The following is a 48,962-nucleotide window of genomic DNA, read 5'->3' on the forward strand; positions in this document are numbered from 1 at the left end:
GCCGGGCCCCCGCGAAGGAACACCTTCATCTGACCTTCCGTCAGATTGGAACGTGTTCTAGTCTGCCGCGCATGGGCATCGGAATCACGCAAGAACAGCGGGAGTTGACCGAAGCCGTACGCGGCTGGGTGGCGCGGACCGTGCCGCCCGAGGAAGTGCGCAAGCTGCTCGACACCCCGCCGCAGACCGGCGCGCGGCCCGCGTACTGGGACGCGCTCGCCGCCTCAGGGCTGCTCGCGCCGCACCTGGAGGGCGGGAGCCTGCTCGACCTCGCCGTGGTGGTGGAGGAGGCCGGGCGGGGGGCGCTGCCCGGGGCGTACCTGCCCAGCGTGCTGGCCTCGGTGCTGCTGGACCGGGCGGGCTCGGCCGAGCTGGCCGCCGCGCTCGGCGACGGCAGCCGGGTCGGGGCCGTCGCGCTGGGGCCCGGCAGCCTGACGGCCGTCGCCGTGGAGGGCGGCGGGTACCTCCTCGACGGCGCCGCGCCGCCCGTGCTCGGCGCGGGCGAGGCCGACCTCGTCCTGCTGGCGGCCGAGGCCGCGCACGGGACCCGCTGGTTCGCGGTGGACGCCGCCGCGCTGGACATCCGTACGCACGAGAGCGCCGACCCTACCCGGCCCACCGCCGAGGTCCACGCGCACGGGGTCGTCGCCGGGCCCGGCCGGGTGCTGGAGCTGGACGCGGCCCTGGTCCGGGACCTGGCCTGCACGCTCTTCGCGGCCGACGCCTGCGGCACCGCGGCCTGGGCGCTGCACACGGCCGCCGAGTACGCGAAGATCCGCGAGCAGTTCGGGCGGCCCATCGGGCAGTTCCAGGCCGTCAAACACCTGTGCGCCGACATGCTGGTGCGCCTGGAGCAGGCCCGCGCCCTGACCTGGGACGCCGCGGGGAGCACGGACGAGCCCGCCGAGGTGCGCTCGCTGGTCGCCGCCCTCGCCGCCGGGACCGCGCTCGACGCCGCCTACACCTGCGCCAAGGACTGCATCCAGATCCTCGGCGGCATCGGCTTCACCTGGGAGCACGACGCCCACATCCACCTGCGCCGGGCGGTCGTGGCCCGGCAGCTGCTGGGCCCCGGCGACGGGCACCGCGTACGGGCCGTGCGGCTGGCGGCGGGGGGTGCGCGGCGGGAGCTGCGGCTCGAACTCCCGGCGCAGGCCGAGGCGTACCGCGCGAAGGCCCGTACCGCCATCGAGGACGCGCGCGGCCTCGACCCGGCCGCCGCCCGCCGGGTGCTGGCCCCCACCGGGTACGCGGCGCCGTACCTGCCGCCGCCCTACGGACTCGGCGCCGGGCCGGTCGAACAGCTCGTCGTCCAGCAGGAGCTGCGGGCGGCCGGGGTCAAGGTCGCCGACCTCGGGATCGCCACCTGGGTCGTGCCCTCGCTGCTCGCCTACGGGACCGAGGCGCAGCGGGAGGCCTACGCGCTACCGACCCTGCGCGGGGACGTCACCTGGTGCCAGCTCTTCTCCGAACCGGGGGCGGGCTCGGACCTGGCCTCGCTGCGGACCAGGGCGGAGCGGACGGGGGACGGCTCCTGGAGGATCAACGGACAGAAGGTGTGGACGAGTTCCGCGCACAGCGCCGACTTCGGGATCCTGCTGGCCCGGACCGATCCGGACGTGCCCAAGCACAAGGGGCTCGGCTACTTCGTCGTCGACATGAAGCGGACGCCCGGCATCGACGTCCGGCCGCTCAAGGAGATCACCGGCGAGGCCCTCTTCAACGAGGTCTACTTCGACGACGTGCTGCTGCCGCCGGACGCGCTGGTCGGAGCCGCCGACGACGGATGGAAGGTCGCGCGCAACACCCTCGGCAACGAGCGGGTCCACATGGCCGACCAGATGACCTTCGACACCGGCCTGGAGGCGCTGATCGCGCGCTGCGCCGAACTCGACGGGGCGTACCGGGCGCGGATCGGGGCGCTGGCCGCCGAGGCGCACGCCCTGGCCTGCATCGGGCTGCGCACCACCCTCCAGCAGGTGTCGGGGCTGGAGCCGGGCGCGGGCGCGTCCGTACGCAAGCTCGTCCAGACCCCGCACCAGCAGCGGACCGCCGAGCTCGCGCTCGAACTGCTGGGGCCCGCGGGCGCGGTGCGCGAGGGGGCGGGGGAGCGGGCGGTGCACGGGATGCTCATGTCCCGCTGCCTGACCATCGCCGGGGGCACCACGCAGGTCCAGCTCAATGTCGTCGCCGAGCGGATTCTCGGCCTCCCGAGGGACTGAAGGGACACCAGGGGCATGAAGTCGTACATCGTGGGCGTCGGCATGACGAAGTTCGAGAAGCCGGAGTCGAGGGACTGGCAGTACTGGGACATGGCCAAGGAGGCCGGGTCCGCGGCGCTGGCGGACGCCGGGGTGGACTACGGGCTGGTCGAGCAGGTGCCGGTGGGCTACTGCTTCCAGGCCTCCACGGCCGGGCAGCGGGCTGCGTACGAGCTGGGGCTGAGCGGGGTGCCGGTCTACAACGTCAACAACAACTGCGCGACGGGGTCGACGGCGCTGATGATGGCGCGGCAGTTCGTGGAGGGCGGACTGAACGACTGCGTGCTGGCGCTGGGCTTCGAGAAGATGAAGCGCGGTGCGCTCGGGGGCGGCGCGGACGGCGGTGACTTCAAGACCTCACCGGTCGCACGGCACTACGGGATCATGGCCGCCGGGCACGGCTTCGAGATGTCGCCGCCGACCGCGCAGATCTTCGGGAACGCGGCGCGCGAGCACATGGAGCGGTACGGGACCACGGCCGCGCAGTTGGCGGCGGTGGGGGCCAAGAACCACCGGCACTCGGCGAACAATCCGAACGCGCAGTTCCAGGACGTGTATTCGGTGGAGGAGATCCTGGCGGCGAAGGAGATCCACTCGCCGCTGACGAAACTGCAGTGTTCGCCGACGTCGGACGGGGCGGCGGCGGCGGTGGTGGTGTCGGAGCGGTTCGTGGTGCGGCACGGGCTGCACGACAAGGCGGTGGAGATCGTCGCGCAGTCGATGACGACGGACACGGAGGCGTCGTTCGCGTCGGGGTCGTGCATCGACGTGGTCGGCAAGCCGATGTCGGCTGCCGCCGCGGGGCAGGTGTACGAGGCGTCCGGGCTCGGGATCGAGGACGTCGACGTGGTCGAGCTGCACGACTGCTTCTCGATCAACGAGTTGCTGACGTACGAGGCGCTGGGGATGTGCGGGGAGGGGGGCTCGGGGAAGCTGGTCGAGTCGGGGGCGACGACGTACGGGGGGCGGTGGGTGGTGAATCCGTCCGGGGGGCTGATCTCGAAGGGGCATCCGCTGGGGGCCACCGGGCTGGCGCAAGCCGCGGAACTGGTGTGGCAGCTTCGCGGTGAGGCCGGGGCCCGCCAGGTGTCGGGGGCGCGGGTCGGGCTCGCCCACAACATCGGGCTGGGTGGCGCGGCCGTCGTGACGCTGCTGCGGAGGTAGGCGGGCGCGGCTGGATTTTGCCCGGCTGGAATGTCAGACGGCGACGAAGCTGGGTTCGGCCAGGCGTGGCATCAGGCGGAGGGCGTTGGTGCGGTTGATGGCCTGGTGGTGGGACGGGGTGAGGGAGGGGTCCGCGGTGAGGGCGGGGATGGCGATGTCCGTGACCATGTCCGCCGGGCAGGCGGGCCAGTCCGTGCCGAAGAGGATGCGGTCGGGGGCCACCGTGGCCAGCAGGGTGCCCGCCGGGGACATGGGGCCGGCCGTGTCGTAGTAGAAGCGGTGCAGGTAGTCCCGGACCATCGACGCTTCGACGGGCGGGGTGAACGCGCCCGCGAAGGCCTGCACGCGGGTGGCGATGTGCGGGAGGAAGCCTCCCGCGTGCGGGAGGATCACCGACAGGTTCGGGAAGCGGTCGAGCGTCCGCTTGTGGATCATGTTCGCGGCGGCGCGGGTCGTGTCCAGCAGGAAGTCGCACAGGAAGTTCGGGATCCCCGGAACGTGCACCGCACCCGGCGGACCGCCCGGGAGGTTGTGCGGGTGCGTGTCGACGACGGCGGCCCGCTCGTCGAGTTCGGCGAAGATCGGGTCGTAGGCGGCATCGCCCAGGTAGACGCCGCCGTAGTTGGCCGTCACGTTCACCCCGACGGCGCCGAGATCGTCGAGGCCGTGGCGCAGGGCCCAGCGGGAGACGTCGAGGTCGTCCAGGAAGAGCGGGGCGTGGAACGCGAAGCGGCCCGGATGGGCGCTCACCGCGTCGGTCGCCGCCCGCAAGGTGATGGTGGTGGCCTCCCGCAACTGCGCGGAGGTTTCGTACCGCGCGGGCAGCATCGGCTTGAGAACGGCCGTGGCGACCCCCGCCCGGTCCATCAGGGACAGGGCGCTCCCGGAGTCCCAGCGCGCCCACGGGGGGAGGGCCTTGGGGTTCACGAGACCCTGGGCCCCGGCCCATTCCAGCCATTCCGGGGCGCAGAAGTGGTGGTGGACATCGATCCGCGCCCGACTGCCGTCGTCCGGCGGCACAATTTCCGGCATGTGGGCACTTTAGGTGACAGAACCGGATGAACCGCCTAGGCGGTGCGATTTCGGGGCTGAATGGATCAATCGATGTTTATCGGATATTCCCATGAGGGAGGAGCTGGCTGGAATTCCGAGCCCCCATGAGAGGTCTGAACACATGACGACCGAACCCGTTGTGGCAGTGAGTGACGGCCTCCCCGTGGAGGCAGCCGTGGCGGCGGTGTCCATGGGCACGCCGGAATACCGGACGTGCCCCCATCCGGTCTACCAGGCGCTGCGCGAGCAGGCCCCCGTGGTCAAGCTGACGACGCGGCACGGGGTGGCGACGTACCTGATCACCGGGTACGAGGATGCCCGGGTCGCCATGTCCGATCCGCGCATCGGCAAGGACATGCACGAGCGCCTCGACCTCTACCACGCCGTCTTCGGCGACACGTGCGATGCGCTCGACGACAACCTGCTCTTCGCCGACGGCCCTCGGCACGCCCGGCTGCGGCACATCGCCAACAAGGCCTTCACCCCTCGCCACATCAAGGAACTGCGCCCGCGCATCCAGCAGATCTCCGGTGAGCTGCTGGACCGGTGCCCGACGGACGCCCCCGTCGACCTGATGGCGTCCTTCGCCCTCCCGCTCCCCGTCATGGTCATCTGTGAACTCCTCGGGATCGTCGGGCAGGAGCGCAAGGACGTCCTGAAGTGGTTCGGCAACGTGACCCGCTCCCGGTTCAGCAAGGACCTGGCAGGTGACCTGGCCGAGGCCGAGAACTGGCTGCGGAACTACTTCGCCGGCCACATCGCCGCCGCGCGGGCGCAGCCCTCGGACGACTTCCTCGGCGTGCTGATCGAGACGCAGCACGAGGAGGGGGCCCTGACCGACGACGAACTCGTGTCGATGATGTGGGTCCTGTTGTTCGCCGGGCACAAGACGACCACCTACCAGATCGGGAACGCCGTCTTCAACCTGCTGACGCACCCCGATCAGCTCCACGCCGTTCAGGAGGACCGGGAGCTGCTGCCCCAGGCGATCGAGGAACTCGTCCGGTTCGAGGGCTCGGTGGAGACCTCCACCTTCCGGTACGCCATCGAGGACGTGGAAATCGGGGGAACCCTCATCCCCGCGGGATCCCTCGTGCAGATCGCGATCACCTCGGCGAATCGCGATCCGGAGAAGTTCGCGTCACCGGACACCCTGGACGTGACGCGGAAGGGGCTGCAGGGCACCCACCTCGGCTTCGGCCACGGGGTCCACTACTGCCTGGGTGCGCCGCTCGCCCGGATGGAGCTGGAGACCGCGCTGACGACTCTGCTCGACCGGTTCCCCGACATGGTCCTGGCGACGCCGGTGGCGGGTGAGGAGGAGTGGCTCAAGGGGCCGTTCCCCGCGTTCCGCGGGCTGGAGCGGCTGTCCGTCGCGCTGGACCCGTCCCGGACGGTGGACGACTGGACCAACGGGGCCCGGTAAGTCCCGACGCGGGCCGGGCCCGCCGGGGCCGCCGGGCGTACGCCCGCCCCGCCGATCCCTCCACCGGATCGGCGGGGCGGGCGTACGCGCGTCCGGGCGCTGCGCGGCTAGGGGCCTTCGAGCGCGGGGTCCACCACCGTCTCGCCCATGGATGCCCGGCGGATCGATTCGGCCAGGTCCTCGACCGGGCCGTCCCGCAGGACCAGTCCCGCCGCGCCCGCCGCCAGCGCGGCCTCCCGCAGGCCCGGGTGCGCCGAGCCCGTCAGGACCAGCACCCGGCACTCCGGGTCCTCGTCGAGGATCTCCCGGGCCGCCAAAAGCTCCTCGACCAGCGCCACCGCGGGCCGGGCCAGGGTGTCGGCCACCACCTCGATGTCGGGCTGGAGCCCCAGCCGCAGTGCCAGGGCAGCGGCGTCCGGGAATGCCAGGAGCACCCGCAGGGAGCGGGTCGGGCGGTGGGTCACGGGCATCTCGTCCACCCGGCCAGGGTAGGTCCCCCCGCCCGCCCCGAGTGCGCAACACACCTGGCCGACAGTGATTCTGACGTGTAGTCAGGAGTCTTCCCAAGTGCTGGGACGTGCGTTATACATTCCTTCACCGGTCCTAGAACGCGTTCTAGAACGTGCTTCCGGGGCCGGTCCCGCATACGACCTCGGTGCGGCCGACGGTGCGGACGGCCGCACCGAGGTCTTCCACGGCCACGGTTCTTCGAAGACAGGGAGCAGCATCCTCATGCCGATCGATGCCGCCAAGGCCCTCGCCGCCGACCCCCGCCACGGGGACATCGGCTGGGACCACAAGGACATCCAGCTCTACCACCTCGGCCTCGGCGCCGGCCTCCCCGCCACCGACCCCGACGAGCTGCGCTACACCCTGGAGTCCAAGCTCCACGTGCTCCCCAGCTTCGCGACGGTCGCGGGCGCGGGCATGGCCATGATGGGCGGCCTCGCCGCCCCCGGCATCGAGGTCGACCTCGCCGCCGTCCTGCACGGCGGCCAGTCCATCGAGCTGCACCGGCCCATCCCCGTCAAGGGGCGGGCCAACTCCACCGCCAAGGTCGCCGCCGTCTACGACAAGGGCAAGGCGGCGGTGATCGTCCTGCGTACCGAGGTCGCCGACGCCGACGGGCCGCTGTGGACCTCGGACGCGCAGATCTTCGTACGGGGAGAAGGCGGATTCGGCGGCGAGCGCGGCCCCTCCGTCACCTCGCAGCAGCCCGAGCGGGCCCCCGACCGCGTTGAGGAGCGGCGGATCCGCGAGGAACAGGCGCTGCTCTACCGCCTCTCCGGCGACTGGAACCCCCTGCACGCGGACCCCGAGTTCGCCAAGCTGGCCGGCTTCGACCGGCCGATCCTGCACGGCCTGTGCACGTACGGGATGACCCTCAAGGCCGTGGTCGACACGGCCCTCGGCGGCGACGTCTCCCGGGTCCGCGCCTACCGCACGCGCTTCGCCGGGATCGTCTTCCCCGGCGAGACCCTGCGGATCCGGATGTGGCAGGAGCCCGGCCGCGTCCTCGTCTCGGTGACGGCCGTCGAACGGGACGACGCCCCGGTCCTCGCCGACACCGTCGTCGAACACGCGTAACCCACCTCAAGGAGCCGCACCGTGCGCGCAGCACTGCAGAGCGAGATCGGCCAGGACAAGCTCGAAGTCGTCGACGACATGGAGGCCGTGGGCTTCGGCCCCGGCAAGGTGAAGATCCGCGTCAAGGCCACCGGCCTGTGCCACTCCGACCTCTCCGCCATGAGCGGCGTCCTGCCGCAGCCCGCCCCCTTCATCCCGGGCCACGAGGGCTCCGGCGTGATCACGGACGTCGGCGACGGGGTCACCAGCCACAAGATCGGCGACCGGGTGCTCGTCTGCTGGCTGCCGCCCTGCGGACACTGTCCGTCCTGCCGGCGCGGCCAGGGCCACCTCTGCCTGGAGGCCTTCGGCAACGTCGCCACCGCCAACTTCCGCCGCGCCGGCAGCGACATCTTCGGCTTCGCCGGCACCGGCACCTTCGCCGAGGAGATGGTGGTCCCGGCGGGCTGCGCCGTACCCATCCCCGACGACGTCCCCTTTGACATCGCCGCGCTGATCGGCTGCGGCGTCACCACCGGCCTCGGCGCGGCCATCAACACCGCCAAGGTCGAGGCCGGATCCACCGTCGCCGTCATCGGCTGCGGCGGCGTCGGCATCTCCGTCATCCAGGGCGCCAAGGTGCAGGGCGCCGCGCAGATCGTCGCCGTCGACCCCGTCGCCTCCCGCCGCGAGGCCGCGCTGCGCTTCGGCGCCACCGAGGCGGTCGCCCCGGAGGCCTTCGGCGACGCCAAGAACCGGATCACCGCCGGTGAGGGCTTCGACTACGTCTTCGAGGTCGTCGGCAGGTCCACGACCACGCACACCGCGTACGAGATGACCCGGAGGGGCGGCTCGGTCGTCGTGGTCGGCGCGGGCGCGCTCGACGACAACTACTCGATCAACATGTTCTCGCTGTTCTTCGACGAGAAGAAGATCCTGCCCTCGATGTACGGCGGCGGCGACGTGCTGCGTTCCTACGAGCGCACCATCGCCCTGTGGCGGGCCGGCCGGGTGGACCTGGCGGGCCTGATCACGCACCGGGTGCAGCTCGGCGAGATAAACGACGCCCTCGACCAGATGCGCACCGGCGTCGCCCTGCGCACCTGCATCGAACTCTGACCTGTTTCGAGAGGAACCGTACGGATGTCACTGCCACTTGAGGGACTCTCCGCCATCGTCACGGGCGCCGGCCGCGGCCTCGGCCGCGCGGAGGCGATCGAACTCGCACGGCTCGGCGCGAGCGTGGTCGTCAACGACTTCGGCCAGAGCGGCCGCGACGGCTCCGGGGAGGCCTCGGCCGCCCCGGCGGAGGAGGTCGCCGCCGAGATCCGTGCCGCGGGCGGGCAGGCGGTGGCGCACCTCGGGGACGTGGCCGACTTCGAGCAGGCGCGCGAGCTCGTCGAGCTGGCGGTGGGCAGCTTCGGCAAGCTCGACGTCCTGGTCAACAACGCGGGCATCCTGCGCGACCGGATGATCTTCTCGATGTCGGAGCCGGAGTGGGACTCGGTCATCCGGGTCCACCTCAAGGGCCACTTCAACACCACGCACTTCGCCTCCGTGCACTGGCGCGAGCGGTCGAAGGCGGCGGGCGGCCCGGTCTACGGCCGGATCGTCAACACCTCCTCCGAGGCCTTCCTCGGCGGCTCCGCCGGGCAGCCCAACTACGCCGCGGCCAAGGGCGGGATCGTGGGCCTGACCACCTCGACCGCCCTGGCCCTGGCCAAGTACGGGGTCACGGCCAACGCCATCTGCCCGCGCGCCCGGACCCGTATGACCGAGGACGTCTTCGCGGGCTTCCAGGTCCCCGAGGAGGGCAAGCTCGACGCCCTCGCCCCCGAGCACGTCGCCCCGCTCGTCGGCTACCTGGCCTCGCCCGCGTCGGCCAAGGCGAACGGGCAGCTGTTCGTCGTGCACGGCGGGATCGTGGTCGTGATGGAGCGTCCGAAGGTGGCCGCGAAGTTCGACACCACCAAGGAGGCCTTCTCGTACGAGGAACTGGACGAGGTGCTCACCCCGCACTACGACTCCCGCCCGGCGAACGAGACCTTCGCCGCCGCGGAGGTGCTGGGCCTCAAGCACGGCTGACCGCGGCCGCGCCGCCGGGGTCACCGTAGCGGCGCCTGTTGGAGCGGGACCGGCCTCGGCGCGGGGGCCGGGACCGCGTCCAGGCGGACCGGCGGCGGCGGGGCCGCCGGCAGCGTCATCCCGAGGATCCCGCAGGGCACTTCGGCGGTCGCGTACGGGAGCTGCAGGCGGCCCTGCGCGCTCCACAGCCCCGTCCCGCCGAGCCAGCCGACGGGGGCGCCGAGCCGGAACACCTGCCGGTCGCAGGGGCGCCACAGGGCGAGAGCCCCGTCGCCCAGCCGCAGCGCGACCCCGCAGCTCTCCGGCATCAGGGCCTGCCCGGGCTGCACCGCGAACGGCGTCGCCGTGGCCCCGTCGGCCCGCAGGCACTCCGGGAAGCGCACCGGCCGCGCACTGCCCAGCACCCCCCAGCCCAGGCGCTGTTCGCCCGGGGCGTCGGAGCGGATCAGCAGCAGCCCGCTGTCGGGGTCGGCCAGCAGCAGCCGGTCGTCACTGCCCTCCGCGATCTGGAGCAGCGGGGAGACCTCGCCGCCGCGGCCCAGGTCGACGGCGACGGCCTTGACCGCGCCGTGCAGTTCGCGGTCCAGCGCCAGCAGCCGGCCCGTCCGGTCCAGCCAGACCCCGCCGGAGCAGCGCCCCGGGATCCGGGCGACCGGCTCGGGCCCGAAGGGGGTCCCGGCCACCCGCCACACCGTGGTCCCGGCGTCCCCGACGGCCAGGGCGAAGGCGCCGCGTCCGTCGGGGGCCGGCGGCAGCAGGGTGACCCGTACCTCTTCTCCCTGGGGCCGGAGCGAGCCCAGCTCCAGCTGCCCGGTCCGCGGCCCGGCCCCGGCGCCGCCCGTCGGGTACAGCAGCGCGAAGGCGTGCCGGTCGGCCACCCGCCGGTGGATCAGCACGCGCCCGTCGGCGAGCGGCAGGACCTCGCTGTCGGCCTCCTCGGGCTGCGCGAGCGGCAGCGGCACCGCGTACGGCTCGGGCCCGGTCAGCGTCCACCGCTCCGGGTAGCGGGCGTCACCGTTCCCGGCCAGCCGCGCGGCGTAGGAACCGTCCGCGGCGATGGTGAACGGGGCAACAGCCACAGCACACGCAGTCATGCTTGGTCCTTCGGCGGTAGCGGGTCTTCGGTCGGATGTTGGTCAGACAGCGGTGGTGGGTCCTTCTGGTCGGGTGGCGTAGGCGTAGCCGTCAGCTCGTTGGAGGAGACGAAAGCGTTTGTGCCCGATGCCCTGAATGAGGCCGCGCGCGGTCTTGATGTTGAACCTGCCGGTGGCGCGGACGGCGATCCGTCCGGTGTGGGTGCCGGCGTTCTTGCCGATGGGGATGACAGCGCGGGCGAGGTCTCCGGTCCGGTAGCCGAAGAACTGCTTCTGTCTCGGAAGGCGGAGACGGGGGAAGCCGTACTTGTCGGTCCGGGTGCGGGCATAGGTGCCGCGCCCGGTCGCGGCGACCACGAGGCTGCGAGCCGGGATACGGGTGACGGTGCCGAGTTCGCCGACGCACAGGGCGTCGAGGGTGTGCGTTTTGGGCAGACCGGCCCGCTGGCGGTTCCATTTGGTGCGCCCACCCGACGCGGTGTGCACCGTGGGGAAAGCGGCGTCGAGAGTGCGCCAGAGTGCCAAGCGGGTGATGTTGACGGCTGCTGCGTCGCGGAGTGGGGTCTTGGCCTGGGTGAGAATGCGGGCCAATTGGCGGGGGGATTGTTCGAGGAAGTCTTCGACCGGCTTGTTGGACTTCTTCTCGCTGCCGCCGCGTGAGCGGGGGTGGATGTGGTCGATGTTGAGGGGGACACCGGTGGCGCCGCAGTAGGCGCAGGCCCTGCCCCAATCGGCCAGGAGGTATTCGCGGATCTCTGTGCCGTGCAGGGTGCCATGCCGGTATTCGCCCGCCTCCAGTGGACCGCCGTTGGACATGGCATGTGTGTCGAACGCGACCCGCTCGACGTGTACCGCGCGGACGGGTGCCCAGCGTGCGAGCCGGGTGGTCCACGACATGGTGGTGTCCACGCGGTGACGCAGCGACGGGGCGAGCCAGCTCTTGGGTCGTGCGCGGTTGGAAAAGCGGGGCTCGCGGTATCGCAGGTTGCGGGTGCGCCTGCCACGCCGGTAGGCGGAACGGGTGGAGAGCTTGTCCCGGATGGCATCGCCCCGGTGGGCAAGTTCGACTGCATACAGGCCCTGGCGTTTTCCGTCCCTCGCGGTGAACAGGGCGATGCCGGTGTGGCGGGAGCCCGGGTCGATCCCGAGTTCCACCCCGTCCACCTGCGATGCGCAGAGCGTGCGGTCTTTGAGCCGGATCACGAACGGAGTGTGTCGGACTACAGCGGCCCGGCCCTTCCTGAGGAGCCGGCGGGCTTTCGCGGGGCTGGTCGGCTGCAGCGGACAGCCGCTCTTGTCCAGGACGAACACGACAGGGTGGCCCTCACGGGCCTTCTCCCCAACCTCGCGGTCGGGGGTGACGCCGCCGATGCCAGGTGAAGCACTGGCGGTCTCCCCTCGCACATGTTCCACGCCGGTTACCGCAGAGCGGTGTTCGAGTCCCGTTTCGTCCCCGATCCGGAGGGCGTCTGCTGACGCGAATTCCAGAGCCAACCGCTGAGGAAGCACAGATGGGTGGGTCTTCTCGCCCACGTGGAACGTAGCCAACTTCGTTCACCTCCAAAATGACGTGCCGGTGGCTGGTGCTGTCAACGGCGGCCCTCGATCAAGGAGACTGGAAGCACCTCGCTTGGGGAGGGGGATCCCGTTGTCCGTGCGTCACCTCCGGGGAAGGAAGCTAGTTTTCGCCGCTTCTGCCGAACAACACGACCCCCCGTGCTTCACACATACGGGTGGCCGGGCGGTGGTTCGCCTGTGGTCGAGACGGCGATTGTGCTGTGCGATATCGGGGCGATTGGGGTGAGGCGGTGGTCAGGGGAGCCTGACCACCGCCTCACCCCCGTCCCCAGGGTTCTCCCGCGCCCCCTCCGGCGCCGCCGCCGAGTGGATCTTCACCGCCGGGCCCCGGGCCCCGCCCCCGTGGCATCCCGGCCGGTCCCCGCAAGGGGGAACGGCCGGGCGGTCGCCACGGACGGTAGCCTTGGCCCGTGCCCCGTCTCTCTGAAGTCATCGCCGCGCTGGACGCTCTCTGGCCCCCCTCGCGGGCCGAGCAGTGGGACGCCGTCGGCACCGTCTGCGGCGACCCCGACGCCGAGGTCTCCCGGGTGCTGTTCGCCGTGGACCCCGTACAGGAGATCGTCGACGAAGCCGTGAAGCTGGGCGCCGACCTGGTCGTCACCCACCACCCCCTCTACCTGCGCGGCACCACCACCGTCGAGGCCGGCACCTTCAAGGGCCGCGTCGTGCACACGCTGATCAAGAACGACATCGCGCTGCACGTCGCCCACACCAACGCCGACACCGCCGAGCCCGGGGTCTCCGACGCCCTCGCCGGCGCCCTGGACCTGCGCGTCGTCGGCCCCCTCGTGCCCGACCCCACCGACCCCACGGGCGGCCGCGGCCTCGGCCGGATCTGCGAGCTGGACCATCCCGAGACCCTGCGCGAGTTCGCCGCCCGCGCCGCCGCCCGGCTCCCGCGCACCGCGCAGGGCATCCGCGCGGCCGGCGACCCGGACGCGCTGATCCGTACCGTCGCCGTCAGCGGCGGCTCCGGCGACAGCCTCTTCGCGCAGGTCCGCGCCGCGGGCGTGGACGCCTTCCTCACCGCCGACCTGCGCCACCACCCGGCTTCCGAGGCCCGCGAGCAGAGCCCGCTCGCCCTCGTCGACGCCGCCCACTGGGCCACCGAGTGGCCCTGGTGCGAGCAGGCCGCCGCGCAACTCGACGCGATCTCCGAGCGACACGGCTGGGGTCTGCGGACCCACGTCTCGCACACGGTCACCGACCCGTGGACGGCCCACGCGCCGTCCGACGCTTCCGCATTGCCCTCTTCTATCTCTGGAGCCCCCAACTGAACGCCGAGCCCGCCGACCAGATCCGACTTCTCGACGTCCAGGCCCTGGACGTGCGGCTGTCTCAGCTCGCCCACAAGCGCAAGTCGCTGCCCGAGCACGCCGAGGTCGACTCGCTGACCAAGGACCTCACCCAGCAGCGCGACCTGCTCGTCGCCGCCCAGACGCAGGCGAGCGACGCCGGCCGCGAGCAGACCAAGGCGGAGCAGGACGTGGACCAGGTGCGCCAGCGCGCCGCCCGCGACCAGGCGCGGCTGGACTCCGGCGCGGGCGTCTCGGCCCGGGACCTGGCGAACCTGCAGAGCGAGGTCGTCTCCCTGGCCAAGCGGCAGGGCGACCTGGAGGACGTGGTCCTGGAGGTCATGGAGCGCCTGGAGGCCGCGCAGGAGCGGGTCACCGGGCTCATCGAGCGGGTCGCCGACCTGGAGGCCAAGGTGACGGACGCCACCGCGCGCCGTGACGCCGCCACCGGGGAGATCGACGCCGAGGTCGCGGGCATCGGCAAGGACCGCGAGGTCATCGTCACGTCCATGCCCGCCGCGCTGATCGCCCTGTACGAGAAGATCCGCGTCAAGCAGGGCGGGGTCGGCGCCGCTCGCCTGTACCAGCGCCGCTGCGAGGGCTGCCGCCTGGAGCTCGACCTCGCCGAGGTCAACGAGATCAAGGCCGCGGCCCGCGACCAGGTCGTGCGCCACGAGAACTGCGGCCGCATCCTGGTCCGTACGGCCGACTCGGGCATCTGATGCAGAGGCCTGTCCGGTTCGTCGTCGAGGCCGACGGCGGCTCCCGGGGCAACCCGGGGCCCGCCGGCTACGGCTCGGTGGTCCTGGACCCGGTGACGGGGGAGACGCTGGCCGAGCGCGCCGAGTACATCGGCGTGGCCACGAACAACGTCGCCGAGTACAAGGGGCTCATCGCCGGGCTGAAGGCCGCCCGCGAGCTGGCCCCGGACGCGGTGATCCTCGTCCGCATGGACTCCAAGCTCGTCGTCGAGCAGATGTCGGGCCGCTGGAAGATCAAGCACCCGGACATGAAGCCGCTCGCGGCCGAGGCGGCGTCGATCCTGCCCCGCTCGCAGGTGACGTACGAGTGGATCCCGCGCGAGAAGAACAAGCACGCGGACCGGCTCGCCAACGAGGCCATGGACGCGGGCAAGCGCGGCAAGCAGTGGGAGCCGTCGGCCTCGTCCGCCGCGCTGGACTCCTCGGCGGCCAAGGCCCTGGCGACCGCGTCGGGCCCGCCCGGGGACGCGGTCGCCGGAGCCGCGGCCGTACGGGCGGCCCTGGCCTCCGCCTCCGTCGGCGGTACGAGGACCGGCGCGGCCCAGGCCCCGGCCGCCGAAGCGGGGGGCACCGACACCCTGTTCGCGGAGCCGGGCCGGATCCCGGCCCCCGCCGCGCCGGCCGGTGCGAACGGCTGGGGTCCCGACACGGGTACCCCCGCCACCTTCGTGCTGCTGCGCCACGGCGAGACCGCACTCACCCCGCAGAAGCGCTTCTCCGGCAGCGGCGGCACCGACCCGGAGCTGTCCCCGGCCGGCCGCCGCCAGGCTGCCGCCGTCGCCGAGGCCCTGGCCGCGCGGGGCACCGTACAGGCGGTCGTCAGCTCCCCGCTGCGCCGCTGCCGGGAGACCGCCCAGGCCGTCGCCGACCGCCTCGGGCTCCAGGTCGTGGTCGAAGAGGGCCTGCGCGAGGTGGACTTCGGCGCCTGGGAGGGGCTCACCTTCGCCGAGGCGCGCGAGCGCTTCCCCGACGACCTCCAGGCGTGGCTGGACTCCCCGAAGGCTGCCCCGACGGGCGGCGGCGAGAGCTTCACGGCCGCCACCCGCCGCATCTCGGCGACCCGGGACCGGCTGCTGGGCGAGTACGCGGGCCGCACGGTGCTGCTGGTCACGCACGTGACCCCGGTCAAGGTCCTGGTCCGGCTCGCGCTGGGGGCTCCGCCGGAGGCGCTGTTCCGCATGGAACTGTCGGCGGCCTCGCTGTCGGCGGTGGCCTACTACGCCGACGGCAACGCCTCCGTGCGACTGCTGAACGACACCTCGCACCTGCGCTGAGGCGCGGGAGCGGTACGACGAAGGACCCCCGCCCGGTGGGCGGGGGTCCTTCCTCGTGTGTGACGGCAGACGAGCCGGCCTGTACGCCGGGTTCTGTCGCCCGGAGACCTCGCGGTCGCCGGGGAGACGGCCATCCATCTAGGACCGGCGTTGCCGCCGGCCTCGTGCGGTCTACCCGCGAACATCGGGCGGGCAGCCCTCGAGCGTTCGCGCAGACCCGTCCGGGGACGGATCCTCTTGACCTTGCTCCGGGTGGGGTTTACCTAGCCGCCTGAGTCACCTCAGGCGCTGGTGGTCTCTTACACCACCGTTTCACCCTTACCGGAGACCGAAGCCCCCGGCGGTTTCTTTTCTGTGGCACTGTCCCGCGGGTCACCCCGGGTGGGCGTTACCCACCACCCTGCCCTGTGGAGCCCGGACGTTCCTCGGCGGGACCCGAGGGCCCCGACGCGGCCGCCCGGCCGACTCGTCTGTCGTGCCGTCCATGCTACCGGCTGGGTCGCGGCCGGCCGCACTGCGGCAGCCCACAGCCCCGTGACGGGCTGACGCAGTGCGTGGGGACTCTCCGGGGGGAGGAGGAGTCGTACGCCCAGCGTGACAAGTCGGCGCAGCCCTGTCTTGTCGTAAACGGCACGCGCCGCGGACCGTCGTGCCCGCGGCCAACCCGACAGGATCACGCTGGTGATACGGCCCGGGAGCCGGTCCAGGGACGAGCCCGGGGGCAGGCCCCCGCGGAGCTTGACGAACCCCGACGGGGGCAGGCCCGTCATGGCCTTCACCTCGCGGCTCAGGTGCGCCTGGTCGTGGTAGCCGCAGACCGCCGCCACCTGCGCCCCCGCCATCCCCGCCGACAGCAGCCGCAGGGCGTGCTGGAGGCGGAACACCCGCGCCATGCCCTTGGGGGACAGTCCGACCTGCTCGCGGAAGCGCGCCCGCAGATTGCGCGCGCCCCATCCGGTCCCGGCGGTCGCCCGGGCCAGTGAACCGCTGTCGGCCCACAGCCGCGAGAGCGCCCCGCGCACCTCCGGTGCGGCGGCGCGGCCGCGCTCCAGGCGGCCGCAGAACACCTGGTCGAGCAGGGTGAAGCGCTCGTGCCACGAGCCGAGCGACTGCAGCCGGTCGGCCAGGTGCCGCCCGGACGGGCCGAGTACGTCGGCCAGTTCCACGTGTGCGTCCTCGAAGTGCGCCATCGGGATGCCGAAGAGCCGGTAGGCGCCGAGCGGGCTCATGTTCACTTCCAGGCCGTGGACCGCTCCCGCGTGCACCCCGATCGCCGCCGCCGTGCGCGGGCCGCTGATCATGGCCCGGGAGGCGGGTCGCAGCGGGGATGTCGAGAGCCCCTCCGTACGGGTCACCCACAAGCCCTCGGTGAAGGTGAAGACCAGGGTCACGAACCCGGTGGGCAGCTCCAGCCGCCGGCGCGGCGCCGTGAACTCGGTTTCGAAACCGGTGTAGTTGACGATGAACGGCCGCAGGGGGGCGGCGGGCCGGCGGCGCGCGCCGAGGCGTCCCGCCGTGGAACCTGCCGCGTCCCGCACGTCGACGGACCCCATCTCCGGGCCCTCCCCCTGCTGTTGCGCGGTCGTTCGTACCGCGCGGTGCGCAGATGATGCCAGGCCCCGGGCGGCGCTGACCAGAGAGGTGTACGGCCGCGCCTGCGTTCACGGGCCCCGGGCGGGACGTCAGGCCGGGGCGAAGAGGACCTTCAGTGTCCCCGGGTCGGCCTCCGTGAGCCGCACCCTGATCCGGTCGCCCAGCGGCAGCTCCCGCGCGGTGGACTCGATGCGGCCGACCACCGCCGGCTCCTCCAGGTGGACGGTGCCCACCAGCGGCTCCCGGTCCTTGACGTCGATCACCGTGGCCTCGAAGGTCTCCCCGACGCGGTCCTTGAGCAGGGCCGCCTCCACCAGGTCCACGGACTCCCGCTCCACCGTGTTGGCCAGCCGGCTGCCCTGCGCCATCTCCCGCGGCAGTTCGGCCAGCGCCGACACCGCCCACTCGGGCGGCTCGGCCCCCGCCACCGCCGCCACGCACAGCTCGCCCGTGTACCGGTCGACGAGCCGGCGCAGCGGGGCGGTGCAGTGGGCGTACGGGGCGGCCACCGCCGCGTGCAGGACCGGGTCCGGGGTCTCGCCGCCGCGAAAGACGGTGTAGCCGGCGCCGCGGAGCAGGGCCGTGCACTCCTGGAGGAACGCCGCGTGAGCCGGGCGGTGCGGGTCGAGGGAGCGGACGAGTTCGGCGTACGGGACGTGGTGCGGCCAGTCGATCCGCAGGGCCTTCGCCGCCCGCCGCAGCCGGCCGACCGCCCCGTCCGGGGCGCTGGGCAGGGTCCGCAGGATGCCGGTGCCGGCGGCGAGCATCAGCTCGGCGGCCACCATGCCGGTCATCAGGGAGATCTGGGCGTTCCAGCCGTCCGCCGGGAGCGGGGCCCGGTAGGCCAGGGTGTACGAGCCGCCCTGGGCGACGATCTCCTGCTCGGGCACGTTCAGCGAGATGCCGCCGCGTTCCCGTTCCAGGGTCTCGCGCAGCAGGCCGATGTCCTTCAGGAGGGCCAGGGACTCCTCGGCCGTGCCCGTGTCGATGGCCTTCTGTACGCCCTCGTAGTCGAGCTTGGCCCGGCTGCGGACCAGGGCCCGGCGTACGTCGGTGCTCTCCACCCGGCCCTCGGAGTCCAGGTCGAGCCGCCACAGCAGGGCCGGGCAGGTCTGGTCGGGCAGCAGGCTGGCCGCGCCCTCCGCGAGCGCGGCCGGGTGCAGCGGGACGTTCTCGTCGGGGAAGTAGAGGGTGGTGACCCGCCGGTGGGCCTCGACGTCCAGGGCGCCGCCGGGGGTGACGAAGGCGGCGACGTCGGCGATGGCGTAGTGCACGCGGTAGCCGCCGCCGGACCGCCTCGCCAGGTGCATGGCCTGGTCCAGGTCCCGGGAGGTCGGCGGGTCGATGGTGAAGAGGGGGAGGTCGGTGGCGTCCTGGTCCGGGAGCCGTGGGTGCGCGGCCGCACGCTCGGCCTCCGCGAGTACCGGGGCCGGGAAGCCCTCCGGGACCTCCAGCTTCGTCCGCAGTTCACGCAGCGCGGCCCGCAGGGCAGTCCCGTCTGCGCCGGTCATGCTGATGTGACGGCGTGGCATGGACCGAGCCTATGGCCGCCGGGCCGGGGCGGCACGGCGAGAGCCTTACCCTGGGCCGGGGGCCGCACCCCCTGCGCCGCGTCGTACTGAAGGAGAACCACCGTGCTCGTGCTGCTGCCGCCGTCCGAGGGAAAGGCCGCCGGCGGTTCCGGCGTACCTCTGGAGCCGCGGACGCTGTCGCTGCCGGGGCTGGCCGCCGCGCGGGCGGCCGTGCTGGAGGAGCTGGTCGACCTGTGCGCGGGGGACGAGCTGAAGGCCCGCGAGGTGCTGGGCCTGAGCGAGGGACTGCGCGGCGAGGTCGCGAAGAACGCCGGGCTGCGCACCGCCGCCGCCCGGCCCGCGGGGGAGATCTACACCGGAGTCCTCTACGACGCGCTGGGCCTGGCCACCCTGCCGTCCGCGGCGCGGGCCGTGGCGGAGGACTCGCTGCTGGTCTTCTCCGGGCTGTGGGGCGCGGTGAAGATCACCGACAGGATCCCCTCCTACCGCTGCTCGATGGGCGTGAAGCTGCCCGGGCTGGGCGCGCTGAACGCGTACTGGCGGGCCCCGATGGCCGAGGCGATGCCCGAGGCGGCGGGCGAGGGCCTGGTCCTGGACCTGCGCTCCTCGGCGTACGCCTCGGCCTGGAAGCCGAAGGGGGAGACCGCCGGCCGGACGGCCACGGTGCGGGTGCTGCACTCGCAGATGGTGGACGGGGTGGAGAAGCGGTCGGTGGTGAGTCACTTCAACAAGCACACCAAGGGCGTTCTGGTACGTGACCTGCTGCTGGCCGGCGCCCGGCCCGCTTCCCCGGCGGAGCTGGTCACGGCCCTGCGGGACCTGGGCTTCACGGTGGAGGCGCAGGCCCCCGCCAAGGCGGCGAAGGCCTGGAGCCTCGACGTGGTCGTGACGCAGATCCACTGACGCAGATCCACTGACGGCGACCCGTTGACGCGGGCCGGCTGACGCGGATCCGCCGACGCGCGCCAAGGCCGGCGCCGTCACCAGAGGCGGTCGACCGTGCCCGGGTGGAGCGGGATGCGGGCGCCCGTGAAGACGGCGCGGTCCGCGGCCGGGTCCGCCGTGAAGAAGGCCGCCAGGACGTTCTTGTCGAAGCCCGGCTCGTCCGTGGCGAGCGGCGCCCGCGGGGTCCCGCCGATCAGGACCGCACCCGGGAGGGCGGTGAAGCCGGCCGCCTCGTAGAAGGGGGTCAGCTCCCGGTCGCAGCTGAACAGCGCCACGTCCACGGCCGGGTCGGCGGCGAGCGATGCGCGGGCCGCCGCCACCAGCCGGCCGCCGTACCCCCGGCCGCGCGCCGAGGCCCGCGTCACCACCGAGCTGAGCCCGGCCGCGCGGTACGTCCGGCCCGCGAGCGGCACCGGCTTGTACAGCAGCGCCAGCGAGGCGGCGACCGCCCCGGACCCGTCCAGCAGCACCATGGCCCGGGGCGTGAGCGCGGGGTCGTGGCCGGCGCCCGCTCCGGGCCAGGCGTGCGCCTCCAGGGCGGCGACCTGCGCGGCGATTTCGGCGGGCAGGGCGTCGGCCCCGTACGCCTCGATCGTCATGCCGGGTGTCACGGGATCCGCACCCCGGTGCCGCCCACCCGGACCCGGTTGTCGCCGGCCCGCAGTTCCACCGTCAGCACCCCCGGGCGGCCCATGTCCTCGCCCTGGTGGAGGGTGAGCACCGCGTCGGCCGGCACCAGGCCGAGCTCGCGGGCGTACGCGCCGAACGCGGCCGCCGCGGCTCCGGTGGCCGGGTCCTCGACGACGCCGCCGACGGGGAAGGGGTCGCGTACGTGGAAGAGCTCCGGGCCCGCCCGGTGCACCAGCTGGACGGTGGTCAGGTCCAGGCGCCGCATCAGCGCCTCCAGCCGGGCGAAGTCGTATGCGAGGTCCGCGAGCCGGGCCCGGGTGGCGGCTCCGAGCACCAGGTGGCGGGCTCCGGCGTAGGCGATCCGAGCCGGGATCCCCGGGTCGAGGTCGGCGGCGGGCCAGTCCAGCGCGGCCAGCGCCTCGGCGAGGTCGGCGTCGGCGACCTCCTCCACGTGCGGTTCGACGCTGGTCAGCGTGGCCCGCAGGCCCGCGCCGTCCGCCGCGGAGCCGGTCACCGAGACCGGCACCGTCCCGGCCCGCGTCGCGAAGACCAGCTCGCCCGGGCCGATCCGCTCGCCCAGCGCGACGGCGGCGGCCACGGTGGCGTGCCCGCAGAAGGGCACCTCCGCCTTGGGGCTGAAGTAGCGCACCGTGAAGGCCCGGCCGCTCTCGCCGCCCAGGTCCGCGGGCGGGGCGGTCAGGAACGCGGTCTCGCTGTAGCCCAGCTCGGCGGCGATCCCCAGCATGGCGGCCTCGTCCAGCGCGGAGGCGTCCAGGACGACCCCGGCGGGGTTGCCGCCCGCCGGGTCGGCGGAGAAGGCCGTGTAGTGGAGCACCTCGGTCGGATCAGCGGTGTCAGTCATGATCCGCTCAACTGCCCGCCCCGGTCCGGCATTCCCGGGTCAGCCGCGCCCGACGTACGGCATGGCCGTCGCCATCACCGTCGCGAACTGCACGTTCGCCTCCAGCGGGAGCTCCGCCATGTGCAGCACGGTGCGCGCCACGTCGGCCGCGTCCATCACCGGCTCCACCGCCAGCTGCCCGTTGGCCTGCAGGATGCCGGTCTGCATCCGCTCGGTCATCTCGGTGGCCGCGTTGCCGATGTCGATCTGCCCGCAGGCGATGCGGTACGGGCGTCCGTCCAGCGAGAGTGACTTCGTCAGGCCGGTCACGGCGTGCTTGGTCGCGGTGTAGGCGATCGAGTTCGGCCGCGGCACGTGGGCGGAGATGGAGCCGTTGTTGATGATGCGGCCGCCCTGGGGGTCCTGTGCCTTCATCTGGCGGAAGGCCGCCTGCGCGCACAGGAAGGCTCCGGTCAGGTTGACGTCGACCACCGAGCGCCAGGCCTCGTACGTGATGTCCTCCAGCGGGACGCCGCCCGGCCCGAAGGTGCCCGCGTTGTTGAAGAGCAGGTCGAGGCGCCCGTACCGCTCCCGTACGGACTCGAAGAGCGCGGCCACCTCCTCGGGGTGGCTCACGTCCGCCGCTGCGCACAGCACGTCCGCGCCGTCCCCGGCGAGCGCGGCCGTCTCCTCCAGCGGCCCGGTGCGCCGGCCGGCCGCGGCCACCGCCCAGCCGGCGGCGGCCAGGGTCAGGGCCACGGAGCGGCCGATCCCGGAGCCGGCCCCGGTCACCACGGCGATCTTCTTCCCACGTGCGTTCATGGGGCCGCAGGCTACGTCACAGCGCACGCGGGCCCCCGGACGTTCCGATAGCTGAGAGCATGGGTCGGTCCGGGATGTGAGGAAACGATAAAAGGACTGGAGTTGCGCATGTCGGAGAGAGGCCCCGCGACGGCCCCCTCGGAACCGTCGCCCGCGACGCCCTCCGCCACGACCACCCCCACCACCCCGGGCAGCGCTGCCGCGCCCTTGACGGCCGCCCGGCGCACCGGACTGCTCGTCACCTTCATCCTGGGCGGCCTCACCGCCCTGCCCCCGCTGTCGATGGACATGTACTTGCCGGCGCTGCCGGAGGTCACCACCGCCCTGAACAGCCCCGCCGCGACCGTCCAGCTCACGCTCACCGCCTGCCTCGCCGGCATGGCGCTGGGCCAGCTCGTCATCGGCCCGATGAGCGACAGGTGGGGCCGCCGCCGGCCCCTGCTCGCCGGCATGGTCGTCTACGTCCTCGCCACCGCGATCTGCGCCCTCGCCCCGAGCGCCGAGCTGCTGATCGGCTTCCGCCTGCTCCAGGGCCTGGCCGGCGCGGCCGCGATCGTCATCGCTCGGGCCGTCGTACGCGATCTGTACGACGGGGTCGAGATGGCCCGCTTCTTCTCCACCCTGATGCTCATATCCGGCTCCGCCCCGATCATCGCCCCGCTCATCGGCGGCCAGGTGCTGCGCCTCGCCGACTGGCGCGGGGTCTTCGTCGTCCTCACCGCCGTCGGCGCCGTGCTCACCCTGGTCACCTGGCGCTGCCTGGGCGAGACCCTGCCGCCCGAACGGCGGCACACCGGCGGGGTCGGCGCGGCGCTGCGGACCATGGGCGGCCTCCTCGGCGACCGGGTCTTCACCGGGTACACCCTGGCCGGAGGCTTCGCCTTCGCCGCGCTCTTCGCCTACATCTCGGCCTCGCCGTTCGTGGTCCAGGAGATCTACGGGGCTTCGCCGCAGGCCTTCAGCCTGCTCTTCGGCCTCAACTCCGTCGGCTTGATCGCCGCCGGCCAGGTCAACGGCAAGCTGCTGGTCGGCCGCGTCAGCATGGACAAGGTGCTGGCCGTCGGCCTCGGGCTGATCACGGCCGCCTCGGCGGCCCTGCTGCTGATGTCGGCCGGGGTGTTCGGGGAGGTCGGGCTCGTGCCGATCGCCGCCGGGCTGTTCGTCCTGATGTCGGCGATGGGCGTGGTCCTGCCCAACACCAACGCACTGGCCCTGATGCGCACCCCGCACGCCGCCGGATCGGCCTCCGCGCTGCTCGGCACCTCCTCCTTCCTCGTCGGGGCCGTCGCCTCGCCGCTGGTCGGGATCGCGGGCGAGGACACGGCGGTCCCGATGGCCGTGGTCCAGGTGGTGTGCTCGCTGCTGTCGGTGGCCTGTTTCCTGGGCATGTGCCAACCGTGGAAATCCGGCCCCGCCGGCGCGCCGTAAACTTCGCTGGTGAACGTCACCGCCCCCACCACCGCCGAAACCCTCCGCAGCGCACTCGGCGGACTGCTCGACGGGCTGCCGCCGAAGCAGGCCGCGGCCGCCGTAGAGCGGCTGATCGCCAACTACCGCGGGCAGACCCCGACCGACGCGCCCGTGCTGCGCGACCGCTCCGACGTCGCGGCGTACGCGGCGTACCGGATGCCGGCCACCTTCGAGGCCGTACGGGCCGCCCTGGACGCACTCGCCGAAGCTGCCCCGCACTGGACCCCCGGCTCGCACGTGGACGTGGGCGGCGGCACGGGAGCGGCGACCTGGGCGGTGGACGCCACCTGGGAGGACCCGCGTACGACCACGGTGCTGGACTGGGCGGAGCCGGCGCTGACCCTCGGCCGGGAACTGGCCGCGGCCTCCAGCTCCGAGGCGCTGCGCGGCGCCGACTGGCGGCGGGCCGTCATCGGAGCCGGGCTCACGCTCCCGGAGGCGGACCTGGTGACGGTCTCGTACGTCCTGGGCGAGCTGACGGCGCAGGCCCGCCACGCGGTCGTCGCCGAGGCGGCCCGCGCCGGGCAGGCCGTGGTCCTGATCGAGCCGGGCACGCCGGACGGCTACCTGCGCATCCGCGAGGCCCGCGACCAGCTGATCGAGGCCGGGCTGCGGGTGGCGGCCCCGTGCCCGCACGACGGGACCTGCCCGATCGAGGTCGGTCAGGACTGGTGCCACTTCTCGGCGCGGGTCAGCCGCTCCTCCCTGCACCGGCAGGTCAAGGGCGGCTCCCTCCCGTACGAGGACGAGAAGTTCAGCTACGTCGCCGCGACGCGCTTCCCGGTGGAGCCCGCCGCCTCCCGGATCACGCGCAGGCCGCAGATCCGCAAGGGGCTGGTCCTGCTGGAGCTGTGCGGCCCCGAGGAGGGTGACGCGGCGGGCCTGACCCGGGTCAACGTGACCAAGCGCCACGGTGACCTCTACAAGGCGGCGCGGGACGCCGACTGGGGCCAGGCCTGGCCGCCGCAGGCACCGTGACGACCTACTGCCGCAGCTCCTGGGTGCAGCACTTCACGCTGCCGCCGCCCTTGAGCAGCTCGCCCAGATCCATCGGCACCGGCTCGAACCCCCGGTCGCGCAGGGGCCTCAGCAGTCCGGCGGCCGCCTGCGGAAGCAGGACGTGCCGGCCGTCCGACACGGCGTTGAGCCCGAGGGCGGCCGCGTCCTGGTCGTCGGCGATCAGCGCGTCCGGGAAGAGCCGGCGGAGCACGGCCCGGCTCCCCGCGGAGAACGCGGGCGGGTAGTACATGACCTCGTCGCCGTCGAGGACGGACAGCGCCGTGTCGAGGTGGTAGTAGCGCGGGTCCACCAGGTCGAGGCCGATGACCGGACGGCCGAAGAACTCCTGGGCCTCGTCGTGCGAGAGCGGGCTGGAGCGGAAGCCCCGGCCCGCGAGGATGTAGGTGGCGGTGACGGCGAAGTCGCCCTCGCCCTCGTTGACGTGGGACGGCTCGTGGACCTCGGTGAAACCGTGGGCCCGGAACCAGTCGAGGTGGATCTCCGCCTCGGCGGCCCGTTCCGGATACGCGAAGCGCGCGCCCAGCACGCGGCCGTCGACGACCAGGGCGCCGTTCGCCGCGAAGACCATGTCGGGCAGCCCGGGGTCGGGCACGAGGGTCTCGACGGTGTGGCCGAGGGCGCGGTAGCGGTCCCTCAGGTCTTCCCACTGGGCGAGTGCGAGGGGCAGGTCCACCGGTTTCGTGGGGTCCATCCACGGGTTGATGGAGTAGGTGACCTTGAAGTGCGCGGGCGGGCACATCAGGTAGCGCCGGGGTGTGGCGTCTCTGCGCAAAGAAGGCTCCTCACGATGATGAGAAGAGAATCGTCTCTCCTCTGCGCGGACGGCGCAGTGAACTGATCGGGTGGTTTCCGGGACGGCTGAAAGACGAGACGTTTCGCATTGATGAGTTGCCGAAATGAACCCGAAGTCTCCCGACGCGTCGCGCCGTAGTCCTGCGGCTGACGGTGGACGAGTTCAACGACGAGAGGTACGAGGCGCCCGCGCGCGCCCTCACCGCGGCCGGCGCGACCGACCCGGAGCTGGGCGCCAGCTTCAACGAGCGGCTGCTGGAGCCGCAGCTCGCCCTGTACGAGGGGCGGCTGAGCGCGGCCCGCGAGGCCGGCCAGCTCGCCGCGGACGTGGATCCGCGCCTGGTCGTGGAGATGCTGCTCGGTCCGCTGACGCACCGGTGGCTGCTGCGGACGGGGCCGCTGACGCACGCTTATGCGGACGAGCTGGTGGACCGGGTGCCGGCGGGGGTCTCGGGCCGGGCGCCGGGTGACCTGCCCGGCGGGGTGGCATAGGTCACCGGCGCGTAGGAGCCGGATCAATGGCCGAGAACATATGGCCGAATTATATGCTTATGTAGGGGCTGTCAGCGCCCCGTCCCCAGCCCCCCGGTTGAGGAGTGCGGTCACCCGGGGCGCAGGATGGTGGGACCATGTGAGGGTCCGCCGGGGCAACGGTAGGTGAGGGGATAGATGGGGTCTGAGTCCGGCCGCGTCCAACGCGGCGAGCAGAGCAGGATTTCCCAGTGGCTGCGCCGCAGGCCGAAACCCGCTCCCGAGGACCCCGGCAGGGAACGCGAGGCGCTGCTCCTGGCCGTCGCCGCCGCAGGCCTCCCGATCGCCCCCGCCGCCCATCCCGCCGGCTACCGGTGTTCGTGCGACAGGATCGGCTGTCCCACGCCCGCGCGCCACCCCCTCTCCTTCGCCTGGCAGACCCAGTCCACCACCGACCGCGCCCAGGTCGAACGCTGGGCCCGCAGCCAGCCGCAGGCCAACTTCATCACCGCGACCGGCATGGTGCACGACGTCCTGGACGTCCCGCTGGAGGCCGGCACCGCCGCTCTGGCCCGCCTGCTGGCCGCCGGCGTGGAGGTGGGACCCGTCGCCGAGTCCCAGGGCACCGGTGACCACGCCCGCATGCTGTTCTTCACGGCCACCCGCGGCACCCCCGAGGACGAGGACGAGTGGTGGCCCTGCGAACTGGACTGCCACCCCGAGACGATGGACGAACACCCGGGCCTGCGCTGGCACTGCCGCGGCAGCTACGTCCTGGTCCCGCCCGCCGCACTGCCCGGTGACCAGGCGGTCGCCTGGCTCCGGGGCATGGAACACCCGCTCCCGGACCCCCTCACGCTCCTGGAGACCCTGACCGACGCCTGCGCCCGGTACGCGGGCGCCTCCGACCAGACCCCCGCGGCGGTCGCCTGGCCCCTGGGCCGCTGAGCCCCGACACGCACGGAGAAGGCCCCGGGCGCGCGCACTGCGCGTACCCGGGGCCTTCTCCGTGTGCTCAGGAGCGGCTGGGCTCCTGCTTCGGCTCCTGCTTAGGCTCCGCCTTGCCGCGCTTCACCGCCGGGGCCAGGAACAGCGCCAGCACGGGGATCACGTACAGCGCCCACACCGTCAGCTGGACCACGGTGGGGTCGGGCTGGAAGTTGAAGACGCCCTTGAGCAGGGTCCCGTACCAGCTGTCCGGCGGGACGGCCGAGCTGATGTCGAAGGCCTTGTCGTTCAGGCCGCCCAGGAAGCCGGCCTCCTGGAGGTCGTGGACCCCGTACGCGAGGACGCCCGCGGCCACGATCACCAGCATGCCGCCGGTCCACTTGAAGAACTTCGCGAGGTTGATCTTCAGAGCGCCCCGGTAGAACAGCCAGCCCAGCACCAGGGCCGTGCCGATGCCCAGCAGCACCCCGACCAGCGGAGCCGAGGAGCCCTCGCCGCTCGCCCGTACCGAAGCCCACACGAACAGCGCGGTTTCCAGCCCCTCACGGCCCACCGCCAGGCAGGCGGTGGCCACCAGCGCGCCGGTACCCATGGACAGCGCCGTGTCCAGCTTGCCGTGCAGCTCGCTCTTCAGGTGCCGCGCGGTGCGCTTCATCCAGAAGACCATCCACGTCACCAGGCCGACGGAGACGATGGACAGGCTGCCGCCCAGCAGCTCCTGCGCCTCGAAGGTCAGCTCCTGGCTGCCCCAGGTCAGCAGGGCGCCGAAGGCCAGCGAGACCGAGCAGGCGATGGCGATGCCCAGCCAGACGGGACGCAGCGCGTCCCGCCGCCCGGTCTTCACCAGGTACGCCACGAGGATGCAGACGACCAGGCTGGCCTCCAGCCCCTCGCGCAGGCCGATCAGATAGTTGCCGAACACGGCGTTTCCTCTCCGGCGGGGACTACGCGAACAGCGTCCGGCCCCACCAGTCGTCCTTGTCGCGGACGCCCGGCGGGACGGCGAAGACGGCCGAACCCACGTGCTGGATGTATTCGTTGAGCGAGTCGTTCTTGGACAGCCGGCGCTGCAACGGCACGAAGCCCTTGCGCACGTCCCGCTGGTAGGCCAGGAAGAACAGACCCGCGTCGAGCCGGCCCAGTCCGTCCGTACCGTCCGTGAAGGAGTAGCCGCGGCGCAGGATCGTGACGCCGTCGTTGGTGTCCGGGTGCGCGAGACGCACGTGCGCGTCCGGCTTCATCGCCTTCAGGAACGGCTCGTCGCGCTCCTTGGACTTGCCGGCCGGGGCGCCCTCGCCCTTGTCCCGGCCGATGATGTCCTCCTGCTCCCGCAGGGAGGTGCGGTCCCAGGTCTCGATGTGCATCCGGATGCGCCGGGCCACCAGGTACGAGCCGCCGGCCAGCCAGTCGCTGCCGTCGCCCGCGCCGACCCACACGTGCTTCTCCAGCCCCGCGGCGTCGGTGCCCGAGATGTTCCGGGTGCCGTCCTTGAAGCCCATCATGTTGCGCGGGGTCTGCTCGTCCGGGGTCGTGGACGAGGTCTTGCCGAAGCCCAGCTGCGACCAGCGCACCGCCACCTTGCCGAAGCCGATCCGGGCCAGCTGGCGGATCGCGTGCACCGCGACCTGCGGATCGTCGGCGCAGGCCTGGACGCACAGGTCGCCGCCCGAGCGGGCCGGGTCCAGGTTGTCGCCCGGGAACTGCTCCAGCTCGATCAGGGCCTCCGGGCGCTTGCCCTCCAGACCGAAGCGGTCCTTGGCGAACAGGCCGGGACCGAAGCCGATGGTCAGGGTGAGGCGCGAGGCCTTCAGGCCCAGCGCCTCGCCCGTGTCGTCCGGCGGCGCCTCCGGGAGACCGCCGAAGCCGCCCTCGCCGACCGGGTGGCCGGCGGTCATCAGGCGGGCCGCCTCGGTCCAGTCCTTGAGCAGCTTGACCAGCTCGTCACGGCTCTTCGTCTTCACGTCGAAGGCCGCGAAGTGCAGGCGGTCCTGTACGGCGGTGGCGATGCCCGACTGGTGCTCGCCGTGGAACGGCATGGCCGCCCCGGCGGCCGCCGCCGGCACCGCGTCCGCACCGCTGTTGAAGGCCGCCACGGCGCCGCCGGCCGCGGCGGCGCCGATCGCGAGCCCGGCGCCTCCCCAGCCGAGGACGGCGCGCCGTGAGGGCGCGGACGAGCTCTGGTCAGCCTCTTCGGGCTGCGCTGCCTGCTTGGACTCAGCCATTTCGGTCTCCCGCCTGCTCGACTTCTGCCGTTACTTCGCGACCGCGGCGGCGAGCTTCGAGAGCGGCTCGGCCAGCGCGTTGACGCCGTCCGACAGCTCCTTGCGCTCGGTGTCGCCGACCTTGTCGTAGGCGGTGAACTCGTAGCCCGTCTTGTCGGCGCGGTACTTGTCCAGCAGCGTGTTCAGCGCCGCGAACTGGGTGTCGAGCTGCTTGACCAGCTCGGCGTCGTTCTTCGTGGCGACCGGCTTGAGCAGCTCGTAGGACTTCTGCGCGCCCTCGACATTGGCCTTGAAGTCGACCAGGTCGGTGTGGGAGTAGCGCTCCTCCTCGCCCGTCACCTTGCCGGTGGCGACCTCGTCGAGGAGCTCCTTGGCGCCGTTGGCCATGGAGGTCGGGGTGATCTCGGCCTGGCCGACCTTCTTCTGCCAGTCGGTGAGGTCGGCGATCAGGGTGTCGGCGAGCTTCTTCTCCGCGTCACCGATCTTGCCGTCCTGGAACAGCGCCTTCTCCAGGCGGTGCCAGCCGGTCCAGTCCTTCGCCGGGTCCTGACCGGCCTCCAGGCCGTCCTCGCGGACGTCGACCTTCGGGTCGATGTCGCCGAAGGACTCGGCGACGGGCTCGGTGCGCTCCCAGCCGATGCGGGAGGGGGCGTAGGCCTTCTTCGCGGCCTCCAGGTCGCCGGCCTTGACGGCGTCGACGAAGGCCTGGGCCTTCGGGAGCGTCTCGTCGGCCTGCTCCTGCACGTACTTGCGGTAGGCGGCGACCGCCGCGTCGGCCTCGGGGGAGCGCTTCTCGTCGCCGCCCTGACCGGTGGCCTTGACCGCCTGGCGGATGCCGTCGCCCTTCATGCCGGGCTTGCAGACGACCTCGTAGTCGCCGCCCTTGATCTCGGCGGTGATGGTGGCCTTGGTGCCGGGGCCGATGTTCTCGCGCTCGGCGACGATGCGGTCGTCCGGGAAGAGGACGTAGAGCTCGGTGACCTTGGAGCCCTTGTTCTCGACCTCGAACTGCACCTTGCCCGCCGGGAACTCCTTCGAGGAGACCTCGCACGCGCTGTCGGAGGCCGCCACACGGATCGTGCCCGAGCCGCCGGCGTCGTTCTTCTCGGCGCAACCGGTGAGCGCGGTGAGCGCGGCCACCACGGAGGCGGCGGCGACGACGGTGAGGCGGGCGGGGCGCATGGGGGGCTCCTGGGCGTCGGACGAGGGGGCCGTCCCAAGGGGGAGAGGCCGGTGAGGCGGACCTAACTTAACCGAGGCTTACCTGACCCATCCCCACTCGTCCAGTGATTCAGCGCACACCTGGTACCGGTGGACACGGAGCCGTCACGGCCCGCCCATGGAATCCCCATGGACGAGTCAAGGGCGAGTCAAGTCGCCAGTCGTCCGTGCCCTGCGACGGAACGGGTGCTTCCGGCCGCGTCGCTTCGGGCCGCGTACGGGAACCACCAGCGCGGAAAGGCCCGGTCACCTTGCCGGTCACGGTGCCCGTCACGCCCAGCCTCCTTGCTTGCGGCGGGTGCGGCGCAGCAGCCAGAAGAAGAACGGCCATCCGCAGCACGCTCTCGCCGACCCGGTCGAGCGGGGCCCCGCCGAGGCCGGCGCGGATCCGGGCGGAGGTGAGCGCGTCGCCGAGGGGGTGTCGTACGAACCGGCGCCGACATCCCGGCCGGCACCCTGCTGGCACCTCGGCCGCGGTGATCGGGGCCGGCGAGGGCGCCGTGTTCCTCGCGCGCAGGCGCCGCACGGACCTGCTCTGACCTGACCCGTGCTTGAATGCCCGCGTGAACGATCTCGACGTCCTCAAGGTCTTCTGCGCGGGTGACGGCCGGTTCGGCAACCTGCTCGGTGTCGTACGCGACGGCCGGACCTGCCCCGACGACCGGTCGCGGCAGGCGCTGGCCGCCGAACTCGGCTACAGCGAGACGGTGTTCGTGGACGACCCGGAGCGCGGGGTCGTCGACATCCGCACCCCCGGCACACGGATGTCCTTCGCCGGACATCCGCTGGTCGGGGTCGCCTGGTTGCTCGACATCGGGGAGCTGCGGCCGCCCGCCGGCTCCGTATGGGCACGCGACGACGGGGAGTTCACCTGGATCACCGCCCGCCCCGAGTGGGTCGAGGGCAAGCGCACCGAGCAGTACGCCGATGTCGCCGAGGTCGAGGCGCTGCCCGCCCCGCCGCCCGGCGAGGGCTGGCTGTACGCCTGGGCCTGGGAGGACGAGACCGCGGGCCGGGTACGGGCCCGCGGCTTCCCGCGCCGCCCCGACGGGGTCATCGCCGAGGACGAGGCCACCGGCTCGGCCGCGATCCTGCTGACGGCCCAGCTCAACCGCGCCCTGAACATCACCCAGGGCGCCGGCTCCCAGATCCTCACCGCCCCCGGCCCCGACGGCACGGTGGAGATCGGCGGCCGAGTCCGCTTCGCCCCGGACCGCGGCCTCGACGAGCCCGGGGGCACCTTCCGGCGGTAGCCGGGGGGAGCCGGGGGAGCCGCAACCCGGCACACCTCTCCGGCCACGGCACGGGGTGGCGTCCCGCGCGGCAGCCCTCGTACGCGCCGCGACGAGGCGGCCGCGCACGACGGCGAAGGCCCGGCCCGGTGCGCTGCGCGCCGGGCCGGCCCTTCCCGCACACCTCCCCGGAGGGGCTACGCGCTGAGCGGGAACCGCTCGCCCAGCTCGCGGAAGACCGCCCCGTTGTAGTCGAAGGCGCGCTTGCACTCGTCGATGATGCGCTGCTTCTCCAGGTCGTCCGCGGCCACCGCGTCCAGCAGCTCGCGGTAGGTCCGCTTGAAGGCGGCCGGGTTGGAGATGTCCGCGAAGACGTAGAAGCGGACGCCGTCGCCCTTGCGCTCGAAGCCCCAGGTCCGCTCGGCCTTGTCGCGGATGATCTGGCCGCCGGATAGGTCGCCGAGGTAGCGGGTGTAGTGGTGGGCGACGTACCCGCCCGGCCACCGGTCCGCGCACTCGGCCACGCGGGCGGCGTACGCCTCGGTGGCCGGCAGTGCCACGACCGTCTCGCGCCACGCGGCGCCCAGCAGGTGCGCGAGGTCCCGCTCGATCTCGGCGACGCGCATCAGCTCGGGCCGGATGAACGGCCCGGCCACCGGATCGTCCCTGAGGGACTCGGCGGCGTCCTCCAGGGCCCGGTAGACGAACCACAGCTGCTCGGTGTAGCGCGTGTACGCGTCCACGCCGAGCCGGCCGCCGAGCAGGTCGCTCATGAAGGTGGAGGTCTCGGCTTCGGTGTGCTGCTCGTGCGACGCGACACGGATGGCGGTGGAGAAGGCGTCCAAGGCGGACCTCCGAGGGAAGGGGAGACAGGCGTGGCGGCACCGCCGCCACACCTGATCTTCTTACTTAGGTATGCCTAAGTCAATGTGTTCCCGACGCCTTGTCGGTAAAAAATTCGGGCGCCGCTCCAGCCGGGCCCTACGGGAGCGTGAGGATCTCCGCCCCGGTGTCCGTCACCACCAGTGTGTGCTCGAACTGCGCGGTGCGCTTGCGGTCCTTCGTGACGACCGTCCAGCCGTCCTCCCACATGTCGTACTCGTGGGTGCCCAGGGTCAGCATCGGCTCGATGGTGAAGGTCATCCCGGGCTCGATGACGGTGGTGGCGTGCGGGCTGTCGTAGTGCGGGATGATCAGGCCGGAGTGGAAGGACGAGTTGATCCCGTGGCCGGTGAAGTCCCGGACCACGCCGTAGCCGAAGCGCTTCGCGTACGACTCGATGACCCGGCCGATGATGTTGATCTGACGGCCCGGCTTGACGGCCTTGACGGCCCGGTTCAGGGCCTCGCGGGTGCGCTCCACCAGCAGCCGCGACTCTTCGTCCACGTCACCGCACAGGTACGTGGCGTTGTTGTCGCCGTGCACCCCGCCGATGTACGCGGTCACGTCGAGGTTCACGATGTCGCCGTCCCGCAAGACGGTCGAGTCGGGGATGCCGTGGCAGATGACTTCGTTGAGCGAGGCACACAGGGACTTGGGAAAGCCGCGGTAGCCCAGCGTGGAGGGGTACGCACCGTGGTCGCACATGTAGGCGTGGGCGACCCGGTCCAGCTCGTCGGTGGTCACCCCCGGCGCGATCAGCTTGGCGGCCTCTTCCATCGCCTGGGCGGCGATCCGGCCGGCGATGCGCATGGCCTCGATGGTCTCGGCCGTCTGCACCTCCGGTCCGGTGTACGGAGTGGGCGCGGGCTTGCCCACGTACTCGGGCCGGCGGATGTTTCCGGGAACGGAACGGACGGGAGAAAGCTCGCCTGGTACGAGCAGTGACTGGCCAGACATGCAAGCGAGTGTATCCAGCGGGGATGGGGCAGCATGGCGGCAAGAGAGCGGTATCGAGAGGAGCCTGACGACGATGGCCCTGTTCAAGAAGCGCCAGGTGGGCAAAGCGGGCGAGTGGTACTACTGCCTGGTCCACAAAAAGGTCGAGGAGGGGCCCGAGTGCCCCGCCAAGGACCGCTTCGGCCCGTACGAGACGCCCGCGGAGGCGGCGCACGCCATGGAGACGGCGCAGGAGCGCAACCTCGAATGGCAGAACGACCCCAAGTGGAACGACAAGACCCGCGAGGAAGACGAGGGCGCGGCGCCCTGACGGTCGCGGCCGTGGTCGTAGCTGCGGCAGCGGCTCCGGCTACCAGCGGTTGGGCGGCGGCGCGGTCAGCTGATCGGCCAGCCGTGCCAGCCGGTCCCGCAGCCCGCGCGGCCCGCGCTGGGCCGGCAGGCTGTTCTCCCCGGCCGCCGCGCTGACCAGGTGCTGCACCGTGTCCAGGTCCAGCTCGGCGGAGCCCTCCGCCACCGACAGCGCATCGTGCGCGAGCGTCCCCAGATCCGGATCCCCGCCGTCCAGGGACAGTACGGTCGCCCCCGCGCGGCGGGCGTCGTGGACCCGCTCCAGCAGACGCTCGCCGGGCCGCTCCGGAGCCACCACCAGCAGGGTGTGCCCGCGCCGGGCCGCCTCCAGCCTGCTCAGCCCGACCGACAGGTGCGGCGGCGCCCCCGGCAGCACCCGGTGGCGTACCAGCGTGGGCGCCAGCTCCGGCAGCCCCGACCAGGCGGCCTCGTCCACGAGGTGCGCCGCCAGGTGCCAGGGCTCGTACTGCGGGGTGCCGACGAGCAGCAGATTCCCGCCCGACGGCACGACGGAGCGCCGCAGCGAGCCGGCGAAACGCCGCGCGGCGCCCGGCCACTCGGTACCGGCCAGCACCTCGCGCAGCAGCGCGACCCTCACGGCATCCATACCGGCATCCTGCACCACGCAACGGACATACGGGAGCGGTTCCCCGCTCTTCGACTGTGCGGTACTCGGCAGTACTCTCGCCCCCATGACCTCCACAGACAGCACGCAGCAGCCCCCCGCCAAGGCGCCGGCCAAGGACCCGTGGGACCTGCCGGACGTCTCCGGCCTCGTCGTCGGCGTCCTCGGCGGCACCGGCGACCAGGGCCGGGGCCTCGCCTACCGGCTCGCCCGGGCCGGCCAGAAGGTGATCATCGGCTCCCGCGCCGCCGACCGCGCGCGGAGCGCCGCGGACGAACTGGGCCTCGGCGTGGAGGGCGCGGACAACGCCGAGTGCGCGCGCCGCAGCGACATCGTGATCATCGCGGTGCCGTGGGAGGGCCACGCCAAGACCCTCGAAGCGCTGCGCGAGGACCTCGCGGGCAAGCTCGTGGTGGACTGCGTCAACCCGCTGGGCTTCGACAAGCAGGGCGCGTACGCCCTCCCGGTCGAAGAGGGCAGCGCGGCCCAGCAGGCCGCCGCCCTCCTCCCGGACTCCCGCGTGACGGCGGCCTTCCACCACCTGTCGGCGGTCCTGCTCCAGGACGAGTCGATCGACGAGATCGACACCGACGTGATGGTCCTCGGCGAATCCCGCGCCGACACCGACCTCGTCCAGGCTCTGGCCGCCCGCATCCCGGGCATGCGCGGCGTCTTCGCGGGCCGCCTGCGCAACGCCCACCAGGTCGAATCCCTGGTCGCCAACCTGATCTCCACCAACCGCCGCTACAAGGCCCACGCAGGCCTGCGCATCACGGACGTCTGACGCGTCCGGTCCGTCCGACGCGTCCGGTCCGCCGGTCCGGCCGCTCGGCGGGCCGGACCGGCGGGACGGGCTCAGCCCCGCCGGCCGGCCCGTCCCACGCCGGGCCCGAGCTGGGCCACCACCCCGTGGTAGAAGCGGTCCACGGCCTCGTCGACACTGCGGATGAAGCCGGACTCCGTATTTCCACGGGTGTTGCCCATGCCCTTGATGAGCGACAGCCGGAACCCGGTGAGCGCGGCGCCGTCCCGCGGCAGCAGGTCGCCCGGCTCCGGACGCAGCCGCTCCAGAGTTCCGCGCGGCCCGTTTTCGCCCTCGACGAGGCTCTCCACGTGCAGGTCCGCCGGCGCCTCGGCGAGCAGCCGGATCATCCGCTTCACGGTGGCCAGCGGGTACGAGCCCTCCGGCGCGGCCACCTCGACCGACGCGCGGACCTTCGACGTCCGCAGGTCCGCGGTCACCGCGATGACACTGTCCGTCCCGTCGATGCGCAGCTCCGCGCAGAGCCGCCCGTCCGCACAGAGCCGGTCGGCCGCCATGGCCCGGCGCGTCTTCGGATCGCTGCCGCGCCGGGCACGCTGCACCGGCAGGGCCTTTTGGCCGAGCTCTCCGCCGAGGCGCAGGCAGACCTGCCGGATGAGCCGCTCCCAGCTCTCCACGACGTCGACGGCGCGGGCGTCGCCGAGGCTGAGCGTCTCGTCCTCGATGCCCTTGCGGACGGGCACCCAGGCCGGGCCCATGTTCTGGAAGCCGTGGCACCCCGACTGCTCGTGCCGGAGGTACTCCAGCAGTTCCTGCAGGAGCCACGCGTGCGCGGCATTGCCCACGCCCTCGTGGCGGATCAGCATCTGCGCCTGGTGGGCCACTTCGGCCCAGGACAGGTGCCACAGGCTCACCTTGTGCTTGCGGCGCCCGTCGATCTTGACGTCCACCATGGCGCTGCCTTCGAGGGCCACGTCGTTGGAGAGCGTGACGACGGCCTCGTAGCCGCGGCGCGCGGCGATGTCCATGTACTGCTGGACCTGTTCGGGCTTGAGCGGGCTGCCGTTCGTCTTCGTCTCGACGAGCGCCGTCCACAGCTTGCCCGCACGCTCCACCCGGATCACGCCGTCCGGCCGCCGTGGGGTGTCACCGTGCGGGAGGGACACCTCGGTGAAGGTCTGCATCCGGCCTGCGGGCGCACCGAACGCGGCGGTGAGGCGACGCCCGAACTCCGGTACCTGGGCCATGACGGACAACAGCACCGATGTGGCGCGTACTTCGCGTTCCCGGTCGCTCTTGAGGGAGGGGGCGGGGAAGAGCCGCGCGGGTCGCCAGGAGTCGTTCTCGGCGAGCGTCTTCCTGGTCACCTTGGGCAGGGTGACCTTCTTGCGGGTCGTGCGCGTGCCGCGGCCGCGGGTCTGGGCCGGGACGGCGGCGGTCTGCGCCGCCGACGGGTCCGTGGGGTCGGCCGGGGCCGACGCGGGGACCGGCACGGGGGCCGGCGCTTGCGTACCGGTGTGCTCGGCCTGTGTGGTGTCGGGGTCGTCCGTGTCCTCCGAGACGACGATGCCGAAGTCCGTGGCCAGGCCCGCCAGGCCGCTTTCGTATCCCTGGCCGACCGCGCGGAACTTCCATTGCGCACCGCGCCGGTACAGCTCGCCGAAGATGAACGCCGTCTCCACGCTCGCGTCGTCGATGGAGAAGCCGACGAGCGGTTCGCCGGAGCGGTCCGCGACCGTCATCCGCAGGCCGTCGAGTTCCCCGAAGGTGGCGCCGCCGTACTGACTGGCGGCCACGACGATCCGCGCGATCCCCTCGGGGACCGCCGTCAGGTCCACGCTGATGCGGTCCTCGTCGCCGTTGTCGGTCGGAGTCTTGCCCAGCAGCTGCACACTCCCGTCGGCGGCCGCGGGGTTGTTGTAGAAGTAGAAGTCGTTCTCGCTGCGGATCTTGCCGTTCTCGTCCACGAGCAGGACCGAGACGTCGGCGTCGCCCGCCCCCGAGGCGCTGCTCCAGCTCAGGCTCACGACGACCGATCCGGCGTCCTCGCCGAGCGCGGTCAAAGTGGCGTTCGCGCCCTTTGCGATCTCCTGCATGTCTTCCCCCAGTCACCCGGGCTTGTCCGTCGTGGACCGAGTGCGCCGGGCTGTCGTTCCGGCGCACGAAATGGTCGGTACGCCCCCGGCGAAACCGTAACGGGGCGCCTCGGGCGAGATCAGGCGAAGTGGGAAAACCGCCGGGGCGAATCCTTTACGGCGGCACTGCGGGGCATGGGGGACACTGGTGGGGCTCGACCCGTATCAGTGTCCCCGAGGAGTTCCTTCCATGCCGCGCCTTGCCGTGTTCGCCATCGCCGTCTGCGTCCTCGCCACCGCCGCGGCCGTGGTCGCCTTCGTGGAGGGCAGCTTCCTGGGGATCATCTGGGTGCTCATGGCGGGCGTGACGTCCAACATGGCGTGGTTCTACCTGCGCAAGGCCAAGGCGCAGAAGGCGGCCGGGGCCGCCCGCAGCGCGGGTTAATCCACCGGGACCGCGCAGAAGCCGTCGTTGCCCTGCCAGAAGCGGTAGAGCTCGCGGCCGCAGTACGTTTCCAGGTCGCTCACGCCCAGCGCGGACAGGATGCCGTTCACCGCGTCGAAGAAGTACGCGTTGACCTCCGGGATCCACAGCAGCGCGAACACGGCGATCAGGCCGAACGGGGCCAGCGGCGCCACCTCGCGCCGGACCCGGTACGAGAGCCACGGCTCGATGACGCCGTAGCCGTCCAGGCCCGGCACCGGCAGGAAGTTCAGGATCGCCGCCGAGACCTGGAGCAGCGCGAGGAAGGCGAGCGCGAAGCGGAACGGTGCCGGGACCCCGTCCAGGGCGTGCAGCCAAAACGGGGCCGTGCACACCACCGCGAAGGCGACGTTCGCCAGCGGGCCCGCCGCCGAGATGAGGCTGTGCTTCCAGCGGCCCTGGATCCGGTCCCGCTCGATGTAGACCGCGCCGCCGGGCAGACCCAGCCCGCCCATGATCACGAAGAGCACCGGCAGGACGATGCTGAGGAGCGCGTGCGTGTACTTGAGGGGATTGAGCGTCAGGTAGCCCTTGGCGCCCACCGACAGGTCACCGCTGTGCAGGGCGGTACGGGCGTGCGCGTACTCGTGCAGGCACAGCGAGACGATCCACGCCGAGGTGACGAAGAGGAAGACGGCCAGCCCCGTGCTCGTCGAGTAACCCGTCCACACGGCCCACCCGGTGACCGCCATGACGGCGGCGATGCCGAGGAATACGGAACTGATCTGCCGCTCGCCGCGGCTGCCCTGGTGACCCATGCCGCGAAACCTATCCCGGGCGCGGGGCCGGACGGGGTCCGGGGCCGGGGACAATGGGCCGGTGCGCTACGTGATTCTCGGCACCGCCCAGGCCATCCGCGACGACGGCACGCCCGTCGCCGTCGGCGGAGCGCGCCTGCGTGCGCTCCTGACCGCGCTCGCCCTGCGTCCGGGGCGCGCGGTGCCGGCGCCGCTGCTGGTCGACCAGGTGTGGGACGGGGATCCGCCGGCCGACGGCGTGGCCGCCCTCCAGGCGCTGGTGGCGCGGCTGCGCCGGGCGCTGGGGCACGCGGCGGTGCGTTCCGAGGAGGGCGGGTACGTCCTGGCCGCGTGCCGGGACGACATCGACCTGTACCGCTTCGAGGGCCTCGCCCGCTCCGCCGCCGCCGAGCCGGACCCGGCCCGCGCCGCCGCCCGCTACGACGAGGCCCTCGCGCTGTGGCGCGGCCCGGCGCTGGCGTCCCTGCCCGACCCGGCGGCGGAGGCCGCGCGCTGGGAGGCCGTACGGATGGACGCGCGCCGGGGCCGTCTGGAGGCGGCCCTGGCCCTGGGCGAGGCGGAGCCGGCCCTGCCGGAGCTGGCCGCGCTGTGTGCCCAGCAGCCGTGGGACGAACCCCTGCAGGCCCTGCGCATCCGTGCGCTGCGGGCCGCGGGCCGCCCGGCGGAGGCGCTGGCCGCGTACGAGGAGGTCCGGCGCGACCTCGCCGACCGCCTGGGCACCGACCCGGGACCCGCCCTGCGCGCGCTGCACGCGCAGCTCCTGGCCCCGGCGACCGCAGCGCCGGCCCAGGCCCCGGCCCCGTCCCCGTCCCCGGCTCCCAAGGCGACGGCCCCGTCCCCGCCCCTGGCTACGAAGGCGGCGGCCCCCGCCCCCGCACCGCCCGGGCAGGGCAACCTGCGGGCCCGCCTGACCACGTTCGTCGGCCGCGAGGAGGACATCCGGGTCATCGGTGACGACCTGGCGCGGGCCCGGCTCGTCACCCTGCTCGGCCCCGGCGGAGCCGGCAAGACCCGCCTCTCCCAGGAGGCCGCAGAAGCCCACGCCGCCGCACCACACACCCCCGCACCCCACGCCGCCGCACCCCACGCCCCCGACCGCTGGCCCGACGGGGTGTGGCTCGTCGAGCTGGCCCCCGTCGACGACCCCGAGGACGTCGCCGAGGCGGCGCTCGCCGCGCTCGGCGCACGCGAGACCAAGCTGCGCGGCGCCTCCGCCGAGGAGCTGCGGGCACTGACCGACCGGACCGGCGACGAGCCGCTCGACCGGCTCGCCGAACACTGCGCGCGCCGCCGCCTCCTGCTGCTGCTCGACAACTGCGAGCACGTCATCGGCGCCGCCGCCGAGCTCGCCGAACGCCTCCTCACCCACTGCCCCGGCGTGCAGATCCTGGCCACCAGCCGCGAACCCCTCGGCGTACCGGGGGAGTCGCTGCGCCCGGTGGAGCCACTGCCCGACCCGGTCGCGCTGCGGCTCCTCGCCGACCGCGGGGCCGCCGCCCGCCCCGGGTTCACCGTGGACGACGACCCGGCCGCCGCCGCGGAGATCTGCCGCCGCCTCGACGGACTGCCCCTGGCGATCGAGCTGGCGGCCGCCCGGCTGCGCCTGCTCACCCCGCGCCAGATCGCCGACCGGCTCGACGACCGCTTCCGCCTCCTGACCGGCGGCGCCCGTACCGTCCTGCCCCGCCAGCAGACCCTGCGCGCCGTCGTCGACTGGTCCTGGGACCTGCTCGTCGAACCCGAACGGGCCGTACTGCGCCGGCTGTCCGCCTTCGCGGGCGGCTGCGACCTCGCGGCCGCCGAGGCCGTCTGCGCGCAGGGCCACCCGGAGCCCTGGGACGTCGCCGACGTGCTCGGCTCCCTCGTCGACAAGTCCCTCGTCGTCGCCACCCCGGACCCCGACGGCACCGGCATGCGCTACCGGCTGCTGGAGACCGTCGCCGAGTACGCCGCCGCCCGCCTCGACGAGGCCCCCGGCGACCGCGCCGCCACCGAGCGCCGCCACCTCGTCCACTACCGCGAACTGGCCCGCACCACCGAGCCGTTGCTCCGCGGCCACGGCCAGCGCGCGGCCGCCGACCTGCTCGCCACCGAGTACGAGAACCTGCGTACGGCCCTGCGGCACGCCGTCGCCGCCCGCGACGTGGGCGAAGTGCTGTGCCTGGTCCACTCGCTCGTCTGGTACTGGCAGATGCACGACCTGCGCGTGGAGTCCCGCCACTGGTCCAACGCGGCCGCGGCCCTGGGGCCCGACCCCTTCGCGCCCCCGTTCGTCCCCGCCGAGCCCGTCCACGAGCCGCTCGTCGCCTCGCCCCCGCCCTACAGCGGCGAGCAGCTCACCGAGGCCTGGCGCGGCGTGCAGATGGTCCGGCTGGCCGCCCGCGACCAGAACAGCGACAACTGGAACACCCCGGAGGTCCGGGCCCAGGTCGACGGCATCCTCGCCACCTACCGGCCGGGGCTCCCGCAGACCTGCCGGACCCCCGCCGCGCTCTGGATCTACGCCGTCATGATCGCCGGTGACCCCGGGCTGCTCCAGCGCGTCGTGGACGACACCGTCGACACCGCCCGCGCGCTCGGCTACCGGTGGGAACTCGCCTCGGCCCTCCAGCTCCGCGCCAACATCCTCGCCAACCGCGCAGACTGGGCCGGCGACGCCGCCCGCGACGCGGACGAGAGCCTGGCCGCCTTCCGGGAGATCGGCGACGACTGGGGCTGCGCCGAGGCGCTCTCCGCGCGCGCCGAGGCGCACGAGAAGCGCGGCCGGTACGGCCTTGCCGCCCAGGACTACCGGGCGGCGATCGAGCACGCCGAACGCCTCGGCGCCAAGGCCCAGGTGACGGTGCTGCGGGTGCGGATGGCCGGGACCCTCGCGGAGAGCGGCAGGCCCGAAGAGGCCGAGGAGATCCTCACGGAGATCGTCGGCACGGTGGCCCAGTACGGCAACGAGGCCATGCCCGCCGCCCGGATGTTCCTCGCCGGCATCCTCGGCCGCAGCGGCCGCATCCCCGAGGCCCGCCTCCAGATCAAGGCGCTGCGCGAGGAGTTCGCCTTCGGCGCGTACTCCGTCTTCGACGCCTTCCTGCTCGCCACGCTGGCCTGGCTGGAGAACCGGGACGGCAGGTACGAGGAGGCGCTGGCGCAGATCAAGGAAGCCTCGGCCACCGTCCAGGACCCGCTCACGCTGATGGTCGCCCCGCAGATGCCGGCGCTGCACCTGCTGTCGGCGGCCGTCGCCCGCGCCTCGCTCGGCGGCCCGGAACAGGCGCGGACGGCCGCGCGGCTGACCGGCGCCTACGAGGTCCACCTGCCGCCCGGGCACTTCAAGGTGATCACGGAACGGGAAGACGCCGCCCGGGCGGAAGAACTGGCCCGGACGGCGCTCGGTGATGCCGCGTACGAGGCGGCGTACGCCGAAGGCGGCGGCCTCACCCTGGAGGAGGCCACCGCCCTCATCTGACCCGGCCCCCCGTGCGGGGCCCGTCCCGGGACGCGATCCGGAGCGGACCGTCCCGGATCAGGTCTTCTGGCGGAACTTCCGTACCGCGAGCGGCATGGTGACCGCCGTGATGGCAACGGACCAGGCCAGCGTCATCCACACGGAGTTCCCGACCGGCGTCCCGTTGATCAGGGCGCGGGCCGCGTCGGCCAGGTTCGACAGAGGGTTGTAGTCCGTGAAGTTCTGCAGCCAGCCCGGCATCGTGGACGGCTTGGCGAAGATCGAGCTGCCGAACTGCAGCGGCATCAGGACCAGCATCGCCATGCCCTGGACGGCCTGCGCGGTCTTCATGGTGAGACCGAGCAGGATGAAGATCCACATCAGGGATGCGCCGAAGACGACCGACAGGCCGATGGAGAAGAACAGGTCCAGCACGGAGCCCTGGATCGACAGGCCGAGTATGAAGCCGACACAGAGCAGGATCGCGATGGCGACCAGCATCCGACCGACCTCGACGACGATCTTGGCCAGCAGGACGGACGACCGGGCGATCGGCATGGACCGGAAGCGGTCCATCACGCCCTTCTTGAAGTCGTCGTTGACACCGGTGCCCACCGCCATGGCGATGTTCATGCCCATCATGGCCATGAGGCCCGGAATCAGGTAGCTGACGTACTCGCCCTGGTTCCCCTTGCCGGCGACGGCGCCGCCGAAGACGAACACGAACAGCAGCGTGAAGATGATCGGCATGAACAGGACGTCGAACATCGACTCCGGGTCCTGCTTGATCTGCAGGGTGTTGCGGCGCACCAGCGCACCGATGTGCCGCAGGTTGGCCCGCAGGCCGATCCGGCCCTCGCCGACAGGGTGGACCCCCGCCGCAGGGGCCGCGGTGTCGGGCTTCGTCGTGGTTACGGTGCTCATGCCGCGACCTCCTCGGTCCGCTCGGTGGGGATGGAGTCCTCTGCGGAGGGCTTCTGGCCGGTGATGGACAGGAACACCTCGTCGAGGCTGGGCAGGTAGGTGCCGAGGTCGGCGATCGCGTACCCGCGGGCGGCCAGCAGGCCCACCACGGCGGTCAGCTGCTCGTCGCTCAGGATCGGGACCAGCAGCACGCCCTCGTCCGGCACCGCCTGGCAACCGGCGACCCCGTCCAGCCCGGCCTCCGCCAGGGAGCGGGCCATGCCCGGCAGGTCGCGGGAGTCGGCGGGGCGGATCTTCAGGGTCCGGCCGCCGACCCGGGCCTTCAGCTCGTCGACCTTGCCGCTGGCGATGACCTTGCCGCGGTCGATGACCGTCAGCTCGCTCGCGAGCTGCTCGGCCTCCTCCATGTACTGGGTGGTGAGCAGGACGGTGGCCCCCTCGGCGACCATCCGCTGCACCTCGTCCCACACCTCGTTGCGGGTGCGGGGGTCCAGGCCGGTGGTCGGCTCGTCCAGGTAGAGCACCGCCGGTCGGCCGATCATGGACGCGGCCAGGTCGAGCCGGCGGCGCATGCCGCCGGAGTAGTGCATCGCGGCCTTCTTCGCGGCCTCGGTGAGGGAGAACCGCTCCAGCAGCTCGTCGGCGCGCGACCGGGAGTCCTTGCGGGACAGGTCGAGCAGCCGGCCGATCATGTAGAGGTTCTCCCAGCCGGAGAGCTTCTCGTCGACCGAGGCGTACTGGCCGGTCAGGCCTATGGTGCGGCGCAGCTGCCGCGGCTGGCGGACCACGTCGTACCCGGCGACGGTGGCCGTGCCGGCGTCCGGGATCACCAGGGTGGACAGGCAGCGCACGAGGGTGGTCTTGCCTGCGCCGTTGGGCCCCAGGACCCCGAGGACGGTGCCCTCGCGGACATCGAGGTCCACACCGTCGAGGGCCTTGGTCTCGCCGTAGTGCTTCACCAGCCCCCGTACCTCTACGGCATTGGGGTTCTTGTCGTTTCGCGTCATGTCCACCATGGGACCAGCCGGCACTGACAACCCGCCGACAAACGACCGACAGCCGACCGACAGCCGACCGACAGCCGACCGACAGCCGGCCGACGGGCAGCGGACAGCCCGCCGACCACACGGGTCGGCGGGCTGCCCGAGCCGCTCACCGGATCAGTGGAAGGCGTGCTCTTCCTGCGGGAACGATCCGCCGACCACGTCCTCGGCGAAGGCCTTCGCCGCGTCGCCCATGGTCTTGCGGATGTTCGCGTACTGCTTGACGAAGCGCGGCAGCTTCCCGCTGGTCAGCCCCATCATGTCCGTCCACACCAGCACCTGCGCGTCGCACTGCGAGCCCGCGCCGATGCCGACCGTCGGAATGTGCAGGGACCGGGTGACCTCGGCGGCCAGCTCGGCCGGGACCAGCTCCAGCACCACCGCGAACGCGCCCGCGTCCTGCGCCGCCTTGGCGTCACGCAGCAGCTGGTGCGCGGCCTCGTCGCCGCGGCCCTGCACCCGGTACCCCATGGCGTTCACGGACTGCGGGGTCAGGCCCAGGTGGGACATGACGGGGATGCCGGACTGCACGATCAGCTCGGTCTGGGCCAGCGAGCGCTCGCCGCCCTCCAGCTTGACCGCCCCGACCCCGGCCTCCTTGACGAGGCGGGTGGCGCTGCGCAGCGCCTGGACGGGGCCTTCCTGGTACGAGCCGAACGGCAGGTCGCCGATGATCAGGGCCCGGCTGGTGCCCCGTACGACGGCCGCCGACAGCAGGGTCATCTCGTCCATCGTGACCGGGACGGTGGTCTCGTAGCCGAGGTGACAGTTGCCCATCGAGTCGCCGACGAGCATGACCGGGATGCCGGCCTCGTCGAACACCGACGCGGTCATCGCGTCGTAGGCGGTGAGCATGGGCCACTTCTCGCCGCGCTCCTTGGCGAGGGTGAGGTCGCGGACGGTGATGCGCCGGGTGCCCGAGCCTCCGTACAGGGTGGGGGAGGCTTCGCGGGCAGGCGAAACGGCAGGCGTCATTGCAACTGCTCCTTGTGTCATCTCGAGGCGCCCTCACGGCGTCCCCGGACTCACCCACCATGGTGGCACTCGTCCGGCCCGGGGCGGAAGTGCCGCGAGGACCGGTTCGTCACACTCCTGGCCCGCCCCAGGGAGGCGCGAGGAAATGTGCGCGTTTCGTGACAACCGGAACTGCATCCGCATGGCCGTTCGTCCTCCCGGACGTACGGCCGGGACAAACGGCACGGAAGGCTCCGCTCATCGCCTAGGGTCAAGGGGCGGGAACGGAGCGCGAGCACGGCAGTGAGGGCAGGGCATGGCACAGGCGTACATGACGGAGGCGGGGAACGGCGGCTCGGAACCCGAGCCCTCCGGATCCCCGTTCCGGCGCCGGCTGGCCGAACTGAAGCGCGACCGGGGCATCTGGCGCCGCGGGCTCGTGCTGACGGGCTTCGCCGCGCTGCTCTCGCTCATCATGATCTTCCACGCCGATCTGCCCAACGACGTGGGCAACCTCGGCAGCCTCACCGAGACCTTCCTGCCCTGGCTGGGCCTGGCCGTCCCGGTCCTGCTCGTCGCCGCCGTGATCCGCAAGTCCGCCACCGCGCTGATCGCGATACTGCTGACGGCCGCCGTCTGGGTGAACCTCTTCGGCGGCCTGGTCACCGACAAGTCCGGCTCCGGCGGCAACCTCACGGTCGCCACGCACAACGTCGACGCCGACAACACCGACCCGCGCGGCACCGCCGAATCGATCGGCAGGTCCGGCGCCGACATCCTGGCCCTGACCGAGCTCAAGGGCGACGCCGTCCCCGTCTACGAGAAGGCCCTGGCGGGCACGTACAAGTACCACTCGGTCGAGGGCACGGTCGGCCTGTGGAGCAAGTTCCCGCTGACCGCCAGCCAGCCCGTCGACATCCGGATGGGCTGGACCCGGGCCATGCGCGCCACCGTCGCCACCCCGCACGGCCAGGTCGCCACCTTCGTGGCCCACCTGCCCTCGGTACGGGTCAAGCTGAACGCCGGCTTCACCGCCAACCAGCGCGACAACAGTGCCGACGCGCTGGGCGCCGCGCTGGCCGCCGAACCGCTGAAGAAGGTTCTGCTGCTCGGCGATCTCAACGGAACCATGAACGACCGCGCCCTGTCCGAGGTCACCTCGCAGATGCGCTCGACCCAGGGCGCGGCGGGCGACGGGTTCGGCTTCAGCTGGCCCGCGCAGTTCCCGATGGCCCGCATCGACCAGATCATGGTCCGCGGCATCAAGCCGGAAGCCTCCTGGACCCTGCCCCGCACGGGCAGCGACCACCTCCCGGTCGCCGCCCGCCTCACCCTCAAGCCGTAGGCACGGGCGTCACGCCTGCTCGCGCCAGCCGTTCGTGATCGGCAGGCGGCGGTCCTTGCCGAAACCCTTCGCGGAGATCTTCGTGCCCGGCGGGTACTGGCGGCGCTTGTACTCCGCCGTGTCCACCATGCGCAGGGTCTTGGCGACCAGCTCGGGGTCGAAGCCGGCCGCGACGATCGACTCCAGCCCCTGGTCGCGGTCCACGTACATCGCCAGGATCGCGTCCAGGACGGGGTAGTCCGGCAGCGAGTCCGTGTCCACCTGGCCCGGGCGCAGTTCGGCGCTCGGGGGCTTGACGATCGAGTTCTCGGGGATCGGCGGGGTTTCGCCGCGCTCGGCCGCCGCACGGTTGCGGTACTCGGCCAGGCGGAAGACGTCCGACTTGTAGACGTCCTTGATCGGTCCGTACGCACCCACGGAGTCGCCGTACAGCGTGGAGTAGCCGACGGCCAGCTCCGACTTGTTGCCCGGGGCCAGCACGATGTGGCCCTCCTGGTTGGACAGCGCCATCAGCATGGTGCCGCGCAGCCGGGACTGGAGGTTCTCCTCGGCCAGACCGGTCAGGCCCAGCGAGCCCATGTACGCGTCGAACATCGGCTCGACCGGGACGGTCCGGAAGTTCAGGCCGGTCCGCTCGGCCAGGTCGGCCGCATCGCCCTTGGAGTGGTCCGAGGAGTACTTCGAGGGCATCGAGACGCCGTACACGTTCTGCGCGCCGATCGCGTCGCAGGCGATGGCGGCGACGAGCGCGGAGTCGATGCCGCCGGAGAGCCCGATCAGGACCGAGCGGAACCCGTTCTTGCGGACGTACGCGCGCAGCCCCACGACCAGCGCGTCATAGACCTCCTCGTCGTCGTCGAGGCGGTCGGCGTAGCCGCCGGTCACGACCGGCTCGTACGGCTCCACCGGCTCCTCGGAGAGGATCACCCGGTCGATGCGCAGCCCGTCGTCGACGGTGCCCTCGGGGGCGTCGGCTCGGGCGGCCGGCAGGTCCAGGTCCACGAGGACGCAGCCCTCGGAGAACTGCGGGGCGCGCGCGACGACCGCGCCGGAGCCGTCGACCACGATCGAGTCGCCGTCGAAGACCAGCTCGTCCTGGCCGCCGATCATCGCCAGGTAGGCGAGGGTGCAGCCGGCCTCCCGGGCGCGCTTTTGGACCAGTTCCAGGCGCAGGTCGTCCTTGTTGCGCTCGTACGGGGAGGCGTTGATCGAGATGAGCAGCCCGGCCCCGGCGGAGCGCGTGGCGGGGACCCGGCCGCCCTCCTGCCAGAGGTCCTCGCAGATGGCCAGGGCCACGTCCACGCCGCGCACCCGGATGACCGGCTGGGTGTTGCCGGGCACGAAGTAGCGGAACTCGTCGAACACGCCGTAGTTGGGGAGGTGGTGCTTGGCGAAGCGCAGCACGACCTCGCCGCGGTGCAGCACGGCGGCCGCGTTCTCCGGGGAGCCGGCCGGGCGGCCGAGTCGCGGCGCGGCCTTCTCGGTGCGGTCGAGGTAGCCGACGACGACCGGCAGCTCGCCGAACCCCTCGGCCGCCAGCCGCCGCGCGAGCTCGCGCAGCGCGGAACGGGAGGCGTCGACGAAGGAGCCGCGCAGGGCGAGGTCCTCGACGGGGTACCCGGTCAGCATCATCTCCGGGAACGCCACCAGGTGGGCGCCCTGCTCGGCGGAGTGCCGGGTCCAGTGGACGACCGAGTCGGCGTTCGCGGCGATGTTGCCGACGTGCGAGTCGATCTGATTCAGCGCGAGGCGAAGTTGAGGCACGGGCCCAGTCTAATCGTCTTTCTGACGCGATGTCCTGGACCCAGCCTTTTCGGTGCGGCAGTTCGGGGTGCTTCGGGGTCAGTCGATCGCGCCCCTGTACTTCACGGCGGGCAGCAGGCCGCCGGGAGTGATGTCCGCGGTGACCTCCTCGGTGCCCTCGGGGACCTCGAAGGCGACGACCCCGCCGGCCGATGCGCCCGGCAGGATGTCGCCCCGGATCATCTTCGGCACGCTGCCGTCGAAGACCGGCTTGGCGGTCATGCCGTCGGCGGCGCGGAGGTTGGGCAGGGCGTAGATGACGTTGATGGTCTGGGGCGAGTCGTTGGTGATCGTGACGGTCGTCTGCACCGCGTTGCCGACCTTCGCGTACTGGTTCTTCGTGACGTACTTCTCCGGCTTCGACAGGCTCACCTTGACGCCGTTCGGGTACGTGAACGTCTCGCCGAAGGGCAGGGCGGTGGTCAGGCCGGGCACCTGGGAGGGCGACGGGGACGGCCTCGGAGCCGGCTCGGTGGTGGGCAGCCCGGGGTGGTCCTCGTACTCGTCGATGCTCTGCCGGTACTCGCGGTCGAGGCGCCGGTCGATCCGGTCGAAGACGGCGCCCGTGAGGAAGTAGCCGCCGACCGATGCGCCGAGTCCGAGGACGGCGAGGCCGGTGCCGACGACGGCCATCGTGCCGCGCGGGGCGCCGGAGCGGGAGCGGACGACGGCTCCGATGCCGACCCCGATGCCGATGACGGCCAGGAGGCCGCCGAACCAGAAGACGACGGGGACCGGGCCGATGACCAGGCCCAGGAGCCCGAGCACGAGCGCGGCGACGGCCAGGCCGTTGGTGTTCTGCGGCGCCGGGTACCCGAACGGCGCCCCGCCCCAGCCGGGCCCGGGCGGGGCCGGAGGCCAGGCCCCGCCGGGGGCGGCGGGGGTCGCGTACGGGTCGGCCGGGGGAGCGGGGGCCACGGGGGCGAACGGGGCCGGAGCCGGGGCGGGCACGGGCTCCTCCGCGGTGGCGGTGGTCGGGGGCTCGGCGGCCGGTGCCGGTGCCGGTGCCGGTTCCGGTGCCGGTGCGGGCTCGGCCGCCCGGGCCGTCGGCTTTTCGAGCGAGGGGGAGTCCTCCGGGGCCGGTATGGACGGTGCCTCGGGGGCGGGGGTGCCCGCAGGGTCCGCCGGTGGTCCGGGCGGGCTGCTGGGCGGGTTCGGCGGGGTGCTCATACCGGGCGGAGTCCTCGTGTGTCAGGTGGTGCGGACGCGTGATGATCACCACCCTGCCATGTCGCGGCGCGTGCCTGCCCGCGGATTCCGGGCCGG

At 72.6% G+C, this 48,962-nt stretch carries 41 protein-coding genes, 1 other RNA gene and 2 pseudogenes; 20 read left to right on the top strand and 24 right to left on the bottom strand.

The window, feature by feature from the left end; translation table 11 throughout:
* The first annotated feature begins 71 nt into the window (after positions 1–71).
* On the top strand, positions 72–2,222 hold the full coding sequence (locus ACFWBF_RS24560; RefSeq protein WP_385605632.1) for an acyl-CoA dehydrogenase: 2,151 nt from the start codon (positions 72–74) through the stop codon (positions 2,220–2,222).
* A gap of 15 nt (positions 2,223–2,237) precedes the next feature.
* Entirely contained in the window at positions 2,238–3,425 is a 1,188-nt protein-coding gene (locus ACFWBF_RS24565) for a lipid-transfer protein (protein WP_385605634.1), read from the top strand.
* A 33-nt stretch (positions 3,426–3,458) separates the two neighbouring features.
* Here the strand turns inward: ACFWBF_RS24565 and ACFWBF_RS24570 are convergent, their stop codons facing one another.
* Positions 3,459–4,457, bottom strand: coding sequence for an amidohydrolase family protein (locus ACFWBF_RS24570; protein ID WP_385605636.1), 999 nt, complete (start codon positions 4,455–4,457; stop codon positions 3,459–3,461).
* A gap of 142 nt (positions 4,458–4,599) precedes the next feature.
* Between ACFWBF_RS24570 and ACFWBF_RS24575 the strand changes: the two genes are divergently transcribed.
* Positions 4,600–5,904: a cytochrome P450 gene (locus tag ACFWBF_RS24575; RefSeq protein ID WP_385605638.1), complete on the top strand. Its 1,305-nt coding sequence runs from the start codon at positions 4,600–4,602 to the stop codon at positions 5,902–5,904.
* A 107-nt stretch (positions 5,905–6,011) separates the two neighbouring features.
* Here the strand turns inward: ACFWBF_RS24575 and ACFWBF_RS24580 are convergent, their stop codons facing one another.
* Positions 6,012–6,374, bottom strand: coding sequence for a DNA-binding response regulator (locus tag ACFWBF_RS24580; protein WP_385605700.1), 363 nt, complete (start codon positions 6,372–6,374; stop codon positions 6,012–6,014).
* Positions 6,375–6,636: 262 nt separating this feature from the next.
* On the opposite strand from ACFWBF_RS24580, the gene ACFWBF_RS24585 reads away from it, so the two are divergent.
* From ACFWBF_RS24585 to ACFWBF_RS24595, 3 genes are read left to right on the top strand one after another with little or no spacing between them, the layout of a single operon-like run.
* Positions 6,637–7,491, top strand: coding sequence for a MaoC/PaaZ C-terminal domain-containing protein (locus ACFWBF_RS24585; protein WP_385605640.1), 855 nt, complete (start codon positions 6,637–6,639; stop codon positions 7,489–7,491).
* 21 nt (positions 7,492–7,512) lie between these two features.
* A complete protein-coding gene (locus ACFWBF_RS24590; RefSeq protein ID WP_385605642.1) occupies positions 7,513–8,589 on the top strand; it encodes a Zn-dependent alcohol dehydrogenase in 1,077 nt (358 codons plus the stop codon).
* A 24-nt stretch (positions 8,590–8,613) separates the two neighbouring features.
* Positions 8,614–9,555, top strand: coding sequence for a 3-oxoacyl-ACP reductase (locus ACFWBF_RS24595; protein WP_385605644.1), 942 nt, complete (start codon positions 8,614–8,616; stop codon positions 9,553–9,555).
* A gap of 20 nt (positions 9,556–9,575) precedes the next feature.
* On the opposite strand, the gene ACFWBF_RS24600 is transcribed toward ACFWBF_RS24595, so the two are convergent.
* Together ACFWBF_RS24600 and iscB are read right to left on the bottom strand one after the other, a co-directional pair.
* Positions 9,576–10,649, bottom strand: a complete 1,074-nt coding sequence (locus tag ACFWBF_RS24600; RefSeq protein WP_385605646.1) for a hypothetical protein — start codon at positions 10,647–10,649, stop codon at positions 9,576–9,578.
* Between the two features lie 42 nt (positions 10,650–10,691).
* Positions 10,692–12,182, bottom strand: a complete 1,491-nt coding sequence (iscB, locus tag ACFWBF_RS24605; protein WP_385605647.1) for an RNA-guided endonuclease IscB — start codon at positions 12,180–12,182, stop codon at positions 10,692–10,694.
* A gap of 455 nt (positions 12,183–12,637) precedes the next feature.
* Between iscB and ACFWBF_RS24610 the strand changes: the two genes are divergently transcribed.
* From ACFWBF_RS24610 to ACFWBF_RS24620, 3 genes are read left to right on the top strand one after another with little or no spacing between them, the layout of a single operon-like run.
* Positions 12,638–13,504 (top strand): Nif3-like dinuclear metal center hexameric protein, encoded by an 867-nt coding sequence (locus ACFWBF_RS24610; RefSeq protein WP_385605649.1) that lies wholly within the window; start codon positions 12,638–12,640, stop codon positions 13,502–13,504.
* Positions 13,501–14,244 (top strand): zinc ribbon domain-containing protein, encoded by a 744-nt coding sequence (locus ACFWBF_RS24615; protein WP_385605701.1) that lies wholly within the window; start codon positions 13,501–13,503, stop codon positions 14,242–14,244. The genes ACFWBF_RS24610 and ACFWBF_RS24615 overlap by 4 nt, the downstream gene beginning before the upstream one ends.
* On the top strand, positions 14,244–15,557 hold the full coding sequence (locus ACFWBF_RS24620; protein ID WP_385605651.1) for a bifunctional RNase H/acid phosphatase: 1,314 nt from the start codon (positions 14,244–14,246) through the stop codon (positions 15,555–15,557). The genes ACFWBF_RS24615 and ACFWBF_RS24620 overlap by 1 nt, the downstream gene beginning before the upstream one ends.
* Positions 15,558–15,623: 66 nt before the next feature.
* Here ACFWBF_RS24620 and rnpB read toward each other — a convergent pair.
* From rnpB to ACFWBF_RS24635, 3 genes and pseudogenes are all read right to left on the bottom strand, one after another.
* Positions 15,624–16,026, bottom strand: an RNA gene (gene rnpB, locus ACFWBF_RS24625) — RNase P RNA component class A.
* Positions 16,027–16,312: 286 nt separating this feature from the next.
* Positions 16,313–17,110 (bottom strand): annotated as a pseudogene (locus ACFWBF_RS24630) (helix-turn-helix domain-containing protein); the annotation flags it as partial.
* A gap of 129 nt (positions 17,111–17,239) precedes the next feature.
* Positions 17,240–18,682, bottom strand: a complete 1,443-nt coding sequence (locus ACFWBF_RS24635) for an RNB domain-containing ribonuclease (protein ID WP_385605652.1) — start codon at positions 18,680–18,682, stop codon at positions 17,240–17,242.
* 102 nt (positions 18,683–18,784) lie between these two features.
* Between ACFWBF_RS24635 and yaaA the strand changes: the two genes are divergently transcribed.
* Positions 18,785–19,585: a peroxide stress protein YaaA gene (gene yaaA / locus ACFWBF_RS24640; protein ID WP_385605654.1), complete on the top strand. Its 801-nt coding sequence runs from the start codon at positions 18,785–18,787 to the stop codon at positions 19,583–19,585.
* Between the two features lie 77 nt (positions 19,586–19,662).
* Here yaaA and ACFWBF_RS24645 read toward each other — a convergent pair whose 3' ends face one another.
* The 3 genes from ACFWBF_RS24645 to ACFWBF_RS24655 are packed head-to-tail and all read right to left on the bottom strand — an operon-like array spanning position 19,663 to position 21,920.
* Complete coding sequence (locus tag ACFWBF_RS24645; RefSeq protein WP_385605655.1) at positions 19,663–20,238, bottom strand: GNAT family N-acetyltransferase; 576 nt, start codon at positions 20,236–20,238, stop codon at positions 19,663–19,665.
* A complete protein-coding gene (locus ACFWBF_RS24650) occupies positions 20,235–21,119 on the bottom strand; it encodes a PhzF family phenazine biosynthesis protein (protein ID WP_385605657.1) in 885 nt (294 codons plus the stop codon). Before ACFWBF_RS24650 ends, ACFWBF_RS24645 begins: the two co-directional genes overlap by 4 nt.
* 39 nt (positions 21,120–21,158) lie before the next feature.
* Positions 21,159–21,920 (bottom strand): SDR family oxidoreductase, encoded by a 762-nt coding sequence (locus tag ACFWBF_RS24655; RefSeq protein WP_385605659.1) that lies wholly within the window; start codon positions 21,918–21,920, stop codon positions 21,159–21,161.
* Between the two features lie 108 nt (positions 21,921–22,028).
* On the opposite strand from ACFWBF_RS24655, the gene ACFWBF_RS24660 reads away from it, so the two are divergent.
* Together ACFWBF_RS24660 and ACFWBF_RS24665 are read left to right on the top strand one after the other, a co-directional pair.
* Positions 22,029–23,348 carry a multidrug effflux MFS transporter gene (locus tag ACFWBF_RS24660; protein ID WP_385605661.1) on the top strand — a complete coding sequence of 440 codons (1,320 nt, stop codon included), beginning with the start codon at positions 22,029–22,031 and terminating at the stop codon, positions 23,346–23,348.
* A 9-nt stretch (positions 23,349–23,357) separates the two neighbouring features.
* Complete coding sequence (locus ACFWBF_RS24665) at positions 23,358–24,368, top strand: small ribosomal subunit Rsm22 family protein (protein ID WP_385605662.1); 1,011 nt, start codon at positions 23,358–23,360, stop codon at positions 24,366–24,368.
* A gap of 4 nt (positions 24,369–24,372) precedes the next feature.
* Here ACFWBF_RS24665 and ddaH read toward each other — a convergent pair.
* Positions 24,373–25,209 (bottom strand): annotated as a pseudogene (gene ddaH, locus ACFWBF_RS24670) (dimethylargininase); the annotation flags it as partial.
* Between the two features lie 140 nt (positions 25,210–25,349).
* On the opposite strand from ddaH, the gene ACFWBF_RS24675 reads away from it, so the two are divergent.
* Together ACFWBF_RS24675 and ACFWBF_RS24680 are read left to right on the top strand one after the other, a co-directional pair.
* Positions 25,350–25,694, top strand: coding sequence for a TetR-like C-terminal domain-containing protein (locus tag ACFWBF_RS24675; protein ID WP_385605703.1), 345 nt, complete (start codon positions 25,350–25,352; stop codon positions 25,692–25,694).
* Positions 25,695–25,871: 177 nt separating this feature from the next.
* A complete protein-coding gene (locus ACFWBF_RS24680) occupies positions 25,872–26,621 on the top strand; it encodes a bifunctional DNA primase/polymerase (protein WP_385605664.1) in 750 nt (249 codons plus the stop codon).
* 67 nt (positions 26,622–26,688) lie between these two features.
* Here the strand turns inward: ACFWBF_RS24680 and efeU are convergent, their stop codons facing one another.
* The 3 genes from efeU to efeO are packed head-to-tail and all read right to left on the bottom strand — an operon-like array spanning position 26,689 to position 30,025.
* Entirely contained in the window at positions 26,689–27,543 is an 855-nt protein-coding gene (efeU, locus tag ACFWBF_RS24685) for an iron uptake transporter permease EfeU (protein ID WP_385605666.1), read from the bottom strand.
* A gap of 22 nt (positions 27,544–27,565) precedes the next feature.
* Positions 27,566–28,843: an iron uptake transporter deferrochelatase/peroxidase subunit gene (efeB, locus tag ACFWBF_RS24690; protein ID WP_385605668.1), complete on the bottom strand. Its 1,278-nt coding sequence runs from the start codon at positions 28,841–28,843 to the stop codon at positions 27,566–27,568.
* 30 nt (positions 28,844–28,873) lie between these two features.
* The gene (efeO, locus tag ACFWBF_RS24695; RefSeq protein WP_385605669.1) at positions 28,874–30,025 is read right to left on the bottom strand and encodes an iron uptake system protein EfeO; all 1,152 of its coding nucleotides are present in this window, start codon (positions 30,023–30,025) and stop codon (positions 28,874–28,876) included.
* 602 nt (positions 30,026–30,627) lie between these two features.
* Here efeO and ACFWBF_RS24700 point away from each other — a divergent pair.
* The gene (locus tag ACFWBF_RS24700) at positions 30,628–31,317 is read left to right on the top strand and encodes a PhzF family phenazine biosynthesis protein (RefSeq protein WP_385605670.1); all 690 of its coding nucleotides are present in this window, start codon (positions 30,628–30,630) and stop codon (positions 31,315–31,317) included.
* A gap of 176 nt (positions 31,318–31,493) precedes the next feature.
* On the opposite strand, the gene ACFWBF_RS24705 is transcribed toward ACFWBF_RS24700, so the two are convergent.
* Both ACFWBF_RS24705 and map read right to left on the bottom strand, forming a co-directional pair.
* Positions 31,494–32,141 (bottom strand): heme oxygenase (biliverdin-producing), encoded by a 648-nt coding sequence (locus ACFWBF_RS24705; RefSeq protein ID WP_385605672.1) that lies wholly within the window; start codon positions 32,139–32,141, stop codon positions 31,494–31,496.
* Positions 32,142–32,277: 136 nt separating this feature from the next.
* Positions 32,278–33,135, bottom strand: a complete 858-nt coding sequence (gene map, locus ACFWBF_RS24710; RefSeq protein WP_385605674.1) for a type I methionyl aminopeptidase — start codon at positions 33,133–33,135, stop codon at positions 32,278–32,280.
* A 73-nt stretch (positions 33,136–33,208) separates the two neighbouring features.
* Here map and ACFWBF_RS24715 point away from each other — a divergent pair, with 73 nt between their 5' ends.
* Positions 33,209–33,445 (top strand): hypothetical protein, encoded by a 237-nt coding sequence (locus tag ACFWBF_RS24715; protein WP_385605676.1) that lies wholly within the window; start codon positions 33,209–33,211, stop codon positions 33,443–33,445.
* Positions 33,446–33,484: 39 nt separating this feature from the next.
* On the opposite strand, the gene ACFWBF_RS24720 is transcribed toward ACFWBF_RS24715, so the two are convergent.
* Positions 33,485–34,090 carry a hypothetical protein gene (locus tag ACFWBF_RS24720; protein WP_385605678.1) on the bottom strand — a complete coding sequence of 202 codons (606 nt, stop codon included), beginning with the start codon at positions 34,088–34,090 and terminating at the stop codon, positions 33,485–33,487.
* A gap of 85 nt (positions 34,091–34,175) precedes the next feature.
* Between ACFWBF_RS24720 and npdG the strand changes: the two genes are divergently transcribed.
* Complete coding sequence (gene npdG / locus ACFWBF_RS24725; protein WP_385605680.1) at positions 34,176–34,892, top strand: NADPH-dependent F420 reductase; 717 nt, start codon at positions 34,176–34,178, stop codon at positions 34,890–34,892.
* A 71-nt stretch (positions 34,893–34,963) separates the two neighbouring features.
* Here the strand turns inward: npdG and ACFWBF_RS24730 are convergent, their stop codons facing one another.
* Positions 34,964–36,967 carry a TerD family protein gene (locus ACFWBF_RS24730; RefSeq protein ID WP_385605682.1) on the bottom strand — a complete coding sequence of 668 codons (2,004 nt, stop codon included), beginning with the start codon at positions 36,965–36,967 and terminating at the stop codon, positions 34,964–34,966.
* 229 nt (positions 36,968–37,196) lie between these two features.
* On the opposite strand from ACFWBF_RS24730, the gene ACFWBF_RS24735 reads away from it, so the two are divergent.
* Positions 37,197–37,391, top strand: coding sequence for a hypothetical protein (locus ACFWBF_RS24735; protein ID WP_385605684.1), 195 nt, complete (start codon positions 37,197–37,199; stop codon positions 37,389–37,391).
* Here ACFWBF_RS24735 and ACFWBF_RS24740 read toward each other — a convergent pair.
* A complete protein-coding gene (locus ACFWBF_RS24740; protein WP_385605686.1) occupies positions 37,388–38,188 on the bottom strand; it encodes a site-2 protease family protein in 801 nt (266 codons plus the stop codon). The genes ACFWBF_RS24735 and ACFWBF_RS24740 overlap by 4 nt on opposite strands.
* A 61-nt stretch (positions 38,189–38,249) precedes the next feature.
* Here ACFWBF_RS24740 and ACFWBF_RS24745 point away from each other — a divergent pair, with 61 nt between their 5' ends.
* Positions 38,250–41,648 (top strand): ATP-binding protein, encoded by a 3,399-nt coding sequence (locus ACFWBF_RS24745; RefSeq protein WP_385605688.1) that lies wholly within the window; start codon positions 38,250–38,252, stop codon positions 41,646–41,648.
* 57 nt (positions 41,649–41,705) lie between these two features.
* Here ACFWBF_RS24745 and ACFWBF_RS24750 read toward each other — a convergent pair whose 3' ends face one another.
* The 3 genes from ACFWBF_RS24750 to panB form a co-directional block, all read right to left on the bottom strand.
* On the bottom strand, positions 41,706–42,551 hold the full coding sequence (locus ACFWBF_RS24750) for an ABC transporter permease (RefSeq protein ID WP_385605690.1): 846 nt from the start codon (positions 42,549–42,551) through the stop codon (positions 41,706–41,708).
* On the bottom strand, positions 42,548–43,567 hold the full coding sequence (locus ACFWBF_RS24755; RefSeq protein WP_385605692.1) for an ATP-binding cassette domain-containing protein: 1,020 nt from the start codon (positions 43,565–43,567) through the stop codon (positions 42,548–42,550). Before ACFWBF_RS24755 ends, ACFWBF_RS24750 begins: the two co-directional genes overlap by 4 nt.
* A 144-nt stretch (positions 43,568–43,711) precedes the next feature.
* A complete protein-coding gene (gene panB, locus ACFWBF_RS24760) occupies positions 43,712–44,569 on the bottom strand; it encodes a 3-methyl-2-oxobutanoate hydroxymethyltransferase (RefSeq protein ID WP_385605694.1) in 858 nt (285 codons plus the stop codon).
* A gap of 295 nt (positions 44,570–44,864) precedes the next feature.
* Between panB and ACFWBF_RS24765 the strand changes: the two genes are divergently transcribed.
* Positions 44,865–45,893 (top strand): endonuclease/exonuclease/phosphatase family protein, encoded by a 1,029-nt coding sequence (locus ACFWBF_RS24765; RefSeq protein WP_385605696.1) that lies wholly within the window; start codon positions 44,865–44,867, stop codon positions 45,891–45,893.
* A gap of 9 nt (positions 45,894–45,902) precedes the next feature.
* Here ACFWBF_RS24765 and ACFWBF_RS24770 read toward each other — a convergent pair whose 3' ends face one another.
* Complete coding sequence (locus ACFWBF_RS24770; RefSeq protein ID WP_385605697.1) at positions 45,903–47,657, bottom strand: NAD+ synthase; 1,755 nt, start codon at positions 47,655–47,657, stop codon at positions 45,903–45,905.
* A gap of 78 nt (positions 47,658–47,735) precedes the next feature.
* Positions 47,736–48,866 carry a hypothetical protein gene (locus ACFWBF_RS24775; protein WP_385605699.1) on the bottom strand — a complete coding sequence of 377 codons (1,131 nt, stop codon included), beginning with the start codon at positions 48,864–48,866 and terminating at the stop codon, positions 47,736–47,738.
* Positions 48,867–48,962 lie beyond the last annotated feature (96 nt).

The organism is Streptomyces sp. NPDC060028, assembly GCF_042736725.1.
Lineage (GTDB): Bacteria > Actinomycetota > Actinomycetes > Streptomycetales > Streptomycetaceae > Streptomyces.

Bases quoted from the DNA above. Each gene is read 5' to 3' on its own strand.
- ACFWBF_RS24600 (WP_385605646.1), bottom strand. From the start codon at position 10,649: ATGACTGCGTGTGCTGTGGCTGTTGCCCCGTTCACCATCGCCGCGGAC.
- ACFWBF_RS24660 (WP_385605661.1), top strand. From the start codon at position 22,029: ATGTCGGAGAGAGGCCCCGCGACGGCCCCCTCGGAACCGTCGCCCGCG.
- ACFWBF_RS24570 (WP_385605636.1), bottom strand. From the start codon at position 4,457: ATGCCGGAAATTGTGCCGCCGGACGACGGCAGTCGGGCGCGGATCGAT.
- ACFWBF_RS24680 (WP_385605664.1), top strand. From the start codon at position 25,872: ATGGGGTCTGAGTCCGGCCGCGTCCAACGCGGCGAGCAGAGCAGGATT.
- npdG (WP_385605680.1), top strand. From the start codon at position 34,176: ATGACCTCCACAGACAGCACGCAGCAGCCCCCCGCCAAGGCGCCGGCC.
- ACFWBF_RS24565 (WP_385605634.1), top strand. From the start codon at position 2,238: ATGAAGTCGTACATCGTGGGCGTCGGCATGACGAAGTTCGAGAAGCCG.
- ACFWBF_RS24720 (WP_385605678.1), bottom strand. From the start codon at position 34,090: ATGGATGCCGTGAGGGTCGCGCTGCTGCGCGAGGTGCTGGCCGGTACC.
- ACFWBF_RS24775 (WP_385605699.1), bottom strand. From the start codon at position 48,866: ATGAGCACCCCGCCGAACCCGCCCAGCAGCCCGCCCGGACCACCGGCG.
- ACFWBF_RS24575 (WP_385605638.1), top strand. From the start codon at position 4,600: ATGACGACCGAACCCGTTGTGGCAGTGAGTGACGGCCTCCCCGTGGAG.
- ACFWBF_RS24735 (WP_385605684.1), top strand. From the start codon at position 37,197: ATGCCGCGCCTTGCCGTGTTCGCCATCGCCGTCTGCGTCCTCGCCACC.
- map (WP_385605674.1), bottom strand. From the start codon at position 33,135: ATGTCTGGCCAGTCACTGCTCGTACCAGGCGAGCTTTCTCCCGTCCGT.
- efeB (WP_385605668.1), bottom strand. From the start codon at position 28,843: ATGGCTGAGTCCAAGCAGGCAGCGCAGCCCGAAGAGGCTGACCAGAGC.
- ACFWBF_RS24765 (WP_385605696.1), top strand. From the start codon at position 44,865: ATGGCACAGGCGTACATGACGGAGGCGGGGAACGGCGGCTCGGAACCC.
- ACFWBF_RS24560 (WP_385605632.1), top strand. From the start codon at position 72: ATGGGCATCGGAATCACGCAAGAACAGCGGGAGTTGACCGAAGCCGTA.
- ACFWBF_RS24650 (WP_385605657.1), bottom strand. From the start codon at position 21,119: ATGACTGACACCGCTGATCCGACCGAGGTGCTCCACTACACGGCCTTC.
- ACFWBF_RS24595 (WP_385605644.1), top strand. From the start codon at position 8,614: ATGTCACTGCCACTTGAGGGACTCTCCGCCATCGTCACGGGCGCCGGC.
- ACFWBF_RS24635 (WP_385605652.1), bottom strand. From the start codon at position 18,682: ATGCCACGCCGTCACATCAGCATGACCGGCGCAGACGGGACTGCCCTG.
- ACFWBF_RS24750 (WP_385605690.1), bottom strand. From the start codon at position 42,551: ATGAGCACCGTAACCACGACGAAGCCCGACACCGCGGCCCCTGCGGCG.
- ACFWBF_RS24580 (WP_385605700.1), bottom strand. From the start codon at position 6,374: ATGCCCGTGACCCACCGCCCGACCCGCTCCCTGCGGGTGCTCCTGGCA.
- ACFWBF_RS24620 (WP_385605651.1), top strand. From the start codon at position 14,244: ATGCAGAGGCCTGTCCGGTTCGTCGTCGAGGCCGACGGCGGCTCCCGG.
- ACFWBF_RS24755 (WP_385605692.1), bottom strand. From the start codon at position 43,567: ATGGTGGACATGACGCGAAACGACAAGAACCCCAATGCCGTAGAGGTA.
- ACFWBF_RS24585 (WP_385605640.1), top strand. From the start codon at position 6,637: ATGCCGATCGATGCCGCCAAGGCCCTCGCCGCCGACCCCCGCCACGGG.
- ACFWBF_RS24655 (WP_385605659.1), bottom strand. From the start codon at position 21,920: ATGAACGCACGTGGGAAGAAGATCGCCGTGGTGACCGGGGCCGGCTCC.
- ACFWBF_RS24715 (WP_385605676.1), top strand. From the start codon at position 33,209: ATGGCCCTGTTCAAGAAGCGCCAGGTGGGCAAAGCGGGCGAGTGGTAC.
- efeO (WP_385605669.1), bottom strand. From the start codon at position 30,025: ATGCGCCCCGCCCGCCTCACCGTCGTCGCCGCCGCCTCCGTGGTGGCC.
- ACFWBF_RS24740 (WP_385605686.1), bottom strand. From the start codon at position 38,188: ATGGGTCACCAGGGCAGCCGCGGCGAGCGGCAGATCAGTTCCGTATTC.
- panB (WP_385605694.1), bottom strand. From the start codon at position 44,569: ATGACGCCTGCCGTTTCGCCTGCCCGCGAAGCCTCCCCCACCCTGTAC.
- ACFWBF_RS24730 (WP_385605682.1), bottom strand. From the start codon at position 36,967: ATGCAGGAGATCGCAAAGGGCGCGAACGCCACTTTGACCGCGCTCGGC.